Here is a 57671-nt window from a genome sequence, read left to right as displayed (position 1 = left end):
GACTGTGACAAAAATTGTGGATGCCGATGGTCAGATTAATAATCAGACAGCTCAGACAGCTCAGACAGCAATGGCACCTAGTCATACATTAGCAGAGACTCATGCTGAGCACAGTGCATTAAACACCCTTATCGATCCAATCACACACAAAGCCGTGGATAATAGCTATCCATTAGAAGTCTCTAGCTTTTTAAGCCTAGAACAAGCGCAAAAGCTTTTGGTTCAAGTCTCGCCCAAAATAGCGGCCAATCAAGCAGCCATCGCTGCCAGCGAATACCAAACTGACGCCCTCAGAACCATCGACAACCCCCTCGTATTTGCGCGCGTCTCTGCCAGTGCTTACCATCTTGATGAGGATATAGATCTATCGTCTCTTAGAAACGGTATCGTCAACGAAGTAAATAATACCGTCGATAACGCGGTTCCTCCGATTGCAGACCTGCCAGATTTACCAAACTTTGGGGAGTTGGTCGGTGAGCGAATTCCAGACTCTTATAATATTAAGCGCTCAGGATCGACGACGGGCGCAGGTCTTGGTGTGGTCTGGCCTATTTATACAGCTGGACGTACGGACGCATTGACTGGCGCCTCAGATGCACGCACACAAGAAGCAGTCGCCGATAGCATCCTTGATAAAAACGAGCTCTATAATACGTTAATTGAACGGTATTTTAAGGCCCAATTGGCGATCATTGCCGCTTACTTACGTGAGGATGCTTACGATACCTTGCAGCAAACGGATCATATGGCAGAACGCTTGTTTGAAGAAGGCTTTATTTCGCGCGTCGATAGACTAGAAGCACAGTCTGCGCTTGCCGATGCCAAAAGCGAATCCGTCAATGCCAATAATGACGCGCGCTTAGCCATGATTGCGCTACAGCGATTGCTACGTACTGATTACCGTATTAAGCCGACAACGCCATTATTTGTCTCTAGCCGTCCCCTACCGGATGTTAGCTATTTTCAGGATTTGGCACTGAATAATCATCCAGGATTACAAAAGGTCGCCGCCAAACGCGCGCAGGCTCAGCAGTTGCATGCATTATCAGATACTGGCTACAAGCCGACAGTCTTGCTATATGGTTATGGTCAGCTCGAAAAAGACCCAAGCTGGGTCGCTGGTATCTCTGCCAGTTGGAAGCTATGGGGCGGACTGGATAAAACCGCGTCATTGGCATCAAGCAATGCTCAAATACGTCAAGCAGATCTTTCTGAGATTGAAGTCAGCGACAACTTGCTACTGCTGGTAGAAAAAAACTGGCACGATGTTAATAATGCTCAATCACGCTATCAAGCGCTACAAAGTAACGTTGATTTGGCTGCAGAAGTGTTAAGATTACGCCGCTTAGGACTACAAGAAGGCGTGAATACCACAGTCGATGTGGTACAAGCACAAACGCAATCGCTCAAAGCACGTACTGAGCAAGCGCAAGCTGCCAACAGTTATGTACAGTCATTGGCCGCACTCATGCAAAGCTGCGGTACGCCACTTGCTTTTAACGCTTATCTTAATGCCGCTGATATCCAGCTGCCGACTTTGTACACTGAATGATGATTGTATATGAAAGCTTATAAAGTATACGAATAAGCGCTATGTCGTCGTTTCAACTTTTAAGTGTTATAAGGCTAATGAGCGAATATATATACCAAATCAGCATGACGCTATCAAAAAATAACGCTCAATAAACCATACTATAACTATAGTGAATCACTGTTTTATGAAAAAACCAACGTCCAAATCGATAAATAATTGGCTACAAACTTTGCTACAAACGTGGCCTATTGCGAATACCACTAATGTTTGGGCACATTGCGCCAGTGTCGGATTTTTTGGTTTTTTATCCATCTTTCCAGCAATGGCGGTATTTGTGCTGATTTATGGTCTCGTATTTTCACCCGTTGAGATGCAGGAGCATATCTCCATTTTGCGTCCGTTTATACCTGATACAGTGTACGAAGTCCTCAATTCGCGCCTGAGCGAGTTGGTCTCTAATACCAAAACCACGCTGACATTTAGTCTGATCATATCGACCTTACTTGCCCTTTATGCTGGCTCCAAAGGCATCAAATCTTTAATTGCCCTTGTCAATCTCGCTTTTCATATCACCCAAGAGCGCAGCTTTATACAGGGCACGATTCGAGCAGTGAGCCTGACCTTTGGTGCAGTAGTCGTCTTGATAATAGCGGTGTCTTCTATTGCTATTATCCCTGTAGCAGCGAATTACTTCCCCTTCCCTCAAGTGGCTGAAACGGTTGCACTGTGGGTCAGATGGCCTGTATTGGCGGGTATTATCTTTTTAAGCTTTTTAAGTCTTTATCGTCTCGCGCCAAATCGCGATGCCGTTGCACTAAAAAAACTGGTACCAGGAGCAACGCTCGCGACCATTCTTTGGATTATATTGTCCGTACTGTTTTCGATTTATGTGCAAAACTTCAACAACTATAGTGCTGAATTTGGGGCGCTATCAGCGGCGGTGGTCATTATGCTTTGGCTGTATTATTCAGCCTTTATCGTCGCTTTTGGTGCGATTTTTAATTCTGAAGCCATAGACAATGCCAAACCTTATGCTGTTCGAGTGTACTAATCATAAATCCTTTGTTCTCAACTTTGCTGCTTTAGGAATCACACCGTCATGACTGAATTTCCAAACGAATCAGACAACTCAAATAAATCAGTTGATTCAAACGAGTCAGTGACCTCTCAAGATACAAAAGCCTCCGTCGATCCAGTAGAAAATGTATCTAGTGGGTCTGACGTTCCAGAGCAATCTGTACCCGCTTATAGTCGTGGCAACGCAAAAGCTGATAAATCTGCTCGTATGAAAAAGATATTGCTCGTACTGTTTGTATTAGGTGTTCTTGGCGCAATTGCATACGGTTTATATAAAAGCAATCAGCATAATGAACCAGAAGTCATTACCCTCCAAGGTCAAATGCAGATGCAGCAAACCTCTATCGCTGCAAAGGTAGCAGGCCGCATTGCTAACATTATGGTGACAGAAGGTGATACGGTTACGGTGGGTCAACAACTCATTGAGATGGATTCGCCTGAGATTAACGCCAAGATCAATCAAGCACGTGCTGGTAAGCAAATCGCACAAAGTCAATTGGACAAAGCAGAAAACGGGGCACGCCCGCAAGAGATCGCTCAAGCCAAAGCCGCTTGGCAAGCCAATAAAGCCGCGTCTGATTTGGCAGAAAACACCTATCAGCGTGTCAATCGTCTGTATGAAGAAGGATTGATGGCACGGCAAAAACGCGATGAGGCTTATGCCCAATACCTAGCCACTCAAGACCAAACTGAAGCCGCACGTTTGCAATACGATTTGGCATTAGAAGGTGCTCGCAGTGAAGACAAATCAGCGGCTACCGCTCAAGTCGCACAAGTTGATGCCCAGCTAGATGAAGCACTGGCAGCAAAAGAAGAGGCCAATCTAAAGAGCCCTATCGCTGGTGTTGTGGACAATGTCATCGTTAGTGCTGGAGAAGTCATCGGTCAAGGCGTTCCTTTGCTGACGTTGGTGGATACCAATGACCAATGGGTAGTGCTCAATGTCACTGAGTCGTATTTAAACCAGTTCGCTATCGGTCAGACATTTACAGGTACTATTCCCGCATTATCATCAGCAGATAAGCCTTATAGCAAGCAGTTTACTGTTTATGCGACATCGACCTTATCTGATTTTGCCACTTGGCGACCAACCAACAATGATGATGGTTTTGATGTGCGTACCTTTGAGGTCAAAGCACGACCATCTACGCCTGATACTCGCATTCGCTCAGGAATGAGTGTGGTTGTGCATATTAATCCTATCAATCAGAACCAAGAGTAGGCCATGCACTTGACTAAGTTAAGTGAGGCTTTTTTACGTAGCGCCGCTTATGAGCGCCGTTTTTTAGCCAAAAACCATTGGGACCTTAGTATGGTGGTATGGATACCACTAGCCACAGTGCTGCTGATTTGGTGGATATTTTCACAGACTCAGATTACTGACTTACCCATTGGAGTGATCGATCAAGACAATAGTGCTGTTGCCAATACTACCGTACGTTACTTAGAAGCCAGTCCTACGCTTACGGTTAGACAGCTTTATTATTCACCAGCGGATGCAGAGGCTGCGATCTTGCAACGTGATATTTATGCGGTTGTCATCATTCCTGAAGACTTTTCGCGTAACATTTTATCTAACAAGCCTGCCCCTTTAATCCTACAAGTAAACGCCCAGTACGGTACGCACTCTGGCATTATTCAAACGGCTGTCCAAGCAGTCGCTAGCACCTTATCCGCAGGGGTAGAGATCAAGCGATTGGTAAAGCAAGGCGTAGGGCCGTCGCAAGCCATGACTGCTTACTCGCCTATCAGTACCCAGCGTATTAGTTTGTTCAATGCTGCAACCAATTATCAGCAGTTTTTGGCATCGACCGTCATACCTGCACTACTACATATATTAGCGATGGTCGTCGGGGCAACCACCATTGGTCGCGAGCTGCGCGATAAAAATATTGGTCACTGGTATCGCTTTATCAGTACAGGTACACCTGACTTAGCCTTGGTTAAATCCTCTAAAAAAGCAGCTGCGTTAAACACCACACAAGATAGCACCAACAACACTGCACCATCATCAGACTCAAAAATGCCCAATTCGGTGAGTATATCAGTATTGCTATCCGGTCTATTGGGTAAGTATTTTTGGCCAATATTGGCCTATAGCTTATGGTCGGCTTTGGTATTGTGGCTTGTAACGTCGAACCAAAATATAAGCATTGGGTCAATCATCGCAGTATATATCGGCCTATTGTGTTTGATGATACTGTCATTCTGGCTTGGTGCTATTTTTACTTTGAACTCCTTTTCACTGCGTATGGGTTTGTCAACCACTGGTTTTATTTCAGCGCCTTCTTATGCCTTTGCTGGTGTGACCTTTCCTTATATTGCGATTAGTGATAGCGCGCAATACTGGTCAAATGCATTGCCACTGACACATTACCTCAAGCTACATATTGCCCAGTTACAAATGCAAGCGCCGCTTGCTATATCCCTACCCATTGTCTATGGTTTAGCGGTTGCTACCATGATAGCCATGCTACTTGCAGCCTTATTAACCAAACGCGCATTGGCACATCCTGAACGTTGGGGAGCACGCTAATGTCCGCACAATCAAAGCTCAAGCGCAAAGAGCCTCAATCAGCCATCGCTCCAACATCTCAAACATTTTGGACAAGCTTTATTCAAACGTTCAAAGACGTTTTTGGGGATAAAGGCGTACTTTTGATGTTGATTATCGCCCCGATTATCTATGGGTTTTTCTATCCTTGGCCCTACTCAACTGAAGTGGTCAACCATGTACCAGTGGGTATTGTTGATCATGACAATAGTAACTTGTCGCGCACGCTCGCCCGTTATGCAAGTGCCAGTCCATATCTAGATACTGAGCACTTTATCAATGAACAAGCGGCCAAAGAAGCCATATGGTCCGATCAAATTGCAGGCTATATGGTGATTCCAAGCGGCCTTGAAGAACAAGTCATGTCAGGACAGCAAGCGTATGTTAGCGTCCTCGGCAATGGCGGCTACTTTATTTTAAATAAGAACGTCCAACTGGGATTCTCTAAAGCAGTTGGTACCGTATCAGTGGGGATCAAGGTAAAGAAAGATATCGCGAAAGGCGCTTATGCACCTACCGCAGCACAGAGCGCTCAAGCAGTACCACTACAAATCATGCCACTTTATAATCAAACTGAAGGCTACGGTGCCTACGTCGTACCAGCCGTCTCCGTCATTATCTTACAACAGACACTATTGATGGCAACCGCCATGCTGATTGGCACTTGGTATGAGCAGCGGCGTCATGCGACGAGTATACGTGGCTGGCTAGGACGTATCACAGCGCTGAGCACGCTAAGCTTTATCATTGGCTGTTTTTATTATGGTTGGGCGTTTGAGCTACATCATTATCCACGTGGGCAAAATATGCTTGGAACGCTATTGTTTTTAGCACTGTTTTGTCCGACAGTCGCAACGCTCGGCTGTGTACTTGGGCTATGGTTCCGGCAGCGTGAGCGCAGTATGCAGATCTTAATCTTTATCTCCCTACCGATATTTTTCTTGAGCGGCTATCCATGGCCAGCAGACCAGTTGCCCCAAGTTTTGCAAGTAATACGCTGGATCGTACCAACTACCCCTGCGATCAACACCTCTGTACAGCTTAACCAAATGGGTGCCAGTATCTCTCAAGTCGCTATAGGATTTTATGCGCTGGCTGGCTTGTGGTTGCTCTATTTTGTTTTATTGCTATTTTTACGCAAGCGTATTCCGCAAAAAAGAGCCTACTTATAAATCTTCAAATCAATTAAATCTATGAGCATAAAAAAAGCGCCTACTAACATTAGCAGGCGCTTTTTTATACATATAACACTTTTACTTTGAGTCATTTTTAAACATTAAAATACTCGGTTCAAACCGTTAAGCGCAGCCACACGGTATGCTTCTGCCATCGTTGGATAGTTAAAGGTCGTATTTACAAAGTACTCAAGCGTATTGTTGCTCTTACACTTCATCACAGCCTGACCGATATGAATAATCTCCGAAGCGTGGTTCCCGTAGCAATGAATGCCTAAAATCTCCAACGTATCACGATGGAACAATATCTTTAGGACACCCGAGCGTTCACCAATAATTTGGGCACGTGCCAGATGTTTAAAGAACGCTTGACCCACTTCATACGGAACTTTCTCATCTGTTAGCTCCTGCTCTGTTTTACCGATACAAGAGATTTCAGGAATGGTATAGATACCAGTCGGTACACTAGATACTGGTTCCGCATCACTGTCACCAACCATAAATGCAGCGGCACAGCGACCTTGATCGTAAGCAGCTGAGGCTAGTGATGGCCAACCGATGACATCACCAGCAGCATAAATATTATCAATACCAGTACAATAAGTATCATCTACTTTTAGCTGACCACGGCTATTTGCTTTTAGTCCAATGGCGTCTAAATTCAGGCCTTCTGTATTACCTGAGCGACCATTTGACCAAAGAATGGCGTCAGATTTGATGCGCTTGCCACTTTTCAGGTGGAGCACCACATAGTCATCATGGGTCTCAAGATGATCAATCTCTTCATTACTACGGATAAGGACACCGAACTGTCTAAAGTCATGCGCGATCGCATCACTGATTTCGCTGTCTAAATAGTTGAGCAGCTGGTCTTGGTTGTTGATTAAATCAACCTTGTAGCCAAGACCCGTAAAGATAGACGCATACTCACAGCCAATCACCCCTGCACCATAGATGATGATTTTTTTGACCACATAATCCATTTGCAAGATTTTGTCAGAGTCAAAAACGCGTGGATGGTTAAAGTCTAAAATATCAGGACGGTAAGGGCGACTACCGACAGTAATGATGGCTTTATTGAAAGTAATAGTTTCGTAGACATTGTCGTCGACTTCAATGCGCAGCGTATGAGCGTCAATAAAACTTGCCCAACCTTGAATAACTTCGATACGGTTGCGCTCATAAAAACGGGTATGCGTACTGACTTGACGACGGATTACTTGACGCGCCTTAGCCAATACTTCATTTAGCGGAACTTGCTTATACTCCATCGCTTTGGTAAACATCGGGTCGCGACGGAAGTTAATTAAGTTAAATACTGATTGGCGCAATGCTTTACTAGGAATTGTACCGACGTGAGTAGAGTTACCTCCTACTTGATCACGCGGATCGACGACGACCACTCTTTTACCAGATTTGGTCAGCTTCATGGCAGCGGCTTCACCAGCAGGACCTGCACCTAAAACCACCGCATCATACTCATACTCGTGATCGTCACTTTTTAGTCGACGAGAATCTTTGGTAAATCCAGATTTGATATCAATACGAGTGTCATCAAGCGGGTTGATGAGATCAGGGTAATGCATGATATCTTCAGTGACCTGCTCATGAGTCTGCTCGATTTTCTGTTTTGTGTCTTTACCTTCAGTATGCTCAGGATTGGGCGAACGACCATTAGTTTTATTCGATACTTCAGTATGGACGTCTTTACCAGTATCATTGGTTGCGTCACTTATATTCTTACTTACCATCATGTCCTCTTTGTGTATTGTTTGCTCTATTAATATCTATGTGCACGAGTTAATATTTTTAATATCCAAGCAGCTTAGTAAAGTTGTATTCACCATAAGGCATGAATATACTTTTTACAAACTTGATGACGATTACATATTATAAAATTAATAGTCCATTACCCAATGCGGCGTTTAAGACCTGTCATCTGTAATATACGCGTGGCGATTTCTTCAACAGACATCTCTGATACATCTAAGCTTGGGATACCATGTGTGATATAAATTCCTTGTATCGCGCGCTGTTCTTGCTGGCATTGCTGATAACTTGAGTAACGACTGCCCGCACGGCGCTCTTGGCGTATTTTTACCAAGCGATCGGTGTCAATGAGCAGGCCAAACAGTTTGTCTTTATGCTCACGTAGTGCTTTTGGTAGTTGATTGTCGTATAGGTCATCTTCGGTCAGAGGATAGTTAGCCGCTCGAATACCGAATTGTAATGCTAAGTATAGAGAAGTCGGTGTCTTACCAGAGCGTGACACACCCACCAAGATAATATCGGCTGCATTATAATGACGAGTACGCGCGCCATCATCGTTGTCTAAGGCGAAATGGACCGCATCGATACGCTCTTTGTATGTCTCAGAATCAACATCATCATGCGCATGACCTGAATGACCATCTGGCTCTACACCAGTCTCTTCTGCAACACGGCCAATCAACCCCTCGTACATATCCAAATTACAGCTGTGTGCTGAATTGATTTTTTCACGAATCTCAGGATTGACGATCGTATCAAACACCAACGGCAACGACCCATCACGCTGATACGCCATGTTGATTTGCTCCACAGCATCGTCAGCACGCTCTAAGCTATCGACGTATGGCAACACTCTTGTCTCAAAAGGAACCGAGGCAAACTGACTCAAAATAGCGCGTCCGAGCGTCTCAGCCGTAATCGCGGTACCATCTGAGATAAAAAATGCCGTTCTGATGGCTTGTGAGCTGTCCAAGTTTAGCGCATGATGATTTTGGATAGTGGACTTGACTTGTTCAGATGGATTGCTTGAGTACATAACGTTGACACCTCGGTTGAAAACTCAATAATGATCTTCATTTCATTTTTAGTATTGATCTAATAGCATTTATCTAACTTTGGCTGCCTTATCTCTTTTAAATGCAGAACGATGGCAGCGCTGCTATTGCATATTTATATAGCCGTATGCATCACTTATCTATCCGCTACATTATACGCATATTAGCTTCTTAATAGAAATCAATGTTACAGGCGTACACTTAGCACCAACATTGTTTTTCATCTTGTCGTCATAGCCAATCCACCTCTCATCAAGGCGTTTTTTATGGCATTTCCTATATATAAACATAAGATTGAAACATAAATTATAGAAATACTCTAAATATGGCTTATTTGAATACGTCTATTTTATGCAGTAATTGGCTTTTGAAAGCGCATAACATCGTCACTAGCAATGAGATTTTTCATCTAAGTAAATACGAAACTTGATTAGACTGGCCTTACTCTGTGTAGCAAATCCTACAATTTGTGTATTTTTAACAAGTTTTTTGGTAAAACCCCTCGAATTCCTCCTAATATGGCGGTATAATTCACCGTTATAATCTTTACTAAATAACCTTATTTTCTGGAGTTATCATGGCAGCGCAATCTACAGCACTTGTAATCAATCTTGATCAGCTAGGAAAAGACGACATCGAAATGGTTGGTGGCAAGAATGCCTCACTTGGCGAGATGATCAGCCATCTTTCTGATTTAGGCGTTAGTGTTCCAGGCGGCTTTGCCACCACATCAAACGCATTCAATCGCTTTTTGACAGAAACAGGTTTACTAGAAAAAATCAACAACGAGCTAAACACATTGGATGTCAATGATGTTAACAAGCTTGCGGCGACTGGTAAAAAGATCCGTACTTGGATTATTGAGCAAGAATTGCCAAAAGATCTTGAGCAAGAAGTACGCGAATCATTTGAAACCATGAGCGGCGGCGAAGACATCGCTGTTGCGGTACGCTCTTCTGCGACTGCTGAAGATTTGCCAGATGCGTCATTTGCTGGTCAACAAGAAACCTTCTTGAACATTCGCGGTATTGATAACGTCCTAATTGCTATTAAAGAAGTATTTGCCTCTCTATATAATGACCGTGCAATCTCTTACCGTGTACACAAAGGTTTTGAGCACGAAGGCGTTGCATTGTCTGCTGCCGTACAGCGTATGGTACGTTCAGAGACTGGTGCGGCTGGTGTTATGTTCACGCTAGATACCGAAAGCGGTTTTGATCAAGTTGTCTTCATCACCTCAAGCTATGGCCTAGGTGAAATGGTTGTACAGGGCGCGGTTAACCCAGATGAATTCTACATCTCAAAACGTCTGCTAGCCGATGGTAAGCCTTCTGTTATCCGTCGTAACCTAGGCAGCAAACACAAGAAAATGGTTTATGGTGATGAAGGCAGCACCGCAAAATCAGTGAAAACGGTCGATGTTGAAAAACAAGATCGCATGCAGTTCTCTTTGACTACCGAAGAGCTGACCTCTCTTGCCAAGCAAGCGGTCACGATCGAGCAGCATTATGGCCACGCGATGGATATCGAATGGGCAAAAGACGGTGACAGCGGTGAAATCTTTATCGTTCAAGCACGTCCTGAAACCGTTAAGAGCCGTCAAGACAGCAATGTCATGGAGCGTTATGTCATCGACACGACTGGGGCAAAAGTATTGTGTGAAGGTCGTTCAATCGGTCAGCGCATCGGTTCAGGTAAAGTCCGTATCGTTACTCACCTAAACGAGATGGACAAAGTAGAAGAAGGCGATGTACTCGTATCAGACATGACTGATCCGGATTGGGAGCCAGTTATGAAGCGCGCTTCTGCTATCATCACCAACCGTGGTGGTCGTACCTGTCACGCAGCGATTATCGCGCGTGAGCTAGGTGTGCCAGCCATCGTTGGTTGTGGTAACGCCACTGAACTATTAATTGACGGTCAAGAAGTGACTGCGTCTTGTGCTGAAGGCGACACTGGTTTCATTTATGAAAGCCAAATTGATTTTGAAGTACAGACCAACTCGGTTGAGTCTATGCCAGAGCTTGCATTTAAAGTCATGATGAATGTTGGTAACCCTGATCGCGCCTTCTCATTCACCCAAATGCCAAACGAAGGTATTGGTCTTGCGCGTTTAGAGTTCATTATCAACCGTATGATTGGTGTGCATCCAAAAGCGCTGCTAAACATGAACAGCTTGCCACGTGAGATAGCGCAAGCCATTCAAGAGCGTATCGCAGGCTATGCCTCACCTGTTGACTTTTATGTTGATAAATTGGTTGAAGGTATCTCAACCCTAGCCGTTGCCTTTATGGATCAGCCAGTTATCGTTCGTATGTCAGATTTCAAATCAAACGAATATGCCAACTTACTTGGTGGTAAGCTGTACGAGCCATCAGAAGAAAACCCAATGCTTGGTTTCCGCGGCGCTAGCCGTTATGTCTCTGACAACTTCCGTGACTGTTTTGAGCTTGAGTGTAAAGCGCTAAAACGTGTTCGTGATGAGATGGGCTTAACCAACGTTGAGATTATGATTCCATTCGTCCGCACCACTGGCGAAGCGGCGCAAGTAATCGAGTTACTTGAGAAAAATGGTCTAAAACGCGGTGAAAATGGTCTACGCATCATCATGATGTGTGAGCTACCAACCAACGCACTATTAGCAGAAGAGTTCCTAGAGTACTTCGATGGTTTCTCAATCGGTTCTAACGATTTGACTCAGTTAACGCTTGGTCTTGACCGTGACTCAGGTATCGTCTCTCATCTATTTGATGAGCGTGACCCTGCGGTTAAGAAATTGCTCACTATGGCTATCGACGCTTGCCGTAAGCAAAACAAATATGTCGGCATCTGTGGTCAGGGCCCATCAGACCATCCAGATCTAGCGTTCTGGCTAATGGAGCAAGGTATCAGCTCAGTATCACTAAACCCTGATTCTGTGCTAGATACTTGGTTCTTCCTAGCTGGCGAAGAAAAGTAGACCGTTACGTTCAGTCGCAGCGGTCATTCACACAGTCATTAAAGATACCACTATTAGGGTCTATTTGATTTTTTCAAATAGACCCTAATATAATGTCTTAAGACATGACTAACTATGCAGGCAATTATGCAGATTTTCCTTGCTCGAAATAACGTACAAGCTGGTCCATACAATTTGGAACAGCTTAATATCATGCTGGCATCAGGCGAAGTATTGCTTGATGATTTAATCTGGCATGAAGGCTTAGATCAGTGGCAGCGCGTAGGAAATGTGACCAATAATCAAACGGTTTATCGACCGACTGGTGCTACTACTCCTGATGCGAATGATTCTATTATCAATAATGTGACCGTCTTCCCTGAAGATACCAGCAATACTAAAGATAATAATTCAGTATCATTAGATAGACTATATGGCAAGCCTGAACGTTCTAAAAATGTGAAGGCCGATATGACGACCAATCGTCATCAAACGCCGCACAACAATGTCTCATTAAACAAGTCGACTCTCAAAAAGGCTGTTGCAGACAATGATAAAGTTGTCGGCAACGTGGTACTTGCGCCAATCATGTCACGCGTATTGGCGACTGCGCTTAATGGGCTACTGTATGTATTGGCCATATTGCCATTAGTAATGGCATTGACCAAAATGGATGTGGACTATACCAAGTTTCAAAACATCCAAGATATGGATGCTGCCTATCAATATTCAATGTCGTTGATGGAAAGCATTCCAAGCAGTACGCTCATGATGTCGCAAGTCATGGTTTTTGGCTTGTTTGCACTGCAGCTGGTATTTATTACCATGCGTGGTCAATCCCTAGGCAAAGTAATCACTGGTATTCGGGTTGTGGATCAGACCACACATCGTCTACCCTCGTTTATCAAGCTGGTCGGTACACGTACGTTACTGTTGTTTATTATTTATAATTTACTGTTTTCGTTTACTAGCTTTTTGGGTTTTGTGATTATTGCTATCCATTATTACATGGCATCAAAGAGCCCTGAAAATATTGGTTGGCATGACAAGCTTGCCAAAACCTTAGTGGTCAAAGCAGACAGTAGCCAACTGGTAAAGAAATCAAAATCTGAGTAATATTTTATTCACTATATTGTTTCAGATAAAAACGCTGCGCAAGATCGCAGCATTTTTATTGAGTAACGCTTATTTTCCATCTTTTTATATCTTATTGGCAGTAGCTTAGTGATTAACCTTTGTGTTAATCGCCAAGTACTGTTATAATACGGCGCTTTATAAACTAAGCTTATTTCTTACTATATTTTTAAGAACTTGGGTTTACCTTATAAATCTCCTTGCTATTGACATAGGGTCAATAGCTACTAATCCGTAAGGAGTCATAATGCGACATTACGAACTGGTGTTACTTGTACACCCAGACCAAAGCGACCAAGTGGTCGGCATGGTTGAACGCTATATCAAGTTGGTTCAAGACAACGGTGGTGCTATCCATCGCCTTGAAGATTGGGGCCGCCGTCAATTGGCTTATCCAATCAACAAGATTCACAAAGCTCATTACGTTCTTTTCAACATCGAAACTGACGGCGAGACTTTGGCTGAACTTGAAGAATTATTCCGTTATAACGACGCGATCATTCGTAGTCTAGTTATGCGCCGTGACGAAGCTGTCACTGAAGAGTCGCAGTTAGCCAAGAATGCCGATGAAAAACGCGCACGCAAAGCAACTACTCGTCGTCCAGACAATCGTGAAAACGATAATGACGACAACGACAACAGTGAAGACTAATTAAAGGAGAATACTCATGGCACGTTTCTATCGCCGTCGCAAATTCTGCCGTTTCACTGCTGAAGGCATCACTCACATCGACTATAAAGATGTTGAATTGCTAAAACAGTACATTAGTGATAATGGCAAAATCGTACCAAGCCGTATTACCGGTACGTCTACTAAATATCAGCGTCAACTAGCGACTGCTATCAAGCAAGCTCGTTATTTATCGCTACTTCCATACACTGATAACCATCAAGGTTAACCGCTAACTAGGAATGACTCATGCAAATTATTTTGTTACAGCGTATCGTCAACCTTGGTAAACTCGGTGAAACTGTCGATGTAAAACCAGGTTACGGTCGTAACTTTCTTATCCCTCAAGGCCGCGCTCTACCTGCGACCAAAGCTAACATTGAAAAGTTCGAAGCACGTCGTGCTGAGCTTGAAGCTGAAGAAGCAAAAGAGATCGCTACTGCTCAAGAGCGTGCTGATGCACTAACTGACGTTAATGTTATCATGCGTGCGAAATCAGGTGACGAAGGCAAGCTATTTGGCTCTATCGGTACTCGCGATATCGCTGAAGCATTGACTAACTCAGGTCTAGAAGTTGACCGTGCTGAAATCAAGCTACCTGAAGGCACACTACGTCAAGTGGGCGAATACAATGTTGATATTCAGCTACACCATGACGTAACTGCTAGCATCTTAGTTACTATTCTTTCTGAAGATGGTAACAACGAAGATTCAGCTGACGAAGAAGAAGCTGACGAAGATTATTCTGAAGAGTAATCTTCTAGATAATTAGACTCAGTCTATAAAAAAGCCAGTGACCTTGTGTTGCTGGCTTTTTTTATGTCGATATTTTATACATGTGATCGTAATACTTTCGCATTACATCAGAGTTTTCTTGATGCCTTGTAAGTATCAATCGATTACTAAAAGCTGTATTCAATACTATTTGTCAGCATAATATCTTGCAGTAACCATTTGCAACAACTCACTTAAAAATGCTATACCAACCAACAAGATACTATCTATATAATTGTATTCGCCATAACGAGTAGAGTTCATGCTCTATTTTTATACTATTCATTGATAGAGTACTTTAATATGACCAGCACTGATGAAATAAACACTGACGATAAACTACTTTGTGTCAAAGGTAACGATTTCTATTCAGAGGGTGAGATCTATACGGTAGGTAGAATCGTAAATGACAAATACTTTCAGATACTGACCAGCGGCGATGATGATCACTGGTATGCAACGCTAGATGATAAAGGTATTTACGTAAGCTTCGATTCTATGATAGCTACTGACAATAAAGCGTTCTTCGATAAGATTGCTTAGATTGGAGTTTATATAAAAACTCATCTTGAACAAAAAAAATAAGCGATACCTTATAAAAGACTGGCCATCTATAGTGGTCAGTCTTTTTTTAGTGAAAAACCTTGGTTAAATGCGGTCTGAAAATCGAAAAAGCGATAACTCTGCAGGCATAAGAATGCCACTACTCTCATCAGAAAATGTTCATATCGCCATAACGAACAGCATCTCTTTGACAAATGTATTTCCTAGTGACCCCTATTTGCTATAAAATATGCCCCTTCAAAATTTCGTATCGTTATTGATGCCTGTTTGCGTGAATAACTCATTAAGATATAAACCATATTGAGACAGTGATGATTGTATTTTGGCTTGTGCTGACCATTCTTTTTATTATTTTCGCTACCGCAAAATTGAAGTGGCATCCTTTTTTAGTGTTGATTTTGTCCGCTTTTTTGGTCGCGCTATTTTATCAAGTACCACTTAATACGGTCGCAAAAACGATCTCTGATGGTTTCGGTGGTATTTTAGGCTATATCGGTCTTGTGATTGTGTTTGGTACGATTATTGGCTTAATCCTTGAAAAAACAGGGGCTGCTATTGTGATGGCAGAGTCAGTCATCAATGTATTGGGGCCGCGCTTCCCTACCTTGACCATGTCTATCGTCGGTGCAGTGGTTTCGGTGCCTGTATTTTGTGACTCTGGCTATATTATCTTGAACTCTCTAAAAGAGTCTTTGGCTGAGCGCTTACATGTATCAAGTGTCGCGATGAGTATTGCCTTGGCTACTGGTCTATACGCTACCCACACCTTTGTCCCGCCTACGCCAGGCCCAATCGCGGCGGCAGGTAACTTAGGTCTAGAGTCAAACTTAGGTTTGGTCATCATGGTTGGTGTGGTCGTGACTGCAGTTGCTGTACTGGCTGGTTGGTGGTGGTCGAATCGCTTTCTTAACGCTACGCCTGATAATATCAATGCCACAGATGCTCAAGCAGCGACCCTACCTGAAGGCATAAAAACACGCGATGACTACAGCAAACTGCCTTCAGCAACAATGGCGTTTTTACCTATCATTGTGCCTATCATATTAATCTGCCTGTCGTCGGTTGCCAATTTCCCAAGTGCGCCGTTCGGTAGTGGTACACTAGCAGAGATTTTAATATTCATCGGTAACCCATTGACTGCATTGTTGATTGGTTTGTTTTTATCGTTTTTCTTGATTAATTCAGAGCAAAAAACGCAGCAAATCAGTGACAGTATCTCACAAGGCTTGGTAGTAGCAGCCCCTATCCTACTGATCACTGGTGCTGGTGGCGCATTTGGCGCCATGCTAAAAGTCACACCAATCGGTGATTATCTAGGTTCAACGTTATCGGCCTTGGGTTTAGGTATCTTTATGCCATTTATCGTCTCTGCCGCGCTAAAAACAGCACAAGGCTCAACCACGGTCGCATTGGTCACAACCTCTGCAATGGTTGCCCCACTGTTGAACCAAATTGGCTTGGACAGTGAGCTTGGCCGTGTATTCTGCGTGATGGCAATTGGTGCCGGTGCCATGACCATCTCACATGCCAATGACAGCTTCTTTTGGATCGTGAGCCAGTTTAGTCGCATGAGCGTGGCACAAGCGTACAAAGCGCACTCAATGGCCACTGGTATCCAAGGTGTGACTAGCATCGTATTCATCTGGTTGTTAACCCTAGTGTTTATCTAGTTCATGAGATTGGGTACGTATACATACGTTTATTTGATTATTGCTAAGTAAACGTTTTAAAACACGACACTATTGCGATGATCGTGTCTTTAAGATATTCAAAGAGAGCCATATGAAAATTTTGATCGCCCCTGACTCGTTTAAAGAAAGCCTAGAAGCACTGGACGTGTGCCATGCTATTCAATCTGGCTTTAGTCAAGTATTTCCAGATGCTGACTATAAGCTGTTGCCAATGGCCGATGGCGGTGAAGGCACCTCAGCGGTATTGTCTTATGTCTTGGGTGGGCGCTGGAAAGAAGTCAGAGTGCATGATCCATTGATGAGACCGATTACGGCAAAGTATCTATTATTGCCTGACGCGACGGCGGTTATTGAAGTGGCCCAAGCCTGCGGGTTGCATTTATTGACAGCCGATGAGCGTAATCCTATCGTTGCTAGCACTTATGGCGTTGGGGAGCTGATCGAAGATGCGTTAGCAGAAGGTGCTAAGCGTATTGTCATTGGTCTGGGCGGTAGCGCAACCAATGATGCAGGCCTTGGCATGCTAATGGCGTTAGGCATGACATTTCATGATATCAATGACAGTCTGCTCACTCATGGTGGTGGCGCACTTGCCAGCCTACATAAACTCGATAATACTAACCTTCATACAAAGATATCAGACACGGTATTTGAAGTTGCTTGTGATGTGACCAATCCGCTCTGTGGTCTGCTTGGGGCCAGCGCCGTGTTTGGCCCGCAAAAAGGTGCTTGTCCAGAACAAGTCAATACTTTGGATAAAGCGCTCAGTCACTTCGCGACCATATGTGGACAGCATGGCTATGAAGACTGTCAACACGTTGCAGGCGCTGGCGCGGCAGGCGGTCTTGGCTATGCGATGATGACGTTCTTTGACGCTCAGCTAAAGTCAGGCTTTGATACGGTTGCCGAAGTGGCTCACCTGTCACAGCATATCGCAGAGGCTGATCTTGTCATCACAGGTGAAGGCAAGCTCGATGCACAAACCGCCATGGGTAAGGTCGCTGGTGGTATCAGTCAAATTGCTCAGGCCAGCCGTACCCCAGTCATCGCTATCTGCGGCAGTGTTGACGGACTAAAACCTGCTCAGACCAGTCAGTTCAATGTTGTGATGCCAAGTATCCAAAAAGTAGACACGATCGATAACGTATTAGGCTCCGCTTACAACAACATTGAAACGACTGCTGCTAATATCGCTGCAAGTATCAAACTTGGGCAGACTTTGAGATAGTCGCAATCTATCAATGAACCTTCTTCACTAAATGCACAGTTATCAAACCCTTTATTAATCCTTTGTTAGCTGTACATTTATCACTCTCAACATATCTATAGCCATTTTTTTACTTCATTAATGACCGTATGCATTCTATTGGCGGGCGCCTGTTGTCGTCTGACTGCCAGATATAGCGTTTCGCTAACAGCAACTGGTAAATGATGACTATTAATCAGCTCAGGCTTTGGATAAGCAGCAACTGCATGTGCTGGCAAGACAGTAAAACCTATTCCCCTGCTGACGGGCTCTAAAATTAGACCAATCTGATTAGAGAAGCCTTTTTTCTCAAAATCATTGATATGCTGGAATTGCTCATAATTGGCAGTCAGTAGCATGCCTGCATGATGGGCACCATCCGGATGATCGATAAATCCAAGTGCCATAAGCTGCTCCCAGCTCGGCTCTACTGTAGTCGCAGGTGTCACTAGTATCAATGCTTCTTGAGCCATAGGCTTGCAGCTAATCGTTTCATCATCTGAGATATCCGTCATAAAACCAATATCGATCTCGTGATTTGCCAATGCCTGCTCAATATCAGCATTGGGGGCAAAGCGATAATCAATCACTAGCTTTGGGTGCTGTTGTTGTAAGGTCAAAAGCTGCGGGTATAGCTTAAGTCCCACACTACCCGGTGACATCAACCGTACTAGCCCTTCGTAAGGCGGATCTTCACCGATGCGCTGCTCTAAATTTGATAATCGCTGCAATATCTCGCCTGCCTCCCTATAGAGCTGCTCACCTGCATTGGTCAATGAGAACTGCTTTCCTTGTCGAATTAACAAATCTGTGTCCAGCTGCTCTTCTAGCTTACGTATGTGTTGGCTCACACCGGACTGTGTCATATATAGACGTTCAGCCGTGCGAGTAAAGTGCCCAACTTCGGCAAGCGTACAAAAAGTTCGTAGCCATGTGACATTAATCATTACGTTTTATACTTATTTTTATAATATTTGATAATTTTACATAATGACAGTGCGTTTGTATACTGGCCTCACGTTAAACAAGAGTACAGCAAACAGGAGCACAAGCTATGAACAACGTTTATCCAAGAAGCTTTTCGCACATCGGTCTTTCAGTCCCTGACTTAGATGCTGCTGTAAAATTTTATACTGAAGTGATGGGTTGGTACACCATCATGGAGCCTACTGAGATTGTTGAAGATGACAGCCCGATTGGTGAGATGTGTACTGAAGTATTCGGTGCTGGTTGGGGCCGCTTTCGGATCGCTCACCTCTCCACTGGTGACCGTATCGGTGTTGAGATCTTTGAATTTAAAAATCAGGAAAACCCTGAAAATAACTTTGAATATTGGAAAACAGGTATTTTTCACTTCTGCGTCCAAGATCCAAACGTTGAAGAGTTGGCTGAGCGTATGGTTGCCGCAGGTGGTAAAAAGCGTATGGAAAAACCACGCTACTACTACCCTGGCGAAAAGCCATATCGCATGATCTATATGGAAGACCCGTTCGGTAACATCGTCGAGATATATAGCCATAGCTACGAGCTTATCTATAGCGAAGGCGCATACTAAGTTCAGTATAAATACAGCTTAGTATGAATTTAGCTTATATTTAACTGAAAAACCAATAGCGTACTCCTCACCTGAGTGCGCTATTTTTTTATGCGCTTTCTATGTGCTCCATCTATTGTATAGAATATGAGCCATGCTACTATTTAGTCAGCTATATATAAAACTATAAACCAACCCATTATCAAGGATGACAAATGACTCAATTAGGCGCCACACTAGATAGAGATGACCTTCTGTATGTTTTATAAGCAGCTGGATATGAGTGTCGAAGACGCTTATGACTATGCCAGTTGACTATGCCAGTGAGGTCATGACTTGCAATATGATGGCAGACGATGTGGATGAAGGGATTGATGCTTTTATTGAGAAACGCCAAGCGGTATGGAAAGAATGCTAGTTCCTATAATAATCATTGTATTGCTTCGCTGACGTTATACGGCGCGTGCTTGGATTAAAAAGCTAGCATATTCCTTTTCAATAATCGAGTTGGCTTATTGCTACGCATAGAAAAGGCCATGATATCGCTATCATGGCCTTCTTTATTTCTATTTAATACATATACTACAGGTACTGCGAGCCGTTTATTACTCAGCAGCGATAGCGATCATCTCAACCAATAGCTCAGGGCGTGCAAGCGCTGATTCGCCACATGCACGCGCTGGTGGCTGTATGCCTTCAAACCACTGGTCATAGACTTCATTCATAGCAGCAAAGTCCGCCATGTCTTTGATCCAAACGGTGACTGATAGTAGCTTTGATTTATCACTACCCACTTCTTCTAATAGCGTTTGGATTTTTTCCAAGCAAGTCAATGTTTGCGCTTTGATATCGTCTTCTGCATTACCGACCTGACCACACAAATAGATCGTCTGGTTATGGATTACGGTTTTGCTCATGCGCTGATTGCTATGTAGCTTCTTAATCATGTCTATACCTTTCATTTATTAATTTAAGTCTGTGCTAACTATAGTCAATCCACTATAAAAGCGTTACGGCGTTAACCTCGCTTGAAGTATGACATATACATCTGCACTCGGTTGCCTTGTACCGCTCTTAAATTGGATCAACTATATATCAGATGCGCTCTTAGTTAGAAAAACGCTGAGCGCTAAATGGCGCTAAATCGACCAATGCAGGCTTATCGTGAATCATCTCTTCAACCAGACGGCCTGTCATTGGTCCCAAAGTGAAGCCTTGATGGCTGTGACCAAATGCAAACCAGAGGTTGTCATGCTTATCAGCAGGACCGATGACGGGCTTCATGTCAGGCATACAAGGACGCGATCCTGCCCATGCTTCACTCTCAACCGCATCTTCTAATGGCAAAATTTTTCTTGCAAGCTTCAATACCGTTTGTAATTGACCAAAATTCTTTGGCGCATTCATGGTAGTCATCTCAGCGCCCGTAGTGATACGGATACCCTGCTGCATTGGCCCCATGACAAAGCCTTTGTCCATATCAAACATACTATGATGGATTGTATTTTTGTCTGTCACTTTGAAATGCTGATGATAGCCACGCATTGGGAACAGTGGCAGATTGTAACCAAGTGGTTTGATCAAATCATTCGACCAAGGACCTGCAGCGATGACCAATTTATCACTATAATAGGTATCTTTGTCAGTGATGATTTTCCAGACATCCGCCTCTTTGACGATTTCTTTGACGTCATTTTCTTTGATCGTACCTTGCATGTCTTGGAAGTTTTTTGCATAGGCTTTTACCAGAGAGCTTGGGTTTGATACCTGCCATGAGTTCAACCAATGAATAGCACCAACGAAACCGTCAAAATTGGCGCGAGGCTCCATTGCTTTTAGTTGTTCAAGGTTCAGTACATTATGCTCAACCCCTTGATTACGCGCATCAATGGCGGATGCTTGCGCTTCTTTGAAAGTCTCTTCTGAGCGATGCAATTGTAGCCAACCATCACGAGTAATGAGCTCATCAGCACCAGAGGCGCTAATCATGGTTTGGTGCTCGCTAGTGCAATGCTCAATCAATGTCTGCCACTCAGATTCGATTTTTTTGACTGACGCAGGCGTTGAGTATTTCCAGTACTGTAGCAGCGCCTGGTGATAACGCAGAATAGCTGGAATACGATAACGAATATCAGTACCTTGGTTAGGTAATACTCGGATCATCTCTGTCAGCTGACGAGGAAAAGGATGCGTATGAATCGCTTCGCGCTGAATCAAGCCGGCATTACCATATGAGGTCTCTGACCCTGGCAATTTCTTGTCTAAGAGTAATACGTTTGAGTTATTTTTTTGTAGATGCCACGCGATTGACGTGCCAACCATACCTGCACCGATAACGATCACTTCGTAGCGCATAACCTATCCTTTTCTTAGGGTGTTAATACAGAGTATCAAATATAAAGGTCTTACCAAATTAGGTGGTCATAGTAACGCATTGTGCTCAATATTAAACCCTTATTTGAAAAATATTTTTGCTATTAAATACTTTTGGCTATACCTTTATTTGTAGGTCATTTTCAAAAGGAATAGTTGGCGTATGAAGCCATTATTAGACGACCAAAATCCGCAAAATACACACTAAAACCCAGTATGATAGATACCATCAATATCCTCAAAAAATCACCACCATATTGGGTCATCATTTTTCTTGATAGGCGATTTTACCGTCTCTACTGTTACCTCGTCAGCCGATAGCTCCGCAATAAAGCGTGAGGCCATATCAAAGTATCCAGAGTAACTAGAGAAGTAATTCGGCGCGGTCAAATACAGCTGCGTCTTCGCACGACTACAGGCCACATAAAACAGCTTACGCTCTTCTTCTAATGCTTCAAAGTCGTCTAATGAGCGATGATGCGGCGTAATGCCATCGACCAACGAGTTAACGAATACCACTGGCCATTCAAGCCCCTTAGCACTATGAATGGTTGAGATCGTGACTTTATCATTACTTTGTCCATCGTCAGAGCTTTCCATGACCGCGACTGAGTCATTGGGCGGATCGAGCGCAAGATTTTCTAAAAAGCTATCGAGGCTCGTGTGCTCTGTCGCTAAATTCTTTAGCACCCGAAAGTCCTCGCTACGCTCACGCCAGTTGTCTTCTATCAACTTTAACACAGGGATATAAAACTCAAGAATATGCTCAATGGCTGTCTCAACCGTTTCTGCTTGCTGGGCCTTGGTAAGCGTGTGATATAGAGGCTTTAGCTGATCGCTTTTTTTGGCAAACGATGCTGCCAGTAGCGACTCAAACGCATTATTGTCAGCGGTGATGGCTTGAGTTAAGCGCGTCGCCGTGACTGCTCCTACCCCTTTAAACAAAGTTAAAATACGATGCCAAGCAATCGTATCGTTCGGGTTATAGAGAACTTTGACAAAAGCCAACACGTCTTTGATATGGCGTCTTTCAATAAACTTGATACCGCCCACCACGATGAAGGGAATATTGCGCGCCATAAATTCTAGCTGTACATAATTGGACTGAAAAGACGTGCGGCACAATACCGCAAAATCGTTATAATCATACTCAGGCTTGAGCGCGACTATCTTATCAGTGATATAACTCGCTTCTTTTGTCTCATCGCTGAGTCGTCGAAATATTGGCTTGTCGCCTGCTATTGGCGCATCAGAATACAGCTGCTTTTGATAGCCTAGCGTGATTTGCGCTGACAACGCGTTGATATAGTTTAGTACCGAAGGTGTACTGCGATAATTTTGCTCAAGCTTGATAAGTTTGGCATTGGGATAGGTCTCACCAAATAGCAAAATATTTTCGTAATTAGCACCGCGAAAGGCATAGATGCTTTGATTGTCATCACCAACGACCATTAGTGACACCGAATCAGGCTCACATATTAAGTCAATTAGCTGCTTTTGCGGAATATTGGTGTCTTGATATTCATCAACCATGACATAACGATACGTGTTTTGAAGTCGCTGCCTAAAGGTGTCGTTGGTTTTTAGATGACGTACCACTTGACTGATAATGTCGTCAAAATCGTATAAGTGATTGGCGCGCTTATACTCATGAAAATCAATTGCTAATTGCTCGATGATAGGAATATGTACGGCGATATCAGGATAGCTACTTTCTATTAGGTCGCGAATAGGAATGCGTCTGTTTCTAGAGGTTGAAATGATATTTTGCAATGTTTTTTTGCGCGGAAAGGCTTGTGACTTGGTTTGGGTAGGATACTTTTTTTCTTTATGTACCAAGTCGATAGCATCCTCACTATCGCCAGTATCTAAAATCGTAAATCGTGGATTGATACCGAGCAGGCCCGAGTATTGACGCAGCAGCATATTGCAAAATGAGTGAAAGGTGCCACTGGTGATACTGTTTAAGGCCTTGTCTGTTGGCAGCTTATCTTCAGCCAATGCATCATCAGATAGCTCTTGATTTGAAGGACTACTTGCCAGCAAAGACTTAGCGCGATCTTTAATTTCGTTTGCTGCTTTACGGGTAAAAGTCAGCAGCAATATCTCTTTAGGCGATATACCGTTTTCGAGCAAATAACTGGTGCGATAGGTCAAAGTCTTGGTTTTACCCGATCCTGCACCCGCAATCACCAACACTTTACCTTCTATAGTAGTGGCAGCCATGAGCTGATCGGGATTGAGCTCACTGGCATAGTCGACTTTTAATCCTAAATGACTGTCCAATCTTTGCGTAAGCAGCTTTGTGTTTGCTTGAACATTAGCATCAATGAGGTTTGCCTCTAGCTTTTTGATGGCATGCTCAAGTCGAGCAAGTTTTGGCTTCATCTCAAGGAAGTTTTGTGGATACTTATAGCGGCGTGTGTCAAAAATCGAGGTTGTCATTATTGGATATTGCCTTACATTTTGTTTTGGAGCGAGCTGATTGTTTGAAAAAAATTAATCCAGCCAGCAGATTACACTTACTGTTTGTGAGCCTGATGCCACTATTTATCTATGATAACTTACTATAGCAAAAAATACTGAATACCAAATCGAACACCGCTTATCTAAATAAGAAGCAACCCATTGTATTCACTTTTCAGCGTTTAACCTATCTGACATATCCTAGCCTTGGTAGAAACACACCCGCCACCGCTGAGTAAAAACCTAAGCATATACCGTAACAACCTCACCCCTATTCCGGTAAATTTGCTACAATGTGCCCAATTTTGATTTACTATTTGACTAATATTTCAAACAAGCTGAGTTTTAGATGAACTCAGTTTTAGCCTGACTAAGTATCAAGTCTTATATTAGCTCAGTACCAACTATTTTATTAATATATTGAGAGACTGTTATGGGTTTTAATTGCGGCATCGTCGGCCTACCAAACGTGGGTAAATCCACCTTGTTTAATGCGTTGACCAAAGCGGGTATCGCCGCTGAAAACTTTCCGTTTTGTACCAAAGATCCCAACACCGGTATCGTACCAGTACCAGATCCACGCCTAAAGAAATTGGCTGATATCGTTAATCCTGAACGCGTATTGCCAACGACGATGGAGTTTGTAGACATCGCAGGTTTGGTGGCAGGCGCGTCAAAAGGCGAAGGCATGGGCAACCAGTTCTTGGCTAACATCCGCGAAACTGATGCGATTGCTCACGTCGTTCGCTGTTTTGATGATGACAACGTGGTACACGTCGATGGCCGCGTTAGCCCGATTGATGATATCGAAACGATCAATACTGAACTGGCATTGGCAGATTTGGAAGCGGTTGAACGCGCGATACTGAACTTGACCAAAAAAGCCAAAGGCGGCGACAAAGACGCTAGCGCCATGCTTGATGTGTTCAAAAAGATTGAACCATTATTAGCAGAAGGTAAAGCGGCGCGCGCGGCTAATCTAGACGCTGATGAGAAAAAACTCATCCGTAGCTACGGTTTAATTACTCTAAAGCCAACCATGTATATTGCTAACGTTGCTGAAGATGGTTTTGAAAACAATCCCTATCTCGACGCTGTTCGTGATTACGCGACTGGCGAAGAGTCTATCGTTATTGCCCTATGCAACCAAATCGAAGCTGAAATTGCCCAGCTAGATGAAGAAGACAAAAAAGACTTTTTGGCTGAAATGGACATGGAAGAGGCCGGGCTTGATCAAGTGATTCGCGGTGGTTATGACTTACTTGATATGCAGACTTATTTCACCGCTGGTGTTAAAGAAGTACGTGCTTGGACCGTCGCTATTGGCGCTACTGCCCCGCAAGCCGCTGGCGTGATTCACACGGACTTTGAGCGGGGTTTTATTCGTGCTGAAGTCATCGCTTATGATGATTTCATCGAATACAACGGTGAAAAAGGCGCTGCCGCCGCTGGTAAGTCACGCCTAGAAGGCAAAACTTATATCGTTCAAGATGGCGATGTCATGCACTTTAGATTTAACGTGTAGCTTTAGCTAGTCAATACTGCCTAATAGTTAATCAGCCGATGTTGGATATTTTCCAGCATCGGCTTTATTTTATCGACTTATTGTTATAATATAACATATCTTTATTTTACTTATTTGAGGGCTTATATTTTGACTGATTTTTTCTCTTTTTCCAAATTTGCAAGCGCTGCTATAGTAGGCAGTGTTATGACAGTTTCATTGTTAGGCTGCCAGCCAAAAACAGACGGTGAGCCAGCAGCATCTGAAGATGTGACCACCGTAGACAGTCATGCAGAGCATGATGAACATGCCCATGATGGTATGGAACACGATCATGAAGGACATGATCATGAGGGTCACGACCATTCTGAGCACGCTAGCAACAGCACACCATTCTCTTGTGAGCCTACTGCTACTATCGGCGTCTACTATCATACCGATGCCACACCGCAGACCGCGCACCTACTTATTGACGGTATCGAATACGATTTGACAGCTGCCTCTGGTAGCGACGCCCTTACTGACAAAACCATATACACAAGTGATATTGGATTAGATGACACTCATGGCATTATATGGCAAGTGGATGGTGACAACGCAACCTTGCTTAATAAGACACTAAATAATGGTGTGTCTATCGAAGAGGAAGACGTTCTTTTTGATTGCCAGAAGTCTTAGTAGCTGTACCAAGGGCGCTATTTTGTTATGCTAGAGGCTCCCTTGGTTTCGGATGTTCCAATATGCTAAGTACCCCAACCTCTTTGTCATCCTCTACAGCGCAATGGTCTCATCTTCTCAACTCACAGCGTCTTGGCGCTGCCAAAAAATTCAACGCTAATACGAGTACTCGCTCTCAGTTTCACAAAGACTATGACAGACTGGTGTTCTCTCACTCGTTTAGGCAGTTGAATCAAAAAACCCAAGTCCACCCATTGACCAATCAGCTAGGTATCCATACTCGCCTGACTCATTCGCTTGAGGTCTCCTCTATTGGACGATCTTTAGGGATGATGACCGCAGAAAAGCTCCATGATAAGCTAGGCAATGGTCTACTAGCAGGAGTTTCGCCATCTGATATTGGTGTGATCGTACAAGCAGCCTGCCTCGCTCACGATATTGGTAATCCGCCGTTTGGTCATGCTGGAGAGTACGCCATTCGTGATTGGTTTCGGCAGCCTAATCCTCAAGCGATTTTGCAACAGCTCAGCAGCAATGAGCGACTGGACTTACTGGCTTACGAAGGCAATGCACAAGGGTTTCGGTTACTAGTACGCAATGAGCACCACCCCGATAAAGGTGGTATGCGTCTTACCTGCGCAACGCTAGGCGCTTTTATGAAATACCCTTGGCTTGCCACTCACAGCAATGATGCGAATGACAACGCCCATAATGTACAGAAATTCGGCTGCTTTTATAGCGAGGCCTCTCAGTTAGAGGAGCTGGCAGCATGTTTGCATTTGCCGCGCTCAATACATCACGATGGTTTTGCACGTCATCCGTTGGCGTATCTGTTAGAAGCTGCAGATGATATCTGCTATGCGCTGATAGATTTAGAAGATGGTATTAATCTGAATATGCTAACCTATAGTGAGGTTGCCGCGATATTTTACGAGCTGATTGGCGAGCGTCCTGATAGCGTGAGCCTGCCTGCACATATGTCAGTCAGGCAGAGTCTGGCTTCTCTGCGATCACGCGCCATGATGCGCTTGGTCAATACGATCACCGATGCTTTTGTGGCCAATAGTGAAGACTTGCTGACAGGTACGCTCCAAGGCAGCTTGTTTGCGCATTGCGACACCAGTGTGCAAAACGGTATCTTGCAGGCCAAGCAATTGGCCCGCGAGAAAATATTTAATCATCCGAACAAAGTAAGAATGGAGCTAATGGCCAATCAATGCTTGCATCGCCTGATGGATGCCTTTGTACCACTGGCTTGGACGGGCACTCAGACGGGCGAGGCTACGTCATCATCTATGTCGTTTGAACAGCAGAGTCTACTAAGATTACTACAGCCACACTTAGATGAGCATCGCCGCGTATTATCAGACAATATTTATCACAATATATTGAATATTTTAGATTTTATAACAGGCATGAATGACCATGAAGCCTATCGATTGGCGCAAGAATTGCAAGGTCACTGGGGTACGGTGGTTTAAAAGATTAATTAGTGCAGGTTTAGTAAATTAGCACGAATTGTACATTTCAGTCGTATTTGTGCGCTGAAATGAGTATGATAAACCTCTATCGGACAATTTTGAAACATTATGAGCAGTCGCGAACAAAAAAAACTTCAAACTCGGCACGCCTTTTTTAATGCCGTGCTCGATCTATGTATGACAGGGCAATCTTTTAGCTCTATTAGTCTCAGGCAGGTCACGCGTGAGGTTGGCGTTGTGCCGACTGCGTTTTATCGCCATTTTGATGATATGGAGTCGCTCGGTCGCGCCTTGGTCATTGAAGAGTTGGGTGGTACGCTCGCTACACTCAGCGATAGCCTGCAAATTGGTCGCAAGCGTAGCTTTGATCGTCAGATAGCGAAGAGTATTCAGTTGTTCTTATATATGGTCAGCGATCAGCCTTACTACTGGCAGTTTTTGGTCAGCGAGCGCTACGGTGGCTCAGAATCTGTGCGAAAAGCCATCAATGAACTGGTTAAAAAACATGCCCAAAGTTTGGCAGACGATCTAGCATTACAGCCAGCATTTACCCATATCAATGATTATGACCGCCGTCTATTGGCTGAGGCTGGCGTGAACATGTTCTTTTCTTGGATTATCGACTGGTTAGAATTGACCTACACTGAAGATCACGATGACGAAATCGATCTAAATGTCATCGAAGAAAATAAACAGTTGATGCTACATAACTGCACTCGCCAAGCGCAGATGTTGTTTTATGGGGCTTATAACTGGAAATCTAGTGAAGAGACCCGCTTAAGAGATTAATAAAAAGCACACTACCATTCATCAAAAGCTAGGACGAAATGCCCATAGTCGCTGCGTGACCACTTTGACTTCTTTAGGCATTTCGCTAGTGACATCGCTACTGTTACCACTAGTGTCGTTGGGGGCTTGACTATCATTCACTGCGTTTTTTCTAATCAATACGGTAGCAAAGCGCTGTCTTGCCTGACCGACAGTTGCATTATCACTCGCGGTAATAAGCGCTGTGAAGGCTTGACTATCAACTGCCAACAAAGGCGTCAATGCTGCACGCTGCTTTTCATCTAAGCCACTCAAAATTGGCAGTTGCCATAGCTCATCGATAGACGTGAGCGCTTGCTTACTGCGCGTGTCGACTATCCCTTGCATCTGCTGACTGGTTGCGCCATCGATCAGTGCGGTAAGCAATGCAGGGCTTGCCGTATTAATATTGATAGGCAAATAATAAGGAACCGCCGTCAGATAAGGTCGTAGTGTCGCTAACACCTCTGCACTCACCCCTCGAACCTCTTGTAACTGATCAACGCTAACAAAGGGCTGGTTTGGTAGTGCGCTATCTACTAAACTGTTTCGCTGCTGAGAATATACCGCACTTTCATCACCGCCATCTAGATAGACTTCACTGTCCGTATCTTGCCAATCGAGGACGGCAACGGCAATATCTGGTTCTAAATTCAACTGTGTTAAGAGACGCTGAAAAACTTCTAGCGCAGCAGTATCAACCGTGCCACCTTGATATAAGTTATTGATATTAAAACGACCCGCCTCATCACGCAGCTCGATGCTGACACTATGGTTTGCTAATGTGTATGGCGGTATCGGCTGTGCCCAAATATCTTGCTCACTATCGGTATCGTTGAGTTTGCTGTCCGCCCGAATCATCGTCACTGCTAACTGCTGACCAGCATCAATATCTTGCAATAGCTGATTTTGATCAAACAATAATCCGCTACGCCTAATCGCAACTTTTTGGCTAGCAAGCATCGCGCCTGCAACCACAGTGATACTCACCACCAATAGTAAGATAGTGAGTAGCGCCACACCGCGCTGAGAGTTTGCTGTTATTGACATAGAGAGCTTATGTTGCTGAGCAAGTGATGCATATTAAATACTACCTTCTCAATTACTGTTTCCCACACTGCTATTATCTGTATTACTACCGCTGTTACTGTCACTACCATTATTATTGTCGCTGCTATTATCATTATTACTATCGTTGCTATTGGCAGCCTTTGCGCTACTACGGGGTATTGGTTGTGGCGCTAGGGCCCACTGCCAAGTAATAGGCATGTCTTGATAAATAAAGTTGACGGCAATCCCTTTCGGTAGCAAAACAACATCGGGCTTAGCACCCGCTGTATTCGCTGCTTGCCCCAATGCTATATTTGTATTGCTACTATTATTGACATCATCGCTTGGAAATTTGGTGCTCAGCTCTGGCAAATAGGCTTGCCAACGCCCAGCAGTAACGCCTTCTAATAATACACTGTCTAAACTGACGCTATCGCGCCCATCTTCAAGACTGGTATATTGACGACGTATCAGGCGCTCATCTGCAATAATATATTCAATATGCTGGAGACTAGTGCTGCTTTGATAACGTGGATCAGGATCAGCAAAGCGTACAAAGCTGACACGCTCACCCTCTACCCTCATAAAAGGCTCAGGTGCTATTTCATTTTTTTGCTCGCCTGCTTGGTTATTGTTGTCTGTACTGTCGTTTGTACTGTTATTTGCCGCACCAATATTCTGAGTACTAGGCGCTTGATAAGGAATCACTTGTGCCATGTCTTGCTGCAGTTGTAGATAAGCGTATTGTAGTACGGCCAAATTATCAGCATGGAACTGTGCTCGCTCACGCGCGCGGTTGACACTGTCAAATACTTGCCAGCCTGCGACTGCCAACATGGCAAATATTGCCATAGCAACCATCAGCTCAAGCAGCGTAAACCCGCGCTGTAGTTTCATACTCACAAGCCGCCCCCTGCTTGTCCGATACTACTTTCACTACTTAAATCTAAACTGCCCGTATCTTGGTCGGCATTGCTTAGCATGACACTAATATCAGTGACCGACGTGCCTGCCTGTCCGTCTATGATAGGCGCCACTGCGATATTTACTTGTTTTAGTGCAGGTGTGATGGCATCACCGACAGTCATGACTATTTGCCAGTCACGCCCTTGAGCATTAATCGTTTGGGTACGGTTGGCGGTCAACCATGTGTCTTGAATACGTAAATCAGCAGCGGCATTTTGTGCGACAAAATGAGCAAGCGTGCGGGTGCGCAATATATCAACCGATTTCAAGTACGCACTGCTAGCACGGCTCGCCGCGACGGCCACTACTGCCAAAATAGCTAAGGCAACCATTACCTCAATTAAGGTAAAGCCACTCTCGCGCCCAGACTTGAGAGACATAGATTTGAGAGACGTAGGCTGAGCCTTCGTCGCAGAATATCTGGACAACTTATTCACTATAATCCCTGCCCTATCATCATACTACCATCGGGCATTATCGTAATCACCTCACCCACCAGACGCGAATCATGAATCACTTCGATGGTGACAGGCGTCGCTTGGCCCGTACCAAACCATAATACCTGCGGCACGCTTTGATTACTAAACCAAGGCTGTAGCGTTTGCGTCTGTCCTGTACTCGCTGAATTACTAGCATCCAAGCTCTGCACTCTGATACTAACGCCAGCAGGCAGCTCAGGCAAGCTAACCTCTGACTCAACCTCCCAGCTCGGTGTTGGCTGCGTCTCTCCAGTAGAGCCTGACATACTGCTCAAATCAGCAGACAGCTCCATTGCGTTCTTTGGCTGGCTGTCCCTGTTACCTACTGAAATATCAGCCGTTTGATAGGCAATATAAGGATTCGATAAAGTAACAATTACAGGCGTTACCTGCCCCTGCTTATCTGCCTGCAAACGCAAGCCCATCGGCTGCATACGCTCAGCTGATAGTAAACGGACGTAGCTCAGTGAATCAGTGAGGTGTTCATAAAAGGCACGGTTTTTGCGAGAGTCACTACTGCCGACAGACAGACTCATCATGCCAGCAAATATAGATAGAATCACCACCACTACCACGATTTCAACCAGCGTAAAACCACTTTGCTTATGACTGCTTATTGATGAGGTATGTTGTGAGGGACATGCATTACTTGATAAAGAGAGACAACTACAATCAGACGATGTAGCTAAAATACCAAAGCGATTTGGACAAGGTGTTTGACCGACTGGCGTTTGACCAACGATGGCTAAAGGGCAATTGACCGCTGAGCTGGACTGAGTCTTGACAGTGACCGGCATATTGCACCTATAAGCCTGTAATTCAGTTTTGTATATAGGGTGATAACGTTCATTTTTATGAACGCTAAGAAAGATACATTGAAAGATACATTTTGACGTGCTGCCATATCAGGTATGACAACACGTAACACTAAATAATCAATGACATCGAAAATCAGTCGACATTCTAATAATTGGTATTGCGATGCTCTTCTGATTCTGTATCGATTTGCTCGACCAACTCTTGCATATCCTCATCCATCACCTCTTCATCTTCGGCAGGATAATGACTCGGCAATTCTAGCATTTGCTGAACAAAGGCGTAGCGCAAGGTGTCACGTCGACCCAAATAACGCTGATAAAAGCTTGAGTTTAGTAGACCCGCACCGCCTTGACCCATCGCCCAAATAGAAGATAAATAATCGCGAGTACTCAGACTACTATGCTCGTCTTTCAGATAAGCACTGATAATATCAATCAAGCGCTTCATACGCTGGCGACGAATATCATACAACTCGCCAAATAAGCGATTCAGACCAGTGACCGATGCTGCCAGACGCTCTTCGATTTGATTCAATAGCATGGCTTTTTGCGGATTAAATAGCTGCTGAAAAATCATGCGGGCAACGCCTGCCGATGGGCAGTCATCAATACGGTTGATATCAAATAGCTGCTCTTCGTAGCGGATAATAATACGCAGATAAAGCTCATCTTTGCTAGAAAAATGCTTATATAGCGTGCCTTTAGCCAAGTCGAGCTGATCTGCCAAACTGTCCAAAGTAATATCACCATCGCCTGACTCAAGTAGCAATTGCTCTGCCATCGCTAAGATATTTTCTTCTCGTGCCTTAAACTGATGCTGACGACTCATAATCTCTCCTAAAACATGACAAGATTAAGCATACAACCATCATTTACGGCAGTACATCGGCAATGAAAGTATGAGACTGTACCAAGACTGCTCGAGGACCACAAAAGGGAATATGCTTATGTTTGCTAAATAGTCATTGATAATCAGGTGGCTATATTTAGTGTGATACATACCTAAGGGGATTGAACCACAAGACTATCAAATAAATGACTGAGTGGTCATAGCATAACCATTTTAATGATACTGTGCCAGTAAATTTTCAAAGTTTTTTGCCGTCAGTGCACCGACTTCCTCGCTACTACATCCATACATGTCTGCGATACAGTTTGCCACGTAGGGAACATATGCAGGCTCGTTTGGTCTACCGCGTTTGGGGACTGGCGCCAAGTATGGACTGTCAGTTTCAATGAGTATTCTGTCTCTAGGCATTTTTTGAGCTGCATCTTTGATGTCTTGCGCGCTCTTAAAACTCACGATACCTGAGAATGAGATATAAAACCCTAGATCTAGCACGCGCTTCGCTGTCTCCCAATCTTCAGTAAAACAATGAATGATGCCATGCTCCGCACCTTCACTTTTTAGAATATCAATCGTGTCTTCTTTGGCATCACGCATATGGATGACGAGTGGCTTTTTTAGTTGCTGACTGACATGAATATGACGCGCAAGGCTGGCTTGCTGCTCTTTTTTGTTTTCTGTTGACCAGTAATAATCGAGTCCTGTCTCTCCAATTGCCCACACATGATCCGCTTTGGCCGTTTCTATCAAACGCTCTACTGTCGCTGATTGTAATATATCAATGTCTTCACAAGGATGAATACCGACACTCATCCCTAGATTTAGCGTCTCGTCACTATAGGTGCTGACAATATTGACAATCTCATCATATTCAGCAAAATCACACATGATCGCCATCGCGCGAGTGACATTAGCCGTTTTCATGGCGTCAATCGCGCCGGACAACTGGCCATCATATTTGGTTAGATCTAAGCGGTTGAGGTGGCAATGTGTATCTGTAAACATAAATAATCTCGTTGTTGGAACAGTATCAGTAAAAGTTATTGGAATTTAACATTCGTTAGTGTGTTGATTGCTCTAAAGACTTATATTTTCAAGTCGAGAAAATATCGCTATAGTCAAACACAGCAATATTTAGGTGTGGCTATTGTTGATAATCTGGTTTGTAAATACCTCATACTAATGTAGCGGCACCACACGCATCACCTCTTCTATCGTCGTCACCCCTTCACTCACGCGTTTTGCACCAGAGACACGTAAGGGTTGCACCCCTTCGCGGTATGCCTGTTGCTTAAGTACGTCTAAATTGGCATCGGCAGCGACCAATTTTTTTAACTCATTGGATAAAGGCATAATCTCATAGAGTCCGACTCGTCCTTGATAGCCAGTATGTCGACAGTGCTCGCAGCCTTGCGCGGTATAAATCTGTGTGGGTACTGGCGCGCGCCAAGGCTGAACAAGCTCTTGCCATTGGATGGCACTCTCACTATCTACGGTGACGTCCACAGCTTGTTTGCAGTGCGTACATAGCGTTCGTAGCAAGCGCTGCGCCATGACGCCTAATATAGTCGCTGAGGTCAAAAAAGGCTGGATACCTAAATCATGCAGACGAGTGATGGAACTTGGTGCGTCATTGGTATGCAAGGTCGAGAGTACCAAGTGCCCCGTCAGTGAGGCTTGTACTGCCATATTTGCTGTTTCTGCATCCCGAATCTCCCCAACCATAATGATGTCAGGATCCTGACGCATCAGGGAGCGAATACCATCCGCAAAGTACAAATCGACACCTGGGTTGACCTGCATTTGGTTGAAGGCAGGCTCGATCATCTCAATGGGGTCTTCAATCGTACAAACATTCACCTGCTCAGTGGCTAGCTGCTTGAGCGTGCTATAAAGGGTGGTGGTTTTACCTGATCCGGTTGGGCCCGTGACCAAAATAATGCCGTTGGGATTTGCGGTCAGCTCATGCCACGTCTCAAGCTGCTTACCCGACAGACCAAGCTGCGCGAACGAGCGCACGAGCACTTCAGGGTCAAAAACCCGCATGACCAGCTTTTCACCAAAGGCAGTGGGCATGGTAGAGAGACGTAGCTCAGTCTCTAGCCCTTTCGGCGTACGCGTTTTTAGTCGACCATCTTGCGGCTTACGTTTTTCTGCAACGTTCAGACGCCCTAAGATTTTGATACGTGCCGTCACTGCCACGATAATCGCGAGTGGCATCTCGTACACAGTATGCAGCACGCCATCAATACGAAAACGCACTTTTCCCGTCTCACGGCGCGGCTCCAAATGGATATCACTGGCACGCTGCTCAAAAGCATACTGTAAGAGCCAATCAACGACTCTGACGATATGCTGGTCATTGGCATCAGGGTTGGTGTTGTCACCCAATTGCAGCAATGCTTCGACATTAGTAACATCAGCCGCAGCACGTTTGTGAACACTATTTGCCCCTGCTATTGCTTGCGTGACTTGATAGAACTCTTGGCGGTAGCGATTGATTTGCTCAGGATTGATATAAACCGTGCGATAGCTTTTTGACTTGATTAGCTTTTCGATATTTGAGTGCCAATCGGTATAAAAAGGCTGATCTGTCCCGATGACCACTTCATCTAAAGTGACCTCAATGGGCAAAATATACTGTGAGCGTGCATATTCAAAAGACATCAGCTGCGTCACTGCCGGGACGTCAACTTTTAATGGATCAATACGAACGAGTGGCATGTCTGCTTTGGCCGCTAGCCACTGATTTAGCCATGCCAGCGTCAACTTATTATCAGAGTTACTATCGAGGGCATGGCCATTGGGCAAGCCAAACTCACTAATCGTCAGCAATGGATGCTGCGCTTTGTTTCGGCGGCTGGTGATTACCAAATTATAGCCACGTTGATCGATGACTTTATCTGCCAATAATTCATCTAGGCACCAGCGTAAATCAATCACTATCGAATAATTCTGAGCAGCCATATTTTTCTTCTTTTATTGTTTGGGGTACGTTGACAAACATGCTATCGATTCATATCACTTATATTGCCACTACCGCTGTTATTTGCAACTGTCCTGAGTCTATCAGCCAAAAGCTCACATCAACAGACTTATAGCGCATGATAAATGAGGTTTCTTTCTCTCTGCGGCGGTATGCAGGCCTTGGATCTTGCGCAATTAGCGCTTTGATAACATCGATATCAGAGATTAGCAATTGACTTTGTATGTGCTCGACCATCGAAGCAACTGTAGCACTTTTCGGTACACTCTTTATAGAGCTATGGCTTGCATCATTATTACTGACTTCAGCAGGCTCTGCTACGCTTGCTAGCAGCATAAATTGTTCGTAAGCCGCCTCTGTCATCACCACATCTAACAATACTGGCGCAATTGGCGCAAATCCACTTTTTGCATCCAGAAGCACGTCGCTATAAGCTACGTACGGCTTGATATCGATGATGGGCGTGCCATCTATCATATCAGCACCCTTGATGATAAGTAGCACACGGCCTTGTACTATCTCAATACGCTCAAGTTTGACGACGGACAGTCCCAGCTCTGATGGACGATACATACTGCGACTGGCAAATACGCCAATCTTTTGGTTGCCACCCAATCTTGGCGGGCGAACTTGCGCCCGAAAGCCACTATTGGCTTGTTGATTGTCTTTATGGCGATAATTATGATGAAACTGCCAGCTGACCCATATATGGCTAAATGCTTCTAAACCATCAAACGCCGCCGGTGTATCGTAAGGCGCAATCATTTCAATCACGCTGGTCAATGCGACCAAATTTGGCTGCCTCGGCGCGCCAAATTTCTGTGACAGCGGCGCACGATGGTAGCCAATGATTGGGACGTGGTGAGAGTTATCTAAAGACATATTGTCATCAGACATAGAGCAGCTCCAGTAATAAAAAACGGTTCTTTTTAGACAATTCGGCCAAATGATACAAAATTACTCACTAACGATATTCCATTTTATCATGCTGATGGGTAGCAGCTAGACGGATTTTTACTTTAAAGTTTGATATCATGTGCAAGAAATTTTTTGATGAGAGTCTTTTACATTTGGCTTATCTGTAACTCCTCTTATCAATACTGATGATTTAACATGCAAGAAAAATAGTCTACAGCCCTATCGGCTGATAGATAAACCTGATTATTGAATTTTACGGTAGGTACGTTTTAACATTCAGCTTTTTCGATAACTATTAGAATACTGATAGGTTTTTATATTTTTTAATCTATCATTGAAAATTTTGATTTAATACGTATTTAAACCTAATGACACCGATAGCAACCTATTAATTAACGAGGACTTTATGTCAAAACTTCGCACCGAAACGGTCACAGAGGTTCATCATTGGAATGACTCTCTATTTAGTATCAAAACCACTCGTGACGATGGCTTACGCTTTCGTAATGGCGAATTTGCGATGATTGGTCTTGTTGTCGACGGTAGACCACTGTTGCGTGCTTATTCGATTGCCAGCCCTAATTACGAAGACCAGTTGGAGTTCTTTTCTATCAAAGTGCAAGACGGCCCTCTCACCTCACGCTTACAGCACATCAAAGTAGGCGATGAGCTATTGGTCAGCAAAAAACCGACAGGTACATTGGTATTAGACGATCTACTGCCGGGCAAGCATCTATATATGCTGTCAACAGGTACCGGACTTGCCCCTTTCTTGGCATTGGCACGTGACCCTGAAGTATATGAGCGCTTTGATAAAGTCATCCTAGTACATGGTGTCCGTCACGTCCATGATTTGGCGTATCGCGGCATGTTCGAAAATGAGCTGCCGAATGATGAAATCTTTGGTGAATGGTTCCGCGAAAAGTTCATCTACTACCCGACTGTCACTCGTGAAGAGTTTAGAAACCAAGGCCGAGTCACAGACTTGATGAAGTCTGGTAAATTATTCGAAGATATCGGCTTACCACCGATGAATAAAGACGACGATCGTGTCATGATCTGCGGTAGCATGCCGTTTAATGCTGAAGTTTCAGCCATTTTGGATGACTTTGGTCTAACCGTTTCACCGCGTATGGGTGTACAAGCAGACTACGCGGTTGAGCGTGCTTTTGTAGGATAAAATATTTTTTTGAATTAATATTAAATAATTCTTGACGAAGAAAAATAGGCTGCTATAATACGCAGCCTATACAGAGTTAACCCTGTAGCCCAATTCGATAATATTTATTTAATAGACATTATCTTCTAACATGCCAGTGTGATGGAATTGGTAGACATGACGGATTCAAAATCCGTTGCCTTTAAAAGCGTGTCGGTTCGAGTCCGACCACTGGTACCATATAGCAGTACAATCTAACCTCCTTTTTCGGAGGTTTTTTTGTGTCTGTTACTTTTATATCTGTGAATTCTTTGTTTACATCGCTACTTCAGATTCTCTAACAACACTTATCTTAATCGGTACGGCATAGCTCCATGGCATGCCAGCACTGCAATAAAAAGACCCATTACGAAACGACACAATATACGCGGTAAAGTCATTACCACAATGATCCATCATAGCTTGCTCGTCGCTGTCATCGCAAACTGCACACCATATTCGTTTTTCGCCGCGTGCTAGCATTGCCCGTGTTAAATCACTCCCTTTCAATTCGTTATTCATTTTCTGCTCCTTGGTCGTTTTGAACTCTCTAGTAACGATATTTTTTTAAAGAGCTAATCTACCAGTACTCAATGCACAAGTTTGGTATGAGCGCTACAAACAACGTCTTTTTACAGTACTAAAAATATATGAGGCGTTAACTACTCTTGTTACCGTGCCCATTACTGTGAATACTTATAGTTTAAAACTTTAATCTGCCAACTATAATAGATGTCTATCAAATTTACGATGAATGGCAGCTCTATTAAGATAGACGGTTTATTAAAATAAAATAACTTAACAAACCTCTTAATAAAAGATGCTGATAGAAAACAACTGTTCGCTAACATTAGCATAAGGTTTATAAAGCTGTATTGTTTGCTGTACATAATATTACACTATATTTAATTACCGATATATACCAATAGTTAAATATTATTGCGGTCTAGTCAAAAATTTACGGAAAAGCTACTTTGGTCTCTAACAATTGATAATAGAAAAGCCATTAATTCAGGTAAAATATTGAATATGACAGACTCTACTCAATTGAACTCCCGTAAAATCATTCATATCGATATGGATGCTTTTTATGCCAGTGTGGAGCAGCGTGACTTTCCTGAACTACGTGGTAAGCCATTGGTGGTTGGTGGCGATCCTAATGGTCGAGGTGTGGTTGCCGCTGCCAGTTATGAGGTGCGTCAATTCGGTGTACGCTCTGCAATGTCATGCTATGAAGCTCGCAAACGTTGCCCAGAAGTGATATTTGTAAGACCGCGTTTCGAGGTTTATCGAGCGGTCAGCAGTGATATTCGCCGCATTATGCATAGTTTAACGCCCCATGTGGAGCCGCTATCATTAGATGAAGCGTATCTTGATGTCACAGGGTTATCTGTACACAAAGGCTCAGCGACATTGATGGCCAATTGGTTACGTGCGCAGATATTGGAATATACAGGATTGACTGCTTCTGCTGGCGTGTCATTTAATAAAATGCTCGCCAAGATTGCCTCTGACATCAATAAGCCTAATGGTACAGCCATCATTACGCCACAAGATGCGGATCACTTTATTAGCACGCTACCCATTGAGCGGTTTCATGGCATAGGCAAAGCAACTGCAAAGCGCTTACATGCGATGGGTGTGAGTAATGGCGCTGATCTTCGGCGCACACCAGCTGCCGTATTGGTACAAGAATTTGGTAAACGTGGTCAGTTTTATCATGATATTGCTCATGGCCGCGATGCGCGCCCTGTAAAGTCTGAACGCACGCACAAGTCTGTTGGTTCAGAGACCACATTCAAAGATAATCTAAATGATGATGACGCGCTACTCACCCAAATATATGAGCAAAACGCCGATGCCTTTAATCAAATGCACCAAAAGCAGTTAGTCGCTCATACCATTACTCTAAAAATCAAATATTCAGACTTTACTCAAATCACTCGCTCACACACGCTTTCTACGACGTTTGATAGCGCTGAGTCTGCACATTATTGGCTAGACAAGCTATTCTTGGATATTCCACGCCAGCTGCCTATTCGGCTAGTTGGCGTGACTTTTTCTTCGTTAGCACCTGCCGCTCAGTTACTGCCTCAACTAAATCTATTCGAGTAAATTAGTCTACAACTGATAAAAATTTCTTTGTAAGTTGACATAGCCTATAATATTTACTTAGGCTATTTATAGGTTTGAAGCATATCTTATACATGATTACTGCTGAGCAAAGTATCCTCTCACAAAGGTATTTCTGCTACAATTATGCCAAAATCCCTATCCATTTAAAGACTGATTATGACCGACTCTCACATTGACTCTGCTGATACTGACGCGCCAACTGATACCGACAAAAACAACGACGTCTTAGATTATCTGAGCGTTGAAGATTATGGCTATGAGCTGCCAGACAGTCTGATTGCACGCTACCCATTAGCGCAGCGCTCTGCTTCAAAACTTCTATACTTGCCAGCTCGTACTCAAATAAATGACACTCGTGTAGAAGATCGTTTGTTTTCTGAGTTGCCTCACTTATTAGAGGCTGGAGATCTGATTGTCTTTAATGATACCAAGGTGATGAAAGCACGCTTATTTGGTCAAAAGGATACTGGCGGTAAGCTTGAAGTACTGATTGAACGCTTAGTTGGTATCTCGGACTTGGATGAAGTGACACTGCATCTAAAAGACACCAATGATGAAGCAGTTAATCAAGAGCATATTGCCCTTTGCCATATAAAAGCCAGCAAAGCGCTCAAGCTTGGTCAACGCTTACAACTTGCCGATGGTCATATGAGCGCTACGATGATTGGTCGCCAAGACAACTTATTCATTTTGGCGTTTGATGCGCCGATATTGCCGCATCTAGAGCTTTATGGTGAACTGCCTATCCCGCCCTACTTTGAGCGCCATGCTGATGACACTGACAACACTCGTTATCAAACCGTTTTTCATGATCCTACCAAGCTCGCCAGCGTGGCTGCACCAACGGCAAGCTTACACTTCGATGAATCCGTACTGAGCAAGCTTGACGAGAAAGGTATCAACACCGCTTTTGTCACATTGCACGTTGGGGCGGGTACTTTTGCTCCCGTCAAAACAGACAATCTGCTCAATCACACCATGCATAGTGAATACGCGCATTTGCCGCAGACCACGGCAGACCTCATCAATCAAACGCACGCGAATGGTAAAAAGGTTATTGCGATTGGTACCACAGTGACGCGTGTTCTCGAAACGGCTTATCAAAAAACTGCCATTGACGGTCAGGCACTCTCTAGTTGGTCAGGCGATACAGATATATTTATTTATCCTGGGTTCAAATTCGGCGTTATCGATCGGTTATTGACCAATTTCCACTTACCTAAATCGACACTACTAATGCTAGTATCAGCATTCGCAGGTAAGGCATCTATTGAACACGCCTATCAACATGCTATCGAAAAACAGTATCGATTCTTTAGTTATGGCGATGCCATGCTACTAGATAAAAAAGCTCACTGAACACTGTATAAACATTTTATGCATCGGACACAACAGTTGTGAAATAAACTGGTAAACTAAACGGTATTTTGTTATAACAGCAAAGACAACTTATTTATACTAAAGGGCTGCTCATGTCTTGTCATCTATCTCGTCGCTTGACTACTGTACATCGCGCGGTATCGATGGCACTATTTTGTTCTGTAGGCTGCGCCGTGTTAGTGCCGAGCGTACAAGCAGCAACCATTGGTAAGACGGTAGTCACTTCGGCCCAGCATGAGCCTTTAGTAGCGAGCATCGTCGTCAGTAATATTCGCGCAGCTGACTTTTCTGCCAGTTTGGCAAACTCGACCATTTACCAGCAAATGGGGTTGACCCCGACTGACTCTATGACGGTACGCTTTCAGCCCACCTCAGCGACCAGCGGTCAAGTTTTTATTACCACATCACAGCCAGTATCTAAGCCTTTTGCTGATGTCGTTTTAGCGATAAATGATAATGGTCGGCAAAATATGGTACCAAAAACGCTACTGATGCCATTAAAAGATAGTGTACCTATCAATACTGGTAAGAATATCGCCACAGGTGCCAAGAAGCCAAATTTGCCTAGCGTTTCTGCAAGTAATGCCATGCCTCTGACGGTCAGAAAAGGCGCGCCGCCGCCACTGATGTCGGCCCCTGCTATATCCTCGCCCAAGTTATCAAAACCAAGCAAACCAGCGACTGAATTGTTGGCTTCTACATCACCAGCACCTAATATTCAGGCGCCAACAGTGACGGCTACCTCACAGGTCAACAGTCTTACCTATACACCTAGCCGTCTCAATAACGGTCGCTTAAACAGCAATGCTGACATAAAAAATAATACCAGTCATTCAACTGCTATCGGTAACAGCCAAAGCTCGGTGAACACTTCGGATAACAGTGCATTAAGTGTAGCAAGTAGTAATAGCGGTACAATGACACCTGATGATAAAGGCCGTACTGAGGCGCGCGCTCATAACAACGTAGTTGCGGCGGATAAGCCAAGTACTGACAAGCAGCTTGATATCCTAAACATACAAGTGACGCGCCAAATACAACCAAGCAGTAAGGCAGACTCTGACCTCATGGCAAGCTCACCTGTCAAAGCAACAACCACTAAAGCGAGAGATGACTCAAAAAGTGCAATCGACTCAGACAATCGTGTTATCGCCGCAGCTCAAGGCAGCAATATACCTGCTAATATAGCATCACCTGTACCATCCAAAACTATGAATAATCCAAGTACAGCTAGCAATAAAGTAACGAGGAATGCGACCACTCAATATCAGGTGCAACGCAATGATAGTTTGTGGATGATCGCGGAGCAGATAGCGCGCGAGAATAATCTCGATACGCCAACAGTAATGAAACAGATTCAGTCACAGAATCCTGATGCTTTTATCAACAAAGATGCTGATCAGTTAAAAGCAGATGCTAAGCTTCGCCTACCCAGCTACGATGTCATCCCTTCACAGCAACATTTAGAGGGTGCCATTAATGCCCAAAGACAATACAGTCGTAGAGCAAATACGCCTGTGGTAAAAAAGTCAGCGCAAACAGCACCCAAAAAGTCGTCTGAGACAGTACAGGCGGCCAGCGTACCTAAGAAACCGACTACCACTAAAACACAGAAACTGCCACAAGCACAGTTTTCTGTCCTTGCCCCTGGTCATGATGGTAATGCAGATGGCACTCAGGCGAAATCAGCAGCAGATAAAGGCAATGGTCTAAGCACCGATATATTAGCAGCGCTAAAAGCATCAAGACAAGAGACTGCCTCACAAGCTCAGCGCTTGTCAAAAACCAGCAGCGCGCTGGACAACTATACGAAAAAGCTTCAATTACAAAATCAAAAACTGGCTGAGCTACAAGCTCGTCTCAAAAAACTACGCAATCAATAATTGCCTAACGGATCAACGCACGATGCTGTGATCTTAGGAGTAGGAATAACTATGGACAATATGCTATATATCATCGCCGGATTGGTGCTTATCCTGTTAGTCGCTGGTTTTTTATTGCGCAAAAATAAAGCACAAAAACAAAGTGTACAACCACCTGCAAGCTCAGTAAAAAATACCGCTGCACCAGCATCAAAAACGGATTATGGCACTGCTGCCCAAACCAATCAAAATGATAGCAATAAGTTCGATCATATTACGATTGCCCAGCGTTTCATGGATCAACAGCGCTACGACAAAGCCATTGAAACGATCAATCGTGGACTAAACGAAAAGCCTAATGACAGTCAGTTATCTATTAAGCTATTGAGCATATACGCTACGCTAGATCAGCCAGAAAACTTTCATGATGTCTATAACAGCATTAAAACTCATAATGATGCCAAAACCATTACGCTTGCCGATGAATTAAAAGATTTATACATTGGAGAGCAAAGTCCAGTAGCCACGCCAGAAGTAGCAATAGAAGATAATAATGATCGTTTTGATAGTCTAGATTTCGATTTATCTACTACTAATCAAGCCGATGATACAGCTGACATATTTGATCGTCCTGTTATTAAAGATAATAACGATTTAGTAATAGACAAACCTATCGATAGCCCAGTGTTTTCAAGTGAGCCTACTGAAAACGTAGACGATAGCTTTGATCTGACGCTCAGTGACTTAGAAGATGGTTTCAATGAGTCAAATGCTACTGATGAGACTCCTGTTACATCATTGGCCACAGATGATGATAGCCTTTATATTTCTACAAGCGACCATACTGATACCATCGAAAATAATGAGGCCAAGAATAATGAGGTCATAGAAAACAACGACCTTAGTGACTTTGAGTTCGATTTTGACTCACCTGCAGAAAACACTTTAATTGAAAATTCTGACGTATCAGATGTTCAAGACAGTGAAAGCGAAGCATTAGTATTAGAAGACGACTTCATCTTAGATTTTGATGATTTAGCAGCCGATGCAGATAAAGATGCTTCTGTTAATAAAAATGAAGAAAAAGCTTATAGCAATGCTGTTCAAAATATTGAAGATGACTTTACTTTATCTTTAGACGATCTGGACGAATCAGACGACATTGATGCCGTTAACACTTTCGCGATTAATGAGCCATCTACTACTGACGTAAGTAACGATATTGATGGCTTTGTTTTGGAAGATATTGACTTTGAAAACGCTGATTCTGATAGTAGTACTCTCGAAGATGATAGCGTTGCAAACTTAAGTTTTGAAGAACAACTGATCAATGATGACACTGACATTAATGCTTTTGAAGCGTCAGATACCACGCCAGTTACGTCGTTAAGATTTGATGATGACACGCCTATAGCTGATGACTTCGATATCATAGACACTGACTCTTTATTAGAAGCTCCAGCTTCCACAACCGCACCAGTGGAGCTCGAATCTGATAACACCACTGAAGCGGTTGAATCAGCAGAAGATTTTTCATCGCGCTTTGCCGCAGATTTTGACTTTGTAAAATCATTAGATAGCAATCAAGTGACGCTAGATTTAGCCAATCAGTATTTACAATTAGGCGAATATGATAGTGCCAAACGTTTGCTTAATGAAGTGATCGCTCAGGGTAATAGTGAGCAGAAACAACAAGCACAACTATTACTTGAGCGCACAGCATAATCAGTCGTTTAGATGCCTATCAGCAAGTATCTCTTATTATCGGAGGCTTGCTGATTTTTTGCATTTAATTCTGATATAGTCAATCAATATTAAAAGTGGTACAAGGCAGACGAGTGCAAGTACTACAGTAGTAGGCTAAACGAGTCTAACGCTGTAACACTTTAATAGTGGTTCGACTATACTATCTATTACTGACCTCTCAACCTGTCACTAATAAACGCTCTGGCGCTTCTTTTTTCATAATTATTTACTGTATTGATACTATGCCATCTTCTTTTATGACCAAAACTATGTCTGACCCCATTCAATTAATCTATGCTGGTGGTACCTTTGGTAGCTATGGCAAGCCGCTCGCGCCGCTATCGGCAGACATCTTTTTACCTACGCTACAAAAGCTACTGACTGAGCAAGGCAATACGACTGATTCACTCACGACTTCATGGCTAGACAACACGCTGATCAAAGACAGCAGCCAGCTTACGCCAGTTGATTTTGTACATTTTTATCAGCTATTACTGAATGCTTATAATCAAGGTGATAAACGCTTTGTCCTGATTAGTGGCACTGACACGTTGAGTTACTTAGGTGCATTTTTAGCAGAAGCTTTTGCCGGTAGCGATATTTGTATTGTGGTCACTGGAAGTATGCGGCCGTTATTAGATAGTGAAGTGATTCACTCCTACGATATCGATGCTGATAGCGACGCTTGGGGCAACCTTAACGACTCATTAAAACTGGCAGCAGCTGGTGAATCAGGTGTCAAGATTAGCTTTGGCGGCGAATCGTGGCCTGCACAAACGGTGCAAAAAATTCACAGTCATGACCTTATGGCATTTACTGGGCATTCTCGAGCAGCATATCCAGCCAACAGTTATATAAAAAATCTCTCAGATACCCGTAGACAGCATTGGCTGGATGATCAGCAAGACTTACTACCCAATATCAAAGCAAGTGCTGAGCAGGCCAAGATCCATGCTTTATACTGCTTACCTAATGATGTTCAGGTGCTCAATGATCAACTACAAGCGTTATTATCACAGCCGCCTTGTGGCATTATCCTATTAGGATTTGGCGCGGGGAATATTCCCTATTCGGCTGCACTAGCAAAGACGCTTGATTTGGTTCACGAGCATGGACACATGGTGATATCTGCCAGTCAATGTCCGTTTGGCGGTGTGAGCGACAGCTACGCGGCAGGCAGTTGGCAATATGACTACCACGTTATTGCTGGTGGACGCTTAACCATCCCTGCTATTTATGCACGGTTGTTATGGTTGCTACTGCGCTATGACAGTCCAGCAAGACGTCGACAGCGCTGGTTGAATAATGTCAGTCAACCTGGCACAAGCATCAAAAAGCGATAAATGCTCTTTAATTAATTCCAACTTTATAAGCTTAGAAACCAAAATGCCTAAGATTGAAACTATCGAACCTGAACGTTCACCAACCTATACTTTGGCGATTGCGATTGAGTTTTTGGGTACGCACTATCATGGTTGGCAGCGGCAACGAGAAGTGCTGGGTGTACAAGAAGCACTAGAAACTGCTATCGGCAAGGTCGCCAATGAATCCGTCGAAGTCATCGCCGCTGGACGTACTGACGCCAGTGTCCATGCCAGCAATATGATTGCTCATTTTACCACGCATGCGTATCGCCCTACTCATAACTGGTTACGGGGTGTCAATAGCCTACTACCTGACGATATTGCTTTGCGCTGGATTCAGCCAATGCCAGCTGATTTCCATGCGCGTTTTGGTGCGATTGCTCGTCGTTATCGTTATATCACCCTTAATCAAGCGCAGCGTCCTGCGATACTCAATCATCAGGTTACCCATATCTATGAGCCTTTAGACCTAGCAGCGATGCAAAAGGCAGCTGCCGATATCGTTGGTACTCACAATTTTAGCAGCTACCGTGCGGCAGCCTGTCAGTCCAATCAGCCAGTACGTACCGTCAGTCATGCCGACCTTTTCGCTCATGGTCAGTTTATAGTGTTCGATATACAGGCAGATGGATTTTTGCATCACATGGTTCGTAACTTGATGGGTACGCTATACGCGATTGGCAGACATGAGCTAGAACCAGCAGACTTTTTAAATATTTTGAGTAAAGAGGATCGGACAATTGCGCCGCCTACGGCCTCAGGGGATGGCTTGTATTTCATCAATGCCTATTATCCTGAGCATTTCCAGCGTTTATTGCCGCAGGCACCCCTCACACCGATTTGGTTAAACTTACCTGATTAAATTAGCATACATATCACTTACATGCTGTCAAGTCAAAACCAGGTTCTGTATTGCTTTAATCTGCTAACTTACGTATAATATGGGCTTATTTTTAATTGATTGATACAAATTATGGCAAAAGACGATATTATCGAATTTGAAGGCGAAGTCATTGATACCCTTCCTAACACTTTGTTCAAAGTTCGTTTAGAAAACGGACACGAAATCATTGCACACATCTCAGGTAAGATGCGTAAGCACTATATTCGTATCTTGACAGGTGATAAAGTTAAGGTTGAAATGACCCCTTATGACCTATCTAAAGGTCGTATTACTTACCGTGGTAAAAACTAAATACTCGCCAACTCATATGGTTATGAAAGTATTTATAAAAATACAGCCAATAACCAAATAGCTACTTTATCGCTGATAGCTGATATAGACGCTTGAGTGGTTTGACTGATAATAATAATGAAAACGCTAACCTGCTCATTATTGCCTATCACTGTTTTAGCTATTTAGTGTTCGCTGTTTGTTTTACCATAAAAAATACCGCTAAATTTCAGCGGTATTTTTTTGTCTGCGTTTTATGAAACAATTAAACGATGAGTTATTTGAACTCGACAGTGGCATCGTTCTTGATAACACCTAATAGGCTCAGTGCATCCCAGTTAGTGAGGCGAACACAACCTGCTGATGCCTGACGACTGATACGTTCAGGATCGGGTGATCCATGAATGCCATACGATGGTTTGCTAAGGCCAATCCATACCACCCCAACAGGATTGTTAGGACCTGGCGGGATAATAGATTTCTCGTCATCATCACTAGTATAGGTGTAATTTGGCTCGTGAATTTTGACTTTGACCTTATGCGTACCCGTTGGTGACGGTGTTGCTGTGCTACCTACTGTGGTTGGATAACTGGCAACCAGATTATCACTGTCATCGTATGCATATAAGGTTTGCGTGTCTTTATCAGCGACCACTCGCCTCACTGGTGTTGTATTAGGGTTGCCTGGGTTATAGACGATGATGGTTTCCCCGCTTTTAAAACTGGCATTGGGGTTGAGTGATTTAAGATAATCACGACTGATATGAAATTTTTCGCCCAAGGCTTCAAGGACGCTTTCATAATACATACCATCTAGCTTGGCTTTGGCTTCAGCACTAGCAGGAATCTGAGTTGTCTTAACGTTTACATCAGCGTCGGTTAACTGATAACTGACCAATACAGGCTGTGAAGTAAGCGTAGAATTCTTAGTCAATGCTTGCCACGTCTCTTCATTGACCGCTTCAGTTACTGGTAATCCTTGAGCCTTTTGAAAAGCTTGCATGGCTTTACGCGTGTTTTTGCCCCAATAGCCATCCACTGCACCCACACCACTATGATTCCAGTTCAGTAGCGCTTGTAATTTGGTAGCAACATTACGATCAATTTTGGTATCAGCTTTCCATGTTGCTTCATTTACCTTTTTAGCAGTTTCTGATAGATTTTCTGTACTGTATTCAATTTTGGTTAATAATTTATTTAGCGAATTTGCGGCTTTGCTATTACCCTCTATTTGCTGACTGACACCGTTGGTGACTGGACTGATATCGTTACTATCAGTCATCGTGCTGTCCATCGTATCAGCATCCATATTTTGACCACTAGTTTGGTTACTAGTAGATTGATTGCTACTAGTACTCATCTCTGCTTCGGTGCCTGCATTGTTATTATTATCTGTTGTAGTGTCTGTCATACCACTATTAGACGACTTGCTCTCATTAGTCGTTTGTGCGCTATTTTCAGTACTATTAGCATTGCTGCTGCAACCCACTAATAATGCGGACGCTGTACCCATCGCTATAGCAAGGCTGCCAACCTTAAGTAATTGAGACATAAAAAAACTCCCTAAATAGTTACCATATATCAAAAAATATCGAAAAATTTATTATAGAAATATATTGCCATAGCCCTACCACTATTCCCTAACAGCTTTATGTTAATAACTGACTCTTCCTACTGTGCATTTGTTAATAGGGTGAACAAACACACTGATCTGTTTACAATAAGGCATGACTCAATACCATATAAAATAAAAAACCCATAAATTGCTCAGCAACTTATGGGTATAAAATGAACGAGATTAGACTGTGAAAACTACATAAAAAGGGTCTGCACTAGATTAGCTGACTTATACCAGTTTGGCCAATACCGCTTGCCCCATCTCTTGGCAGCCCACTTGCTTGAGTCCAGCTTCACTGCTGTCTAAAATATCAAGCGTACGCAAGCCATCATCAAGCACATCACTGACTGCTTGCTCGATCGCTTGTGCAGCTTCCTCTTGTTTAAAGGTATAACGCAGCATCATAGCGACAGACAAAATAGTCGCCAATGGATTGGCTTTGTCTTGCCCAGCGATATCAGGCGCAGAACCATGACATGGCTCATACATGCCTTTGCCAGACTCATCTAAGCTCGCTGATGGCAACATACCAATAGAACCGGTCAACATTGCCGCTTCATCAGATAAGATGTCACCAAACATATTGCCTGTTACCATGACATCAAACTGCTTAGGATCTTTGATCAACTGCATACAAGCATTGTCAGCATACATGTGCGATAACGCCACATCATTATACTCTGCTTGCTGCATCTGAATCATTGTTTGCTTCCACAGCTCAGTCACTTCTAAGACGTTGGCTTTGTCTACTGAACATACTTTGGCCGCTGTACCTGCGGCTTGGGCGCGGGTTTTTGCTAATTCAAAAGCAACTTTACCGATACGCTGAATCTCACTGGTGCTGTACACCATCGTGTTATAGCCTTGCTGCTCACCATTTTCTAGTGTGCGAATACCACGTGGCTCACCAAAATAAATGCCACCCGTCAGTTCGCGAACAATTAGCAAATCTAAACCAGATATAATTTCAGGCTTGATACTTGACGCATTGGCTAGCTGCGGATAAAGCTTTGCCACACGTAAATTGGCAAACAAACCCAGCTCACCACGGATTTTAAGCAGACCGCGCTCAGGGCGCTTACTACGCTCAATCGTATCCCATTTAGGGCCGCCGACAGCGCCTAATAATACAGCATCTGCTGCACGTGCACGCGCTAACGTTTCATCAGGTAAAGGCTCACCTGTGGAATCAATAGCCACACCACCGATCAATCCAGACTCTAATGTCAAATCAAGTGAAAACTTCTCATTGACGGCCTTAAGCACGTCGATGGCTTGAGTCATGATTTCAGGGCCAATACCATCGCCCGCTAATGTTAAAATCGTTGCCATACTAATCCTTTTGGATATATTTTTATCAATTAATTTTTATTACGCTGTGGTCTTTTTAGATTTAGATGCTGACGTTACTGCTTTGACCATGCCTGTCTCTACAAACTCACCTTGGTGCTCAGACCCTAACTGTTTACAGAATCGGCGCTGCACCTTATTACCTTGTAATAGATCAATACATAAAGGCTCAGGCGACGCTGTGTCCAATAGACTGCCTGATTTTTCGCTGTTCTTCTTTTGATAAGCGCGCAGCTGATAAGTACCTGCGTCCGCAAAATCATGAATCATCGCAAAACGCTCAACGTATCCCATGTTATTCTCTGGATAAAAATTGACATGGACTTCACGTTTTGCAGGCATCACCCGTGCATAATAGTTGGTCAACCCTGGCATACCAGATGCGGCTAATGGCACTATCTTCATAGAGTTTTTACTCATGAGCGGTGTCATCTCTATGCCGATTTGGGGCGTTGCAGTGCCTTTATAATTTGGTAAAGACGCTACAATCTGATGATTAACTGGCTCATGATTGTCAGGAGAAATAACCAGTGTCTTATCTATTTGCACGATTTCACAGTGGTAAGTACCCACGCACGCGATGTTTACTTCGCCAGCAACGGGTTGAATCTTACCTACCCACGCTTTAGCACTTTCTGCCTCATCTATTTTTTGATAGCCCGTCAATAGCTGGCAGCCTGACAAAAATAAGCTTGCAGCAACAATCGTACTTGTCGATAGAGCATAACGTTTTTTATTCATAATGGCGGCTACTATTCATAAGAGAGATAATAAAGTATGGTAAAAACTACCCTTCATTTTAGCCAGTTCACCGCCATAACTCAACGATGCGTTGCGACTGGCCAGCGGTTTTGTGAGCAAGGCATCATAAAATCCTTACCTAAGCGCGTACGTCGTTAAAGATCCACGGCGTTTTTTGCATCATTTTATGCTCGTAGTCTTTGATAGCATCGCTTTGCTGCAAGGTTAAACCGATATCATCTAGCCCATTTAACAAGCAATGTTTGCGAAAAGCATCCACTTCAAAGGCATACTCTTCGCCTGTTGGTGTGATGACTACCTGACGCTCAAGATCTGCCGTCAGCTCATAGCCTTCATTAGCAACAGTCGCCTTCATTAAGGTATCCACAATCGCTTCATCTAGTACAATCGGTAACATGCCATTTTTAAAGCAGTTATTGTAAAAGATATCAGCAAAGCTTGGTGCGATAATCGTACGAAAGCCATACTCAGAAAGCGCCCAAGGTGCATGCTCACGACTAGAGCCACAGCCAAAGTTTCTGCGTGCTAGCAATATAGTAGCGCCTTGATAGCGGGGTTTATTCAATACAAAGTCTGGATTGATAACACGTGTGCTGTGGTCTTGGCCTGGATATCCTTCATCAAGATAGCGCCAATCATCAAATAAATTCACGCCAAAGCCTGTACGTTTAATAGACTTCAAAAACTGTTTTGCGATAATTTGATCGGTATCGACGTTTGCGCGATCAAGTGGGCAAACGATACCGGTTTGGGTGTTATAAGCTTGCATAAAATTTCCTATCAATTATATTTTTGCTGGCTGACGATCTTGATAAGCGTATTAAACAGTAAATAAATTTTTACCGTTTTGACACCATGCTCATATATTTATCGTTGATATAAGCATGATATCAGCTACTTATTATCAGTCTTAAAACGTACGAACGTCTACAAAATGACCTGCCAACGCTGCTGCAGCTGCCATTGCTGGACTGACCAAATGCGTACGACCACCATTACCCTGACGACCTTCAAAATTACGATTAGACGTCGATGCACAATGCTCTTGCGGCTCAAGTTTGTCAGCATTCATGGCAAGACACATTGAGCAACCCGGCTCACGCCATTCAAAACCCGCTTCAGTAAACAAAGCATCTAAACCTTCAGCCTCTGCTTGTAGTTTTACTTGTCCAGAGCCTGCAACAACGATGGCTTCTTTGATATTATCCGCCACTTTACGTCCTTTGATAACTGCCGCAGCGTCCCGCAAATCTTCGATACGCGAATTGGTACATGAGCCAATAAATATACGATCAAGCTGAATGTCCGTGATTTTCTGACCAGCTTCTAAACCCATATAGGTATATGCGCGTAACCAACCCTCTTCTTGGGCTTCATCAATGGCTTGGTCAGGTGTCGGTACCGATTGGGTGATATCAACGACCATCTCAGGCGAGGTACCCCAAGATACTTGCGGTGCTATTTGGCTACCATCGATCTCAACCACGGTATCAAATACTGCGTCATCATCTGAATATAATGTACGCCAGTAGGCTTCAGCTTGTGGCCACTGTGACTCGTTTGGCGCGTACGGGCGACCTTTAACATAGTCTATCGTCGTATCATCAACGGCAACCATACCCACGCGAGCACCAGCCTCAATTGCCATGTTACAGACAGTCATACGACTTTCCATACTCATGTCTTCAAACACTTGACCTGCAAATTCAATCGCATGTCCAGTTCCGCCTGCCGTACCGATCTTCGCAATAATGGCCAGCACGACGTCTTTTGAGGTCACGCCCGCACCAAGTTGACCAGTGACGCGGATTTGCATATTTTTTGATTTCTTTTGGATCAAGCACTGCGTTGCCAATACGTGCTCAACTTCAGAAGTGCCGATACCATGTGCCAAGCAACCAAGTGCGCCATGTGTCGCTGTATGCGAATCACCGCAAACAACGGTCATACCTGGCAACACAAGACCTTGCTCAGGACCAACGACATGCAAAATTCCTTGACGCGCATCGTTGATTGTAAATTCTGCGATATCAAATTTGGTGCAGTTCTCATCCAATGTGACAACCTGTAGACGTGATACCTTGTCTTTAATACCAGGGACACCTGCTGAGCGCTCTTTGGTGACTGTTGGCACATTGTGGTCAGGACTGGCGATATTGGCAGACAAACGCCATGGTGCTCTATTGGCAAGCTCCAACCCTTCAAACGCTTGTGGACTCGTCACTTCATGCAACAGATGGCGATCGATATAAATTAAGCTCGAACCGTCGTCACGCTTGGTGACTTCATGAGCATTCCAAAGTTTGTCATATAAAGTTTGACCGGCCATGATGCTATCCTTTATTAATTACTACTGACTTGATTTTCGCTTGCTCACCTGTTGGTAAGCTAAGGTTCTGTTTGTTCAATTAACGATTAGATTTATCTATAATGTCGTATTTAACTGCATGATAGCTCTTCATGATTTGTGTGAGAGCATCATTTTGCAATAACTTCTACCTAATCAATGCTATTGAAATATATATTCTAGAATTGCTATATTTTGTGTAGTATAAATATTATTCATTAATAATTTTAGATTTGTGGCTATAAGCAGCGCCTAAAACACGCTTGAGACTGCAAATAATCAATTTAAAAGAATAAATATGTGACAATACGCCTTGATATCTTGTGATTATAGCAGGCAAATCCTATAATAATAATTGATGATTTTTAACCAGATGCAAACTTTTATTTTTAATACGTTATCATTGGCTCAGCCCACTTTTATTTATAGCTCATAAAGTAGCTAAGGAAATCCGTTTGAACACCACAAACTTGACGACATTCGTTACCGTTATGCACACTGGCAGTATTTCAGGTGCCGCAGAAAAGCTGTTCATTACTCAGCCTGCCGTCAGTAAGCGCATCAAAAATTTGGAAGATGAGTTTAACATTACTTTATTTGATACTGTAGGCCGCGGGATTGTGCCCACGCAGGCAGCTAGTGAGATGCTGCCACATGCAAAACGTTGGTTGGAAGATTATGAGAACTTCAAGATTAACTTGCAGCATTCCCAGCATATCGTCTCTGGCAAGCTTGTAATTGGCACAAGCCATCATATTGGTTTACATCATCTAGCACCCGTGCTTAAGCATTTTATTCAGACTTATCCTGCTGTTCAGTTAGAAGTTCATTTTGTCGATTCAGAAAAAGCACATAAAGCCGTATTAGATGGTGATTTATCGTTGGCGTTTGTCACGCTACCGCCTGTATACGATAAACGCCTGACCTATCACACGCTTTGGTCAGATCCACTTTATTTTATGACGGGTACTTTGTCACCTTTGGCGACCAAATCTAATGTCACTTTAGAGCAGTTAGCACGCTATCCTGCTATTCTACCGTCTGCCAATACCTTTACCAGTCAGATTACTTTGGCTGAGTTTGCTAAGCATAACCTAAAACCTTATGCCACGATGAGTACCAATCCACTTGAATCTATTCGGATGCTGGTTTCTGTTGGACTGGGTTGGTCAGTCCTTCCGCAAACTATGGTCAGTCAAGATTTGGAACGTATCGATATGGCAGACAATATTGAATTACAACGTTATTTAGGTGTGGTTATCAATCCGAAGCTAACACAATCTAGTAGCGTAACCGCACTACTAGATTTGCTGGCGCCGATTGAGTAAAAACTTCCCAATACAACAATTTAGGTATTTAAGCTATTCGCATTTGTGACTCTCATACGTTATAATATGCTTGACGTTGTTTTAATAACAAAAATTTACCACAAGGACACTGATAGTCATATATTGAATACTTCTAGTAAGATATGATGGTTAACAGTAGGTTTAATGGTTTCGCTGATTGGTTATGTAGGTTGCTAATACTCATATATAAATAGCAGATGCGAGCAATAACAGCAGATAAGTGGAATGCGAGGTTCCCATTGTTCTCTATCTCTATATGAGTGCTAGCCATATAACGACATCAATCATATAAAACTACAAAAGGTACTGAAAAAAGCCATTATGTCTTAATTAATGGCTTTTTTTGTCTTTAAACATTGTTTGAGATATTTTGTTTGAGGTATCGTCTTTTAGGACAGAACTTTTATAGTTAAAAAATAATTAAAGCCAACGATGTTGGTTAAGGATAACTTATATGAACGGAGTTTCTAGTGGCGTGCTTATATCACTTGGCGCCTATTTTTTAGTGATGATTGGAATTGGTGTTTATGCTTATTTTAAGCAAGCCAATGATACCGAGGGTTATCTTTTAGGAGGACGTAATCTAGGTCCAGCAGTTACTGCACTTTCAGCAGGCGCATCGGACATGTCAGGTTGGTTGCTACTCGGACTACCAGGCTATATGTATGCAGATGGTGTGGTGAGTATTTGGATCGCACTTGGTTTGACCCTTGGTGCCTTCTTAAACTATATCATCGTAGCACCGCGTCTTCGTGTTTATACCGAAGTCGCTGATAATGCGATTACTTTACCTGACTATTTTGCCAACCGCTTCGAAGATAAATCGCATATGCTGCGTGTAATCTCCGCTTTGGTTATCATTTTATTCTTTACTGTCTACACAGCGGCAAGTCTCGTAGGCGGTGGTAAGCTTTTTGAAAGCTCACTTAACCTATCTTACACCACAGGACTTTGGGTGACTGCTGGCGTCGTTGTCGGTTACACGCTATTCGGTGGTTTCTTAGCAGTATCGATGACTGACTTTGTTCAGGGTATCATCATGCTGTTTGCGATGGTCATTGTACCTCTCGTTGCCTTTACGGATCTTGGCGGTGTTTCAGCCACGACTGAAGCCGTTAGAAACATTGATCCAAGCCTACTAAATATTACTAGCGGTATGAGTATCATCGGTATCATTTCACTCATGGCATGGGGTTTAGGATATTTTGGTCAGCCGCATATTATTGTGCGTTTTATGGCAATCCGCTCAGTACGAGATGTGCCTACTGCGCGTAATATCGGTATGAGCTGGATGATTGTCAGTCTTATTGGTGCGCTCATGACTGGTTTTGCTGGTCGTGCTTATGTACAAAAGACAGCTATGACGTTAGATGATCCTGAGACTATCTTTTTAGTATTCACTCAGTTCCTATTCCACCCGTTGGTTTCAGGTTTCCTATTAGCAGCGATTTTAGCGGCCATCATGAGTACCATCTCATCGCAGCTATTGGTAGTATCAAGCTCATTAACCAAAGACGTTTATAAACTATTCTTTGACAGAGATGCACCAGAAGCTCGTCAAGTATTGGTTGGACGTATCTCAGTTGTCGTGGTCGCTATTGTTGCTATCTTGTTAGCTTCTGATCCAGACAGCTCAGTATTGAACCTAGTATCAAACGCATGGGCAGGATTTGGTGCAGCGTTTGGGCCGTTGGTTATTTTCAGTCTCACATGGCGCCGCATGAACCGTAATGGTGCTGTTGCTGGTATGGTTGTGGGTGCATTGACGGTTATCTTATGGATCTATGGTCCTTTCCAAATAGATGGTATGGCACTAAATAGCTGGTTATATGCTATTGTTCCAGGCTTTATCTTAAGTACCATCGCTATCTTTGCAGTAAGTATCATGACTGGTGGCCCAAGAGAATCAGTCGCCGCTAAATACAAAGAGATGGAATTGAACCTGAACAAGTAGGTTTATACAGTAACTTTACCTTATCACTATAAAAAAACCTCGCCACTAATGGCGAGGTTTTTTATTGGTAGCTATTAATTATGATGTAAGTAGCTACTATTATAAGTAGGAAGGCTGCTCTAACCTTCTATTATGAGTATCTACTCTTAATAGAATAGCTATGTACTATTGCCAAATGGATCTGTCTAAACATGCCCCTACCTATATGGATAGCTAACTATCATATAGGTAGCGACAATGGATACATTGCTTACCATTCAATCAACTGGAAGGCAGATATCACACGTATAACAACATATGAGTAGTAAGTAGGTTGGGTAATCCCCCCAATAAATAAGAACA

48 protein-coding genes and 1 tRNA gene (1 of these 49 running past the window's edge) are annotated in these 57671 nt (G+C 43.5%); 29 read left to right on the top strand and 20 right to left on the bottom strand.

Annotation, left to right across the window (positions count from 1 at the left end):
• From AS194_RS02155 to AS194_RS02135, 5 genes are all read left to right on the top strand, one after another.
• A protein-coding gene (locus tag AS194_RS02155) for a TolC family protein (RefSeq protein WP_058023837.1) crosses the window boundary here: on the top strand, window positions 1-1552 show its 3' portion. It extends 125 nt beyond the left edge of the window; the window shows 1552 of its 1677 coding nt (coding positions 126-1677); its start codon lies off the left edge, out of view; it ends in the stop codon at window positions 1550-1552.
• Between the two features lie 166 nt (window positions 1553-1718).
• On the top strand, window positions 1719-2585 hold the full coding sequence (locus AS194_RS02150; protein WP_058023836.1) for a YihY/virulence factor BrkB family protein: 867 nt from the start codon (window positions 1719-1721) through the stop codon (window positions 2583-2585).
• A gap of 48 nt (window positions 2586-2633) precedes the next feature.
• Window positions 2634-3833, top strand: coding sequence for an HlyD family secretion protein (locus AS194_RS02145; protein WP_075107358.1), 1200 nt, complete (start codon window positions 2634-2636; stop codon window positions 3831-3833).
• Between the two features lie 3 nt (window positions 3834-3836).
• Window positions 3837-5147, top strand: a complete 1311-nt coding sequence (locus AS194_RS02140; RefSeq protein ID WP_058023835.1) for an ABC transporter permease — start codon at window positions 3837-3839, stop codon at window positions 5145-5147.
• Complete coding sequence (locus tag AS194_RS02135) at window positions 5147-6337, top strand: ABC transporter permease (RefSeq protein WP_058023834.1); 1191 nt, start codon at window positions 5147-5149, stop codon at window positions 6335-6337. Before AS194_RS02140 ends, AS194_RS02135 begins: the two co-directional genes overlap by 1 nt.
• 104 nt (window positions 6338-6441) lie before the next feature.
• Here the strand turns inward: AS194_RS02135 and sthA are convergent, their stop codons facing one another.
• Complete coding sequence (gene sthA / locus AS194_RS02130; RefSeq protein ID WP_058023833.1) at window positions 6442-8091, bottom strand: Si-specific NAD(P)(+) transhydrogenase; 1650 nt, start codon at window positions 8089-8091, stop codon at window positions 6442-6444.
• Window positions 8092-8249: 158 nt separating this feature from the next.
• Complete coding sequence (locus AS194_RS02125; RefSeq protein ID WP_058023832.1) at window positions 8250-9146, bottom strand: pyruvate, water dikinase regulatory protein; 897 nt, start codon at window positions 9144-9146, stop codon at window positions 8250-8252.
• 596 nt (window positions 9147-9742) lie between these two features.
• Between AS194_RS02125 and ppsA the strand changes: the two genes are divergently transcribed.
• From ppsA to AS194_RS02085, 8 genes are all read left to right on the top strand, one after another.
• Window positions 9743-12124 (top strand): phosphoenolpyruvate synthase, encoded by a 2382-nt coding sequence (gene ppsA, locus AS194_RS02120; protein ID WP_058023831.1) that lies wholly within the window; start codon window positions 9743-9745, stop codon window positions 12122-12124.
• Between the two features lie 114 nt (window positions 12125-12238).
• Window positions 12239-13219 (top strand): RDD family protein, encoded by a 981-nt coding sequence (locus AS194_RS02115; RefSeq protein WP_058023830.1) that lies wholly within the window; start codon window positions 12239-12241, stop codon window positions 13217-13219.
• Between the two features lie 265 nt (window positions 13220-13484).
• On the top strand, window positions 13485-13889 hold the full coding sequence (rpsF, locus tag AS194_RS02110) for a 30S ribosomal protein S6 (protein ID WP_058023829.1): 405 nt from the start codon (window positions 13485-13487) through the stop codon (window positions 13887-13889).
• Window positions 13890-13905: 16 nt separating this feature from the next.
• On the top strand, window positions 13906-14136 hold the full coding sequence (gene rpsR, locus AS194_RS02105; protein WP_010198808.1) for a 30S ribosomal protein S18: 231 nt from the start codon (window positions 13906-13908) through the stop codon (window positions 14134-14136).
• 20 nt (window positions 14137-14156) lie between these two features.
• Window positions 14157-14663: a 50S ribosomal protein L9 gene (gene rplI, locus AS194_RS02100; protein ID WP_058023828.1), complete on the top strand. Its 507-nt coding sequence runs from the start codon at window positions 14157-14159 to the stop codon at window positions 14661-14663.
• A gap of 321 nt (window positions 14664-14984) precedes the next feature.
• Window positions 14985-15224: a hypothetical protein gene (locus tag AS194_RS02095; RefSeq protein WP_058023827.1), complete on the top strand. Its 240-nt coding sequence runs from the start codon at window positions 14985-14987 to the stop codon at window positions 15222-15224.
• Window positions 15225-15556: 332 nt separating this feature from the next.
• Window positions 15557-16915: a GntP family permease gene (locus tag AS194_RS02090; protein WP_152978584.1), complete on the top strand. Its 1359-nt coding sequence runs from the start codon at window positions 15557-15559 to the stop codon at window positions 16913-16915.
• Between the two features lie 112 nt (window positions 16916-17027).
• Entirely contained in the window at window positions 17028-18164 is a 1137-nt protein-coding gene (locus tag AS194_RS02085) for a glycerate kinase (RefSeq protein ID WP_058023825.1), read from the top strand.
• Window positions 18165-18259: 95 nt separating this feature from the next.
• Here the strand turns inward: AS194_RS02085 and AS194_RS02080 are convergent, their stop codons facing one another.
• Entirely contained in the window at window positions 18260-19129 is an 870-nt protein-coding gene (locus tag AS194_RS02080) for a LysR family transcriptional regulator (RefSeq protein ID WP_058023824.1), read from the bottom strand.
• Window positions 19130-19236: 107 nt separating this feature from the next.
• Here AS194_RS02080 and AS194_RS02075 point away from each other — a divergent pair, with 107 nt between their 5' ends.
• Window positions 19237-19737, top strand: a complete 501-nt coding sequence (locus AS194_RS02075) for a lactoylglutathione lyase family protein (protein ID WP_058023823.1) — start codon at window positions 19237-19239, stop codon at window positions 19735-19737.
• A 584-nt stretch (window positions 19738-20321) separates the two neighbouring features.
• On the opposite strand, the gene AS194_RS02070 is transcribed toward AS194_RS02075, so the two are convergent.
• From AS194_RS02070 to AS194_RS02060, 3 genes are all read right to left on the bottom strand, one after another.
• On the bottom strand, window positions 20322-20660 hold the full coding sequence (locus AS194_RS02070) for a RidA family protein (protein ID WP_055124581.1): 339 nt from the start codon (window positions 20658-20660) through the stop codon (window positions 20322-20324).
• A 163-nt stretch (window positions 20661-20823) separates the two neighbouring features.
• Complete coding sequence (locus AS194_RS02065) at window positions 20824-22071, bottom strand: NAD(P)/FAD-dependent oxidoreductase (RefSeq protein ID WP_058023822.1); 1248 nt, start codon at window positions 22069-22071, stop codon at window positions 20824-20826.
• Between the two features lie 264 nt (window positions 22072-22335).
• Window positions 22336-24534 carry an ATP-dependent helicase gene (locus tag AS194_RS02060; protein WP_058023821.1) on the bottom strand — a complete coding sequence of 733 codons (2199 nt, stop codon included), beginning with the start codon at window positions 24532-24534 and terminating at the stop codon, window positions 22336-22338.
• Window positions 24535-24988: 454 nt separating this feature from the next.
• Here AS194_RS02060 and ychF point away from each other — a divergent pair, with 454 nt between their 5' ends.
• The 4 genes from ychF (at window position 24989) to AS194_RS02040 (ending at window position 29007) form a co-directional block, all read left to right on the top strand.
• Window positions 24989-26080, top strand: a complete 1092-nt coding sequence (ychF, locus tag AS194_RS02055) for a redox-regulated ATPase YchF (RefSeq protein WP_057759361.1) — start codon at window positions 24989-24991, stop codon at window positions 26078-26080.
• A gap of 186 nt (window positions 26081-26266) precedes the next feature.
• On the top strand, window positions 26267-26737 hold the full coding sequence (locus AS194_RS13795) for a hypothetical protein (RefSeq protein ID WP_058023820.1): 471 nt from the start codon (window positions 26267-26269) through the stop codon (window positions 26735-26737).
• A gap of 62 nt (window positions 26738-26799) precedes the next feature.
• The gene (locus AS194_RS02045) at window positions 26800-28218 is read left to right on the top strand and encodes a deoxyguanosinetriphosphate triphosphohydrolase (protein ID WP_058023819.1); all 1419 of its coding nucleotides are present in this window, start codon (window positions 26800-26802) and stop codon (window positions 28216-28218) included.
• Between the two features lie 108 nt (window positions 28219-28326).
• Complete coding sequence (locus AS194_RS02040; protein WP_058023818.1) at window positions 28327-29007, top strand: TetR family transcriptional regulator; 681 nt, start codon at window positions 28327-28329, stop codon at window positions 29005-29007.
• A 21-nt stretch (window positions 29008-29028) separates the two neighbouring features.
• Here the strand turns inward: AS194_RS02040 and gspK are convergent, their stop codons facing one another.
• The 8 genes from gspK to tsaA all read right to left on the bottom strand — a co-directional run bounded on the left by gspK (window position 29029) and on the right by tsaA (window position 37068).
• Window positions 29029-30075 (bottom strand): type II secretion system minor pseudopilin GspK, encoded by a 1047-nt coding sequence (gene gspK, locus AS194_RS02035; protein WP_058023817.1) that lies wholly within the window; start codon window positions 30073-30075, stop codon window positions 29029-29031.
• Between the two features lie 48 nt (window positions 30076-30123).
• Window positions 30124-30972 carry a type II secretion system minor pseudopilin GspJ gene (gene gspJ, locus AS194_RS02030; protein WP_058023816.1) on the bottom strand — a complete coding sequence of 283 codons (849 nt, stop codon included), beginning with the start codon at window positions 30970-30972 and terminating at the stop codon, window positions 30124-30126.
• 2 nt (window positions 30973-30974) lie between these two features.
• Window positions 30975-31421 carry a type II secretion system minor pseudopilin GspI gene (gene gspI / locus AS194_RS02025; protein ID WP_058023815.1) on the bottom strand — a complete coding sequence of 149 codons (447 nt, stop codon included), beginning with the start codon at window positions 31419-31421 and terminating at the stop codon, window positions 30975-30977.
• Between the two features lie 56 nt (window positions 31422-31477).
• Window positions 31478-32317, bottom strand: a complete 840-nt coding sequence (locus tag AS194_RS02020; RefSeq protein ID WP_083499572.1) for a prepilin-type N-terminal cleavage/methylation domain-containing protein — start codon at window positions 32315-32317, stop codon at window positions 31478-31480.
• A 166-nt stretch (window positions 32318-32483) separates the two neighbouring features.
• On the bottom strand, window positions 32484-33167 hold the full coding sequence (locus AS194_RS02015; protein ID WP_058023814.1) for a TetR/AcrR family transcriptional regulator: 684 nt from the start codon (window positions 33165-33167) through the stop codon (window positions 32484-32486).
• A 234-nt stretch (window positions 33168-33401) separates the two neighbouring features.
• Entirely contained in the window at window positions 33402-34190 is a 789-nt protein-coding gene (locus tag AS194_RS02010; protein WP_058023813.1) for a TatD family hydrolase, read from the bottom strand.
• 174 nt (window positions 34191-34364) lie between these two features.
• Window positions 34365-36152 carry a GspE/PulE family protein gene (locus tag AS194_RS02005; RefSeq protein ID WP_058023812.1) on the bottom strand — a complete coding sequence of 596 codons (1788 nt, stop codon included), beginning with the start codon at window positions 36150-36152 and terminating at the stop codon, window positions 34365-34367.
• A gap of 58 nt (window positions 36153-36210) precedes the next feature.
• Entirely contained in the window at window positions 36211-37068 is an 858-nt protein-coding gene (gene tsaA / locus AS194_RS02000) for a tRNA (N6-threonylcarbamoyladenosine(37)-N6)-methyltransferase TrmO (protein WP_058023811.1), read from the bottom strand.
• Window positions 37069-37495: 427 nt separating this feature from the next.
• Between tsaA and AS194_RS01995 the strand changes: the two genes are divergently transcribed.
• Window positions 37496-38269 carry a ferredoxin--NADP reductase gene (locus AS194_RS01995; RefSeq protein ID WP_058023810.1) on the top strand — a complete coding sequence of 258 codons (774 nt, stop codon included), beginning with the start codon at window positions 37496-37498 and terminating at the stop codon, window positions 38267-38269.
• A gap of 132 nt (window positions 38270-38401) precedes the next feature.
• Window positions 38402-38488: transfer RNA gene (locus AS194_RS01990), tRNA-Leu, on the top strand.
• A 75-nt stretch (window positions 38489-38563) separates the two neighbouring features.
• On the opposite strand, the gene AS194_RS01985 is transcribed toward AS194_RS01990, so the two are convergent.
• The gene (locus AS194_RS01985; protein ID WP_058023809.1) at window positions 38564-38809 is read right to left on the bottom strand and encodes a hypothetical protein; all 246 of its coding nucleotides are present in this window, start codon (window positions 38807-38809) and stop codon (window positions 38564-38566) included.
• A 507-nt stretch (window positions 38810-39316) separates the two neighbouring features.
• Between AS194_RS01985 and dinB the strand changes: the two genes are divergently transcribed.
• The 7 genes from dinB to infA all read left to right on the top strand — a co-directional run bounded on the left by dinB (window position 39317) and on the right by infA (window position 47970).
• Window positions 39317-40402, top strand: coding sequence for a DNA polymerase IV (gene dinB, locus AS194_RS01980; RefSeq protein ID WP_058023808.1), 1086 nt, complete (start codon window positions 39317-39319; stop codon window positions 40400-40402).
• Between the two features lie 177 nt (window positions 40403-40579).
• On the top strand, window positions 40580-41782 hold the full coding sequence (gene queA / locus AS194_RS01975; protein ID WP_058023807.1) for a tRNA preQ1(34) S-adenosylmethionine ribosyltransferase-isomerase QueA: 1203 nt from the start codon (window positions 40580-40582) through the stop codon (window positions 41780-41782).
• Between the two features lie 113 nt (window positions 41783-41895).
• Window positions 41896-43686 (top strand): hypothetical protein, encoded by a 1791-nt coding sequence (locus AS194_RS01970; protein ID WP_058023806.1) that lies wholly within the window; start codon window positions 41896-41898, stop codon window positions 43684-43686.
• 51 nt (window positions 43687-43737) lie between these two features.
• A complete protein-coding gene (locus AS194_RS01965) occupies window positions 43738-45390 on the top strand; it encodes a FimV/HubP family polar landmark protein (protein ID WP_058023805.1) in 1653 nt (550 codons plus the stop codon).
• A gap of 278 nt (window positions 45391-45668) precedes the next feature.
• A complete protein-coding gene (locus tag AS194_RS01960; protein ID WP_058023839.1) occupies window positions 45669-46754 on the top strand; it encodes an asparaginase in 1086 nt (361 codons plus the stop codon).
• 43 nt (window positions 46755-46797) lie between these two features.
• Window positions 46798-47637 carry a tRNA pseudouridine(38-40) synthase TruA gene (truA, locus tag AS194_RS01955; protein ID WP_058023838.1) on the top strand — a complete coding sequence of 280 codons (840 nt, stop codon included), beginning with the start codon at window positions 46798-46800 and terminating at the stop codon, window positions 47635-47637.
• A gap of 111 nt (window positions 47638-47748) precedes the next feature.
• Window positions 47749-47970, top strand: a complete 222-nt coding sequence (infA, locus tag AS194_RS01950; RefSeq protein WP_021814850.1) for a translation initiation factor IF-1 — start codon at window positions 47749-47751, stop codon at window positions 47968-47970.
• A gap of 256 nt (window positions 47971-48226) precedes the next feature.
• Here infA and AS194_RS01945 read toward each other — a convergent pair whose 3' ends face one another.
• From AS194_RS01945 to leuC, 5 genes are all read right to left on the bottom strand, one after another.
• The gene (locus AS194_RS01945; RefSeq protein ID WP_058023804.1) at window positions 48227-49501 is read right to left on the bottom strand and encodes a L,D-transpeptidase family protein; all 1275 of its coding nucleotides are present in this window, start codon (window positions 49499-49501) and stop codon (window positions 48227-48229) included.
• A 294-nt stretch (window positions 49502-49795) separates the two neighbouring features.
• Window positions 49796-50899, bottom strand: a complete 1104-nt coding sequence (leuB, locus tag AS194_RS01940; protein ID WP_058023803.1) for a 3-isopropylmalate dehydrogenase — start codon at window positions 50897-50899, stop codon at window positions 49796-49798.
• Between the two features lie 39 nt (window positions 50900-50938).
• Window positions 50939-51658 carry a hypothetical protein gene (locus AS194_RS01935; RefSeq protein WP_058023802.1) on the bottom strand — a complete coding sequence of 240 codons (720 nt, stop codon included), beginning with the start codon at window positions 51656-51658 and terminating at the stop codon, window positions 50939-50941.
• Between the two features lie 139 nt (window positions 51659-51797).
• A complete protein-coding gene (gene leuD / locus AS194_RS01930) occupies window positions 51798-52448 on the bottom strand; it encodes a 3-isopropylmalate dehydratase small subunit (RefSeq protein WP_058023801.1) in 651 nt (216 codons plus the stop codon).
• Window positions 52449-52589: 141 nt separating this feature from the next.
• Window positions 52590-54008 (bottom strand): 3-isopropylmalate dehydratase large subunit, encoded by a 1419-nt coding sequence (gene leuC, locus AS194_RS01925; protein ID WP_058023800.1) that lies wholly within the window; start codon window positions 54006-54008, stop codon window positions 52590-52592.
• A gap of 473 nt (window positions 54009-54481) precedes the next feature.
• On the opposite strand from leuC, the gene AS194_RS01920 reads away from it, so the two are divergent.
• Window positions 54482-55354: a LysR family transcriptional regulator gene (locus tag AS194_RS01920; RefSeq protein WP_058023799.1), complete on the top strand. Its 873-nt coding sequence runs from the start codon at window positions 54482-54484 to the stop codon at window positions 55352-55354.
• Window positions 55355-55829: 475 nt separating this feature from the next.
• Window positions 55830-57329 carry a sodium/proline symporter PutP gene (gene putP, locus AS194_RS01915; RefSeq protein ID WP_058023798.1) on the top strand — a complete coding sequence of 500 codons (1500 nt, stop codon included), beginning with the start codon at window positions 55830-55832 and terminating at the stop codon, window positions 57327-57329.
• The last annotated feature ends 342 nt before the right edge of the window (window positions 57330-57671 follow it).

It is taken from the genome of Psychrobacter piscatorii (assembly GCF_001444505.1).
GTDB lineage: Bacteria > Pseudomonadota > Gammaproteobacteria > Pseudomonadales > Moraxellaceae > Psychrobacter > Psychrobacter piscatorii_B.
This window is presented reverse-complemented; position numbering and strand designations above follow the sequence as displayed.

Coding starts and splice junctions, on each gene's coding strand:
- AS194_RS02150 (WP_058023836.1), top strand. CDS start 1,719: ATGAAAAAACCAACGTCCAAATCGATAAATAATTGGCTACAAACTTTG.
- AS194_RS02145 (WP_075107358.1), top strand. CDS start 2,634: ATGACTGAATTTCCAAACGAATCAGACAACTCAAATAAATCAGTTGAT.
- AS194_RS02140 (WP_058023835.1), top strand. CDS start 3,837: ATGCACTTGACTAAGTTAAGTGAGGCTTTTTTACGTAGCGCCGCTTAT.
- AS194_RS02135 (WP_058023834.1), top strand. CDS start 5,147: ATGTCCGCACAATCAAAGCTCAAGCGCAAAGAGCCTCAATCAGCCATC.
- sthA (WP_058023833.1), bottom strand. CDS start 8,091: ATGGTAAGTAAGAATATAAGTGACGCAACCAATGATACTGGTAAAGAC.
- AS194_RS02125 (WP_058023832.1), bottom strand. CDS start 9,146: ATGTACTCAAGCAATCCATCTGAACAAGTCAAGTCCACTATCCAAAAT.
- ppsA (WP_058023831.1), top strand. CDS start 9,743: ATGGCAGCGCAATCTACAGCACTTGTAATCAATCTTGATCAGCTAGGA.
- AS194_RS02115 (WP_058023830.1), top strand. CDS start 12,239: ATGCAGGCAATTATGCAGATTTTCCTTGCTCGAAATAACGTACAAGCT.
- rpsF (WP_058023829.1), top strand. CDS start 13,485: ATGCGACATTACGAACTGGTGTTACTTGTACACCCAGACCAAAGCGAC.
- rpsR (WP_010198808.1), top strand. CDS start 13,906: ATGGCACGTTTCTATCGCCGTCGCAAATTCTGCCGTTTCACTGCTGAA.
- rplI (WP_058023828.1), top strand. CDS start 14,157: ATGCAAATTATTTTGTTACAGCGTATCGTCAACCTTGGTAAACTCGGT.
- AS194_RS02095 (WP_058023827.1), top strand. CDS start 14,985: ATGACCAGCACTGATGAAATAAACACTGACGATAAACTACTTTGTGTC.
- AS194_RS02090 (WP_152978584.1), top strand. CDS start 15,557: ATGATTGTATTTTGGCTTGTGCTGACCATTCTTTTTATTATTTTCGCT.
- AS194_RS02085 (WP_058023825.1), top strand. CDS start 17,028: ATGAAAATTTTGATCGCCCCTGACTCGTTTAAAGAAAGCCTAGAAGCA.
- AS194_RS02080 (WP_058023824.1), bottom strand. CDS start 19,129: ATGATTAATGTCACATGGCTACGAACTTTTTGTACGCTTGCCGAAGTT.
- AS194_RS02075 (WP_058023823.1), top strand. CDS start 19,237: ATGAACAACGTTTATCCAAGAAGCTTTTCGCACATCGGTCTTTCAGTC.
- AS194_RS02065 (WP_058023822.1), bottom strand. CDS start 22,071: ATGCGCTACGAAGTGATCGTTATCGGTGCAGGTATGGTTGGCACGTCA.
- AS194_RS02060 (WP_058023821.1), bottom strand. CDS start 24,534: ATGACAACCTCGATTTTTGACACACGCCGCTATAAGTATCCACAAAAC.
- ychF (WP_057759361.1), top strand. CDS start 24,989: ATGGGTTTTAATTGCGGCATCGTCGGCCTACCAAACGTGGGTAAATCC.
- AS194_RS13795 (WP_058023820.1), top strand. CDS start 26,267: ATGACAGTTTCATTGTTAGGCTGCCAGCCAAAAACAGACGGTGAGCCA.
- AS194_RS02045 (WP_058023819.1), top strand. CDS start 26,800: ATGCTAAGTACCCCAACCTCTTTGTCATCCTCTACAGCGCAATGGTCT.
- AS194_RS02040 (WP_058023818.1), top strand. CDS start 28,327: ATGAGCAGTCGCGAACAAAAAAAACTTCAAACTCGGCACGCCTTTTTT.
- gspK (WP_058023817.1), bottom strand. CDS start 30,075: ATGTCAATAACAGCAAACTCTCAGCGCGGTGTGGCGCTACTCACTATC.
- gspJ (WP_058023816.1), bottom strand. CDS start 30,972: ATGAAACTACAGCGCGGGTTTACGCTGCTTGAGCTGATGGTTGCTATG.
- gspI (WP_058023815.1), bottom strand. CDS start 31,421: ATGTCTCTCAAGTCTGGGCGCGAGAGTGGCTTTACCTTAATTGAGGTA.
- AS194_RS02020 (WP_083499572.1), bottom strand. CDS start 32,317: ATGCCGGTCACTGTCAAGACTCAGTCCAGCTCAGCGGTCAATTGCCCT.
- AS194_RS02015 (WP_058023814.1), bottom strand. CDS start 33,167: ATGAGTCGTCAGCATCAGTTTAAGGCACGAGAAGAAAATATCTTAGCG.
- AS194_RS02010 (WP_058023813.1), bottom strand. CDS start 34,190: ATGTTTACAGATACACATTGCCACCTCAACCGCTTAGATCTAACCAAA.
- AS194_RS02005 (WP_058023812.1), bottom strand. CDS start 36,152: ATGGCTGCTCAGAATTATTCGATAGTGATTGATTTACGCTGGTGCCTA.
- tsaA (WP_058023811.1), bottom strand. CDS start 37,068: ATGTCTGATGACAATATGTCTTTAGATAACTCTCACCACGTCCCAATC.
- AS194_RS01995 (WP_058023810.1), top strand. CDS start 37,496: ATGTCAAAACTTCGCACCGAAACGGTCACAGAGGTTCATCATTGGAAT.
- AS194_RS01985 (WP_058023809.1), bottom strand. CDS start 38,809: ATGAATAACGAATTGAAAGGGAGTGATTTAACACGGGCAATGCTAGCA.
- dinB (WP_058023808.1), top strand. CDS start 39,317: ATGACAGACTCTACTCAATTGAACTCCCGTAAAATCATTCATATCGAT.
- queA (WP_058023807.1), top strand. CDS start 40,580: ATGACCGACTCTCACATTGACTCTGCTGATACTGACGCGCCAACTGAT.
- AS194_RS01970 (WP_058023806.1), top strand. CDS start 41,896: ATGTCTTGTCATCTATCTCGTCGCTTGACTACTGTACATCGCGCGGTA.
- AS194_RS01965 (WP_058023805.1), top strand. CDS start 43,738: ATGGACAATATGCTATATATCATCGCCGGATTGGTGCTTATCCTGTTA.
- AS194_RS01960 (WP_058023839.1), top strand. CDS start 45,669: ATGACCAAAACTATGTCTGACCCCATTCAATTAATCTATGCTGGTGGT.
- truA (WP_058023838.1), top strand. CDS start 46,798: ATGCCTAAGATTGAAACTATCGAACCTGAACGTTCACCAACCTATACT.
- infA (WP_021814850.1), top strand. CDS start 47,749: ATGGCAAAAGACGATATTATCGAATTTGAAGGCGAAGTCATTGATACC.
- AS194_RS01945 (WP_058023804.1), bottom strand. CDS start 49,501: ATGTCTCAATTACTTAAGGTTGGCAGCCTTGCTATAGCGATGGGTACA.
- leuB (WP_058023803.1), bottom strand. CDS start 50,899: ATGGCAACGATTTTAACATTAGCGGGCGATGGTATTGGCCCTGAAATC.
- AS194_RS01935 (WP_058023802.1), bottom strand. CDS start 51,658: ATGAATAAAAAACGTTATGCTCTATCGACAAGTACGATTGTTGCTGCA.
- leuD (WP_058023801.1), bottom strand. CDS start 52,448: ATGCAAGCTTATAACACCCAAACCGGTATCGTTTGCCCACTTGATCGC.
- leuC (WP_058023800.1), bottom strand. CDS start 54,008: ATGGCCGGTCAAACTTTATATGACAAACTTTGGAATGCTCATGAAGTC.
- putP (WP_058023798.1), top strand. CDS start 55,830: ATGAACGGAGTTTCTAGTGGCGTGCTTATATCACTTGGCGCCTATTTT.